Source organism: Tardisphaera saccharovorans (assembly GCF_046635845.1).
Classification (GTDB): domain Archaea; phylum Thermoproteota; class Thermoprotei_A; order Marsarchaeales; family UBA168; genus UBA168.
Genome location: NZ_JAQQXN010000001.1, coordinates 514,923 through 571,322, shown reverse-complemented (window position 1 = coordinate 571,322; position 56,400 = coordinate 514,923). Strand labels below are relative to the sequence as shown.

Below are 56,400 nucleotides of genomic sequence, written 5' to 3'. Positions count from 1 at the left end.
GGTCGCGGTTTCCGATGTCCTCTTAGCTATGTCTCTGGCCCTCTGAACGTTTGCCTTGAAGTCGAGAGATATGCTACCGTTAAATACACCTAGTTCGGCGGAGTAGAGCGTCTCCGCGGCGGCCAGCGCCGCGTCTGCGGGAATGCAGCCTACGTTAACGCACGTCCCACCGATCTTCTTCCTCTCCACCACAGCCACCTTCTTTCCCAGAGAAGCGCTGGTCACCGCGCCCACGTAGCCTCCTGGCCCTCCGCCCAAGTAAATAACGTCGTATTCCAATCTCATTTTCTCAGCCGGCCCTCAGGATTTAAAGGTTTTTGTTATCAAAGAACGTTGATTTGGAACTCGTGTACTTATGCGTACAAATACTCTTATTAATGCCAATATCGATACATGTCAGTTTCAAAATGCAGAAACAGGTAACGTTAAGGAAAGACGCGATCGGGTTTGCGGAAGTCCTCTTTCAGGGTATAGCCGCGGTGGCTCCGGCTGGGGCAGCGGTGGCTACCATGACCGGAGCTGCGGCGTTTGCCCTAGGATCCCTTCCATTAAGCGCGCTATTGGCATTCCTTCTGGTGCTCTTAAACGCGACCATCATTAGTCGGGTTTCCAAGCGCGTGGCTAGCGCAGGAGGGTATTACGCCTACGTCAAGGCGGGATATGGAAGGAAGCTGGGCGTGTTCACTGGCATGATGTACGTTTTTTACCAGATCATGGCCATATCCTTTGTGGGTTTGAGCATGTCGGTTTTCGTTCCAGCCATGCTTTCAGAAGTATTCAACGTAAACATACCGTCCTATCTATGGTTCCTCCTTCTGCTGGTAACGCTAGGCCTTGCCTTTTCGCTCTCTTACGCAGGAATACGCGAGTCAACTAGGTTTTCCTTCATCATGGCAGCAATAGAAATGACCACGGTGGTGATCTTGGGAGCAGCGCTCATACTGATAAGCAAAAATAACACGCTCGCCGTTTTCACTCCCAAGTACGCTACCGGGGGACTATCCGGGATAGCGCTTGGGATGCTTTTCATGTACACGGCATTCGCCGGCTTCGGTAACTCTACCCCACTGGGTGAGGAGGCCAAAAATCCGAAGTCAAGCATCAGCAAAGCCCTCATATTTACCGCGCTCATATTGGGCGCGTTCTTCATTTTCTCCGCTTACGCTTTTACCGTTGCATGGGGTCCTTCTCAGATGGGCACCTACGCATCAGCGCTTGTCCCGGGCGTTTCGCTTGTTTATGATGAGATAAGTCCATATGCCGCGGCTTTGCTGGCCGTCCTGTTTATAAATAGCCTTTTCACGGGAGCAGTCGTTTTGACAAACAGCACCTCAAGGGTCATGTTCGATATGGGAAGGGATGGGATACTCCCAGCGCCAGTGTCCAGCGTTCACGGCAAAAGACTCACACCGCATGTGGCTGCCTTTGTCACCTTTTTCACGGCCTTAGCCATAGCGTCCCTTTCAACGATCTTGCTGGGTGGTTTCAACGCATTTCTTTTCACCGCCACCGCAGCTACCCTCGGAACCCTGCTCGTTCACGTTCTCATAAACGCATCGATGCCAAGCGCCATAAAGAACTCCGGGGGCAGGTACACAGCGATGGACGTGTTGCTTGTCGCGGCGGCCGTGATAGCTTTGGCGTTTGTGTTCTATGGCACGTTCCTTTCAATAAGTTCCCCGGTGATAATTGGCACCGTCGTTTTCGTGGCTTTCGTGATTGCAAGCGCCCTAATGGCCGTATTCAGAGCAAGGTGATCCCCCGTTATCCCTAAGGAGTTTTTTGGAAGCATACGAGCGCGCAAACCCTTCAGACTTGGTTAGACTTGATGAGGTCGACCCAAACTACGAGCCGACTGCATGTTACTACGCCCTCCAAGAGAAGAATCCGGTTATACTTTTCGAAGGTGTGAAGGGTTATGACGGCTTTCGCATGGCAACAAACGCTCTGGGAAGCGAGGAGAGACTGGCCTTTGCGCTGGGAGCAGACCAACCCACCTCTGCCTTTGATCGTTGGAACTTCGTAACTGGAAACGAGGGAAGTCCACGCATGTCAGAAGATGCGCCCGTCAAGGAGGTCGTAATCACAGGTAATGACGTAGATGTCTTTCGGCTTCCCGTGCCAGTTCACTTCATACAAGATGGCACGAGAAAGGGGTTTCAACGCTACATAACCGGTGGCATAGTGACATCCAGAAATCCAGAAAGGAAAGAGGAGGTTAACCTTAGCTTCACGAGAATACAGCTTATCGGAAAGGACAGGTACGCTTTCGATTGCGGCTCAAAGGGCCACTTTTACACGTACGTTCAGAAAGCACTCAAGAGGAACATCCCAATGCCCATAACGGTAATCGTTGGAGTTCACCCGCTGTTATACCTGCTAGCAGCGTCATTCACTGAGAACGAGTACAAGAAGGCGGCAAGCGCCCTATCGCTTACCCTAACGGAGGGCGTTGAGAACGACATCCCACTGCCGGCCGAGGCCGAGATCGCCCTTGAGGCCGAGGTGTTACCCGAGAGCTTCGACGAGGGGCCATTTAGCGAGTACACGGGCTACGTGGGGCTTGACTCCACAAAGAACGTCGCACGCGTGAAATCGATTTTAAGGAGAAAAGATGCCATATACTATGACGTTCAGCCATCTAATTCCAACGAACACATTAACCTGTTCTCGTTCCCAAGGCATGCGGCCGTGCAAAGGGTGACGAACTCGGTCATGCCTCCTGGGCACACTTACAGGCTTTTCTGGCCTCAGCGTGCTTCCAATTACATGGTATTGGGATATGTCGATCCTCCTCAGGCGGGCCTGGCAAAGCAGCTGGGACTGCTTTTGCTTGCATCAGATCCCCTTTTCTCGAAGTTGGCGCTCGTAAACGAGGGGCATACGAACCTCTCCCTGTACCGTATCTTAGCTAACCTGGCCGCAAGTTACTCTCCAGAAAGAGTCGAGATCGTGAAGGGGCTTTACTCCATAGGCTCCAACCCGACCGGAGCGGAGGGAACTTCTGCTAAGCTCATAGCCGTCAGCTCTGGAAACGCGTCGTTTTCCGTGAAAGGCGATGGGTTATCTGTAAGGCTCCTAGGAGGTGGACAGGTCCTTTTAGCTATAGACACGGCAAAGACTTCGCAGGGAGTAATAAACATCAGGTTCCCTAGGGATGTCGAGAAAGCAGATGAGGATACCCTCGCGTGGGTCCTTGCCACACGGGTGAAACCAGACGAAGACATAGACATAAGAAGAGATGGCATCGACATAGACGCGACAAGGGTAGTTGGGGAAATACCGCAGCTTCCTCCCGAAGTAATCAACAGGGTTAGAGGCCGCCTCTTACGCGAGGCTTTAAAAAATCAACGAAGTTTTTGACCATACAGTCCGGCAAGACCTACCGCCATGGCAACACCCATTAGCGCGACCCCCGCCGCTTCCACGTAGGGTATCAGAGTTACGAAGAAGACGGCAAGTCCTATGAGGCCCAGTACCATGCCGGAAAGCGATAACCAGTAAACCAGAGGCCTTATGCGCGATCCCTCAGGAAGCTTCCAGTCCAAATATATAGTGACCGCGGCGAGCAAAGGTAGGAAGAAGAAGGGATACATGAGATGTCCACTCATAAAAGCGTCGTCATGCGCGTAACCGGGCCCTCCATTCGGAGGTACACCTGGAGATCCGAACCCATAGTAGCTTTCGTTGAACTCGATGTAATAGCCAATCCCTATTAGCGCCAGCATCGCAAAAATCCAGGTGAGCACGGAGGCAATTCTAACTGAACTCCTCTTTACGAATGGCCATAGCCCCACCAGGGATATCAGCGCCCCCCAACCCACGATCCCTGTCTGGCTGTCGTCCAGAGCCAAGCCATTCATACCTCCTGGCCCAAAGGGCGCTATTGTGGGTATGGAGTACGTTCCTAAGCCCGATATCAAGTAAAGGTAGCTCATGCTTATGACGCCGAAGGTCGAAACAAGCATTCCGACGTTCACCAGCTTCCGTTTTCCGGGGTCCAGCTTCTCATAATGAACCATGAAGGCGGTAAGGGCAACTATACCTCCCATCACAGCTGGAAGCATTTCATGAGAGTGAGAGGTGACCAAGTTTCCTTCAAACGTTGAGGCGTTTATCCCGAGCCCGTTTATGTATGACTGAAGGAAAGGCATGGAAGAGTAGCCCACGAACATCCCCTGTGCAACAAGCAGTCCGTAAAGTCCAGCAAGTGTAGCAGAAACTGAAGCCACGAACAACAGCACGTAAGCGCCGAACACTTGCTTGAACCTTTCTTTTTCCTTGAACGGAAATATCAACAAACCAACGTCGAAAATCACCGCGAGGAGCATGACCCATGCGTCCCTCACGCCCTCAGCGACGGTGCCCACAGGAGAGCCCATAAAACCTATGCCTAAGAGGGTGGTCGCTATCACGGGATAAGTGCTCAGGTTAAGTGCAGCCCTTATCCTGTTTCCAAGTCCGACCGAAGCGGCCGCAACTATCATGAGAAATAGCGTGAATGGTATCATGACCGCGTGGTACCACTCTACCGTGCCAAACGAGAAGTCGCCCAACGAAAACCAGTTTGTTAGAAAAGCGGAGGCCAGAAGCACGAGAAGCATGTAGGTTATGAGGGAAATGGCGTTAAACCGGTCGTCCAGCCAGATAGATCCATACGTTTTTTGCAATTTGCCATTTATTAATTGGGCTTCATATTTATGCGTTGCGAAATGACCTGTCGTCGCGATGCGTAAACCCTTAACGGTCACACCAAACCCACAGAAAACGATCCCAAGAAAGCTCCGGTCCTTCGGGAGCTTGCGAACAAATAGTTAAGCAGCTTCCGAACGATCAAAAACCCAAATCAGACTACCTCCAGCCCTGCTTCGAGTACTTGACGGCCAGATCTGCCATGACGTCTGCCACGTCCTCAGCGAGGTCACTTACTAGCTCGTAATGTTCGTATAGGTCCTTGTACTTGATGATGGTTATCGCGTCGTTTTGGCTAAATACCTCAGCTAGTGCAAGCCTAAGCAGGTCGTCTGCCTCGTTTTCTATCTCATGTATCCTCCTTATGATTTCCTCCAACTCCTTCGTCTCCCCATGCACGAGGTCCCTTAGGTGATCGACTCCCGCCCTCAGGAGCGATGAAAGCTCAACGATCCCCTTGGCGAACTGCTTTGTTACGTCGTTCGGTTTGGCCTGATAAAGCATGAACCTGTAAGCGGTCGCCTGTTCTGCGTCAAGCACGTCATCGAGCTTCTCCGTGAGCTGGGCTATGTCCATGTGATCCATGAAGGATATGTTCCTCAAGTTCAGCGACACAAATATCTCATGTACCGAGTCATCCCCCTCGTGCTCCCAAAACCTGATCTCGTCGATGGCTTCCTTCGCGTCGATCTCTCCCGAAGACTCCTTTTGAAGGACTTCCGCGCCGTTCTTTATGTCTTCAAGGAGCCTGTCGAAGAGCGACACGAGCGACGTCTGCAACAGTATGAGCTCGTTCTCCATGGAGGTTTCCTCCAAGCTTTTGCCTTTGGTTTCGGGCAGCAGCACTACCGTCACCGCGGCGCCTACGAGGGCCAGAGATCCTAGAAATATCATCAGGTTATATGGCCCCCACTCTGCCAACAAAATTGGAAAAATGAAGGTAGAAATCGCGGCTCCGAGCTTTCCACTGCTGGCAGCTATTCCGTGGCCAGTTGACCTGAATTCCGTTGGGAAAAGCTCCGTTGGGTAAACGAACGTCGTGGTGTTAGGACCATAGTTGGAGAAGAAAAACGTGAGGGAATATATGAAGAGAAACGCCGTCCCCTCAAGCTCTTTACCAACAAAGCCCAACACCAAGAAGAGGAAACCCATGAGCGCAAAACCGATGGTCTGCATGGCCTTCCTTCCCTCTATATCCATCAGCATTACGGCAACCCAGTAACCTGGAAAGGCGGCCAGGCCAAAGGTGAGGGCGCTTATCTCTATCTTCGAAAGAGTCCCAGTGAAGCCTAGCACGCCCGCCAATGATGGCAGAAAGATGCCAGTGCCATAGTAAGAGGCGTCAAGAAGGAACCACGCAATGGATACCCCCACTATGTAGGGCATGAAAAGACCTATGTACCTTTTCATGTCTATTTTCGTCGTTTGTTGCGAGTTAACCATGACCTGTTTCTTCGTAACTTGGCTTACCGTGTTGGCTGCCTCCTCTACCTTCCCCGCCGCTATGTCAAACCTAGGCGTCTCGGGTATTTTCCTTCTAAGGTAGATCACGGAAAGAGCAGGGATGGCTCCGAATCCAAGCATAAGCCTCCATATGAGATCGGCCTTAAGAGAAAGCGACATGAGCCCAAAGGCAACCGCTATGCCGGCCAAAATGCCAAATCCCTGCATAGCAAATACCATGGCCGTCAGCTGTCCCCTGTTCCTTCTTCCCGAGTACTCAGCCATCACCGTCGCGCTGGTAGGGTAATCACCTCCTATGCCGAAACCCATTATGCCGCGCATCAACAACAGTATGTTGTACGTGGGGGAAAGCGCAGAACCTATGGCGCCTAAGGAAAGTATGAACATCTCGAGGCCGTAAACGTACTTTCTCCCAAATAGGTCGCCCAGCCTGCCAAAGAGCAGGGGACCCAAAAATGCCCCAAAAAGCGAGGCGCTGGTCAGCATGCCTTGCTCGGCATCGGTAAGGTGATAGACCTGAGTTAGAAATATGAGCGCCACGCTGATTATCCAGAGGTCGTAGGCATCCGTGAAAAAGCCCATGCCAGACGTGACCCATACCTTGAGGTGGAAGCCTTCCGTTGAGAGCTCATCAAGCGGCCTCAGCACGCTCGTCTTCTCCATAAGAACGCCGTCGGAGCCCTTAATTGTCTTTCGGTTTACACAAAAGGATCTCATTTGCTTTGGGCCGAGGTGCACTTACCGATCGCCCTTAGCAGCTCGATGGTTATGCCTATTCCCTTCTGGACGTCTGGATCGCCCATTGCCTTCATGAGTCCGCCAAGCCCCAGCGGCTTCGCGCTCTTGAGCTTATCCACGCCAGCGTTCTTTGCCACGCACCCTCCCACCTCCGATATGGTGGCCTTAAGGTTTATGACGTCCTCAGCGCTGAGCTGGCGGGCAGCGCCAAGGCTTCCGTCCAGAAGGACCGCGAGAAGGCGGTAAAGCGCAGGTTCCTGGAAAAGGTACTGAAGCAGTTCATCCATTTTCTTGATGGCCGTTACGGCCACGTCGAGCGTGCCGCTTTTCTCTAGCTCTATGAGATCGGCGAATAGTGCCCTCAAATCCTCATCCGATATTTCTGGCGCTTCGGTAATCCTAACCTCCTGTGGTTCCTTTTCGCTTTTTTCTTTCGACATCATAATCACCTACATAGAAGTTAACAGGAAGCTCCTATAAAACATGTCCTTTACGTACTTGCCGAGCGGTGACGTCAGGACGCTGTAGCAGCTTCCTATCCACTTTAAGGCACCGTTCTCCTGGGTCACGTCGCAGTTTATAACCAGCCCCAAGTCCCCGTAGTCCATGGCGCAGACCATGGCGTTTATCTGACCCGGGTCCACCGGCTCTCCCAAGATTTCCCCGCTTATGACGGAGGAGCTGGCCAAGGAAGTGAAGTGAACGGGAACGCCGGCCGTAGGTAAGCCAAGAACCGGCATGCTGTGCTCTCCCGGAAGGAAGACGTCGTCGTACTTGGTGCTCCTGCCCGTGAGCGGATTTGCATCAGTCCAGTCCCCCATGGGCGTGCTCTTGACGAAGGGCGTCCCAACGAAAGGCGACGGCACCTTTATGGGAGGCACGGTTATCAGAAGGTCGTACGGGAACTCCTCTCCCTCCATGACCACGGCCTTCTTGGCGTCATCTACCTTTACTGGCTTTTTCCCACCTACGTAAGTTATGCCGCGCTTCTGGAACTGCTCGTTGGTTATCTTCACGGCCTCCGGGCCAAGGGGCTCGATGGGGTTCTTGAAGGGGTGAACGAGCGTTATGCTCACCTTATCTCTTATTCCCCTCTTTCTGAATATGACATCCAGTTGATTGGCGATTTCGAAGGGATATATCCCACACCTGTACATGGGGCTTGGCGTGAAGATGACCACTTTGCCCCCTCCAAAAGACGAAAGCGCATCCCTCATCTTCAAGCTTCCTTCCAGCGTAAAGTTGTGGTATCCACTTGCCAAGTTATAAGTTTCGAAGTCAAGCTCAGAGCCCAAACTCGCAAGCAGGTAATCGTACTGAACCTCCCCGGAATCCGTTATGACCTTGCGATTATCCGGATCAAAGCTCTTTATCTTTGCCTTCACGAACTTCACCCCTCTTTCTTCCAGCCTAGAAAGAGGTAACGAGATCTCGTCAGGTTGCATGTCCCCTAAGGCTACATTGGCAAAATACGGAGGGAAGAGGTACTTTTCGTTATCGCTTATGAGCACTATATTCGCCTTGCCCTTGAGCCGTTCTGATAGGCGCTTTGCCGCTACAACGCCTCCTACTCCGCCGCCCGCGATAACTACCGTCTTCATGTCATCATGTTCACCGGTCCCTTTTACGCTTATGGTGTTTTAGCATCCGATGAGCCTCATACGTAGCGCTTATAACGACGTTATCGTATGAATTCATGACAAAAGTAGTTTTTCTGATAATGAGCGGAAAGGACGATCCGGAAAAGTTCTCGCTGGGTTTAACACTCGCCGAAAGATCCTTTGACGCGAAAAGGTACGAGGACGTAAAGGTGCTTTTCTTTGGACCAAGCGAAAGCTACATCGCGGAGGCTCAAGATAAAGAGCTCGAGGCGGTTAACCGGTTGATAAAGAAGGGAGTAATCGACTCGGCCTGCGTCTTTGTGGCAAACCAGGCAGGAGCAGCAAAGAGGCTAACGGAGATAGGCGTGCAACTTCACCCTATTGGCGAAAGGCTGGCCTACTACGTAAACCAGGGATACCTTCCAATCAGCTTTTAAGCGAGGTCAGGACGTTTTCATGCAGGCATTTAACCCTTATAGGGCCTTCGACAACGTTTACAACATTTCGAAATTTCACAGAATACAGGGATCTCAGGGCCTTCTGGACGCCGCCGAGTACATATATGAAAACCTTAACCTGAAGGAAAAGGAAATGATCTTTTACAAATACGATGGGGAAAGCACGTATGGGAATTTCGTGGCCCCAATGGGCTGGGATCCGGTAAGGGGAGAGCTCATCGCTGATGGCAAGAAGCTCATAGGTTTCGATGACGTGCCCCTGTTCATATGCGGCCACTCTCCATCTGGCGACGTGGAGGGAGTTGTCACAAGCGACCTTGAAGCCTCTGATGGAAAGATACTTTTGACGTCGGTTCGCGACGCTAAAAGGGAGTATCTCAAGGCAGTAAAGCGCGGCGCGCTGGCGGTCATATTTTACAGCGACACGCTGCCTGAAACCGCGGTTCCCTATCGCGGGCTCTTCCTAACCAAGAAAGAGCTCTCCTACTCTCTGCCGGCAGTAGCCGTCCCGAGGAATCTCGTGGAGAAGATAAAAGGGCAAAAGGTGAGAATAAACGTGGAGACAAGGACAGAGCCAAAGAAGATGCCAGTGATTTACGCGCGGACCGGATCGAAGTTCCTTGTAAGCTCGCATATGTGCCATCCATTCCCGGGAGCAAACGACAACGCTTCCGGAGCTGGTCTCTCGCTTGAGCTCGCTAACGCGGGAGCAAGGGCCGACTTCCTTTGGATTCCCGAGCACTATGGATCGCTGGCATTCTTCTCAAACCACGACGTGAGCTATGAGTTTGGATTAAACCTTGACATGGTCGGGGAGAACCAGGCCATTACGGGTTCCACGCTACAGATATCCTATACGCCCTATTCCCAGAAGTCGCCTTATGAAGAGCTGGTAAAGGAGCTGGTAAGGGACCTAGATAGCTCGGCCATAAGGTACGAGTTCGTCGACTTCGACATAGGAAGCGACCACGCGGTCCTTGTGCAGAACGGCATCCCCGCCATGGACTTCACGAACTGGCCCGACCGGTACTACCATTCCTCAGAGGACTTCGCAGACAAGGTTTCCACGGACATGCTTTCCTTCGTGGGCCGCGTAGTGATGTCCTTTCTCTCTCACGAAGTGCCCATATATCTAGAGGAAGCTTGGAGGGCGAAGTACAAGGCCTACCTTCTTGCCAAGTTCGGGCGCGAGGATGCCGAGAAGCTTGGAGCGCTGAGGAAGGCCAAGTACAGAAACTTCCTGCCAACGGCTTCGCCCTACATAACCCCTGAGAACGCCGACGAGTTTCCTGACGTTTGGGGAAGGGGAGCGGCTTACGCCGAGTTTGACAACCTCTCAACGCAGCTGGGAGAAGAGGACGCGCTTCGGATAGCCGCAAAGGCCTACGGCGTTAAGCCAGAGGAGCTTTCATCCCTCAAGGAGTACTTCCGCTAAAGCCAGCATCTTAGGCGTCATTCGCTAGCTTTCCTCGAAGTAAGCTACAAGCATCCCGAAGTACGAGGGTAGGCCGTACGCTAGGAACACGGGCCTCATGGGCTTAACGCTCAGTATCCCCAGCATTACCATGAATTGCCAGAAGCTGTCCGGCTTAGCTGCCCTCAGAAGGCCGTCGTCGATCCCAGCTATGAGGTTGAGGTCGTTTTCCTTGAAGGCCTTAACCACGAGATCGTCATAGGCTCTGGCAGCGGGGCTAAACCCATACGGCCCATCGGCCTTGTGGGCGTGAGCGTTATCCGCACTTACGATTATGCCGACGTCCTTCTGTGAGCTATTGCATTCTTCCCCCACCGCGCTTCCGAACGAGATGAGTTCCTTCCTGCTCACTTCCCTCGCTGGACCGATGACGACGAGCTTTTCTCCGCGATATAAAAACGAGAGCGGTATGGAAGCTCCCCAGTCCAGGGGAAGTACAGAGAGGGGTCCCTCCAAAGCCCCGTAGTTGACCTCTACCACTGGCACGCTCAGCGATCTAGCCTTTCTGGATATGGCGCGGGCAAGCTCAAGGTCGGTTTTAACGGTGGTGGTTTTTTTGTCAATTTCTCCTTGAAGGTTCTCGCAGGTCAGCACGGCAAAGTGATCGGGAATCCTTATGCTGTGCGGCGTGAGCACGACCCACGTGTCTATATGCACGTTATCCCTTTCCCTCGCAACCGCGCGCATGGCCTCATTGAGCTTTGCGCTCTCGGGATCGTTGGGGCTAAGCAGCTCATCGCCATGTGGCGAAACTGCCATAAATGTTATCATAAGTAGAGATCGCACTCATATAAAGACGTTTCTTAACGCCCGTAGGCCATGAACTATCCCTTCCTTAGGGGCGGGGACTTCCGCCCCAACCCCCAAAGGTTAAATGCGAACCTACGCATTACTTATGAGAAAGAAATTAGTGATCGCGGGAGCCATCGCTCTGGCCATCGGGCTTGTGCTTTTCCTCGCAAGTCCCTACATGTTCAATGCCACTCTCTCGCTTGACTCGCTGCTGCCCTTCAAACAAGAGCAAAGCCTTAGCCCCGGAGAAAACTTCACCATGGCGGAAGTCCCACCTGGAAAGCTTACTACCGCCCTTTACAACGACTCCGCAGGGCTTCCTTTGCTCATCAACTCCACTGGTGGAGAAGTCTCGTCCGAGAACCTTAACGGCACGTTTGCGGCGGAGTGTTATAACACCGGGAGCAGATCGGTAGCCCTTTACCTCGTGAACAACTTAACCACGACTACCGATATTCATTACTCCACGTTGACAACCTCGCTAACGGGCATGATAGCTGCCCTAGCGGCAATGCTGGCGGGGATTTTCCTTGCCATAGGAGGATCAATAGCCGCGCTAGTGGGATTGGTGCTTAAGCCAAAGTCAAGGCCTCAGCTCGAAGGGCAGACCGCTCAACAACAACGAAGCCCTCGGCCCCTTCGAACTTTTCGCCGCTGGTGAACTCGTAATTCAGTGGAAGCGTTCCCTCAACCAGGAATATGGGGTTTGCTTTCACGAAGGTGATCTTAGCCCCATCAAGATCTCCCTCGTAAAGCCCTTTGCAGTAGTTCTCAGGATACCATATCCAATCGTCGAGGTACGCGCTTTTTCCGGGCTTGGGCTTTAGGTTTTGCAAGGGTGGAATCACCTCGGAGCCATGATTGTAGTAGGCATGCGAGATAACGCGAAAACCCAGGGACTCGAAGAGCGAGCGCGACGCGAGGTTTTCCTCGCTTATGAGCGCCCTGAACACGCCTCTACCGATCATGTTCATCGATTGCTCGACAATATACCTTCCAATTCCCTTGCGTCTCTCGCTTTTGCTTACCCTTAACCCTTCGATCCAAGCATAATCAGGGAGGACCTTCAGGTGAATTATGCCCACTATACGAGAGCCGTCAACGGCCTTTATGAAAATTCCATCGCTGAGCCAGCGATCAAAAACGTCCTTTATGTAGTCGCCCCACGACCAGGTATCCTGCGTCATCTTCACTATTTCTTCTTTGTCTTTTTCTGAAACCCTACCTATCTGCATGTGAAACTAAGTAGGTCGCTAATATCGATTTCTCATGCAATAACGTTTAGCCCGAAACCGACTGGAAAAATTCGTGCCGCCGACCCCTTTTTTAACCGCTTACAAATAAGAAGTCGAGTAAGTAGAAAGAGTTATAGGGAAGGTCCGGAAGATCTACATGATTGGAGCGTTACCCGCGCCCTCTTATCCTAGGCCATACGCCTTGGGAGAGGCGCTAAGAAAAAAGAAAAGCAACGTAGAGACACTCCTAAACCGTTACGTTTCAGAATTGGTCGACGCGCAAAAAAAGGCGTCGCTTGACGCCATAACCGACGGAAGGCTCCTCTGGGACAACGTGGTCGAGGGAAGCGCCTCGCTTCTCACCGGCTGGCAAAAAGGAGACCTGACTCGCTTCTTCGACAATAACTACTTTTACAGAAGGCCTATCAAGTCTCAACTTAAACCCTTATCCCTTGAGCCAGAGCTTAAGCTCATGCCGTGGCCTAACAGGCTTTTTACGGTCTTGGGCCCCTTCTCGTTTAGCAAGCTTTCCTCGGGCGAGCCTGCCGTCGACTGGGACTATGCGCGCGCCATATCTACCGTCTTAAACGGGTACGAGGGATGGCTGGCCATCCAGGAGCCCTCCCTTTTAGAGGGAGGATTTCCGGATGACCTGAAAGCCGCGCTTCAGCTCTTTCCTAGCTCAGCTAAAAAGCTCTTGATGGTTTACTTCCGGCCCTTTTCGCCTGTTTACGATAAGCTCCTTGACCTTCCGGTAGACGGACTTTGGCTTGACTGCCTTGCTGACCCTTCGTGGAAGGTCACTTTGAAAGAGCGCGGTCAAAAGCGCATAACGGCGCTGGGATTGATCGACGCGCGGAACACCAGACTGGAAAATCCAGATGACGTGCTTCGCGCCGTCTCATCCATAAATACAACTGGAGAAGTTTACGTTGCTCCTAACTGGGGCTTTGACATACTTCCCTATCCCGTCTCAAAACAGAAGACGAGGGTATTAGGGGCAGTCAAAAGGAGGTCTGAGGTGAGCTAAATGCTGTTTCCCACCAGCGTTATAGGAAGCTATCCGAAGCCAAAGTGGCTGCTGAGAACGCTTTCAAATCCAAAGGCTAGCTCCGAGGAGAAGGCGCGTGCACTGGATGACGCGGTAAGGCTTGTCATAAAGGAGCAAGAGCTGGCAGGCGTTGACATACCTAGTGATGGGGAGATGAGGAGGGTCGAGATGACGGAGTACTTCACAGAGCGCATAGGCGGCTTTACCTTCAAGGGGCCCGTAAGGGTCTGGGGCAATAACTACTTCAACAAGGCGGCCGTCGTTGGCAAGGTGTACTACAAGTCCCCCATGCTGGTTGACGAGTTCCTCTTTGCCAAGCAGTCCACAAGTAAGGGGATAAAGGTGCCCATAACCGGTCCCTATACCATAGCTGACTGGTCCTTCAACGAGTACTACAGGGACAAGAGAGAGTTAGCCCTCGACTTGGCATCCGTCATAAGGCAGGAGGTGCAGTCCTTGGCACGCGTGGGGGCTGACTTCATACAGATAGACGAGCCAGCCATGTCAACGCATCCCGAGGAGGTCCATTGGGCGGTGGAAACCCTAAACGAAGTGGTAAAAGGCATAACCGGAGTAAAGTTCGGAGTTCACATATGTTATGGGAATTATCGCGCCCTATTTCCCCATATCCTTGATGCAAAGGTGGATCAGTTCGCGCTCGAGTTCACAAACAGGAAGTTCCGTGACCTCGACCTCCTCAAGGAGTATTCCTACGACAAGGAGCTGGGGCTCGGAGTGATCGATGTTCACAACAGCAGGATCGAGACCGTAGATGAGGTGAAGTACGGAATAGGAGAGGCGCTCAAGGTGCTTCCTCCGGAGAAGATTTACGTGAACCCGGACTGTGGGCTGAAACTGCTCGACAAAACCGTCGCCTTCGAGAAGCTCAGGGTAATGGTAAGGGGAGCCAGAGAGATGGAGGCCGAGATAAGTGGGAACGGAAAGCGGCGAGGGCCTGAAGACGCCTCTGGCCCAGCTAGAGGAGGGGCTTGGGGCGAGGTTTCAGGATTTTCATGGCTGGCTTACTCCCCTTTACTTTTCTTCCATATCGTCGGAGGCTCTGGCCGTCAGGAACTCAGCTGGCATATTCGACGTTTCTCACATGGGAAGGCTCTTCATCCCAGCTGAAAGCACGGACAAGCTAGGAGAACTCTTCACGAACAACGTGGAGTCGACGAAGATCGGCAGGATGAAGTACTCCTTCATGCTTCGCGATGACGGCACCATAATAGACGACGTCGTCTCCTACGGGCTTGAGGACGGAATACTTCTTGTTGTGAACGCTTCCGCTTACGACGAGGACGTGGCATGGCTCAAGGGGCATGGAGTAACCGTGGAGGAAGTGACGGGCGAAACCGCCATGATCGCAGTTCAGGGGCCGTCATCCCCATCCATGGCCACGTCGCTGGGCTTCGGCCTTGGCCAGTGGTTTTCTTTCCAGCCCCTAAATGGATGGGAGCGGTGCTGGAGCGAAGGCATAGTTTCAAGGTCCGGGTATACCGGTGAGGACGGCTTTGAGGTCATTGGCTCTCCAGAACTGGTAAGAGAGGTTTACAGGAAGGCGCTGGCCCTTGGGGCATCGCCAGCCGGCTTGGGCGCGCGCGACGTATTGCGCATAGAGGCGGGATACACCCTTTCAGGGGTAGAAACCTCCAGCAGAACGCCCTTGGACATAGGTGGAGCGCGCTTCATAAAGTGGGAAAAGGACTTCATCGGCAAGCGGGCGATCGAGGGGAAAAGGGAAAGATCGCTTTTCGGCTTCGTAGCTGATAAGGGCATACCAAGGACCGGCTTCGTCTCAGAGCTGGCGCTCATAACCTCGGGCACATTTAGCCCCACTTTAAAGAAAGGGATTGCCCTAGCGATTCCAGAAGACGGCGCTCCACCTTCGGGCACCCCCATGACGTTCACCGATCCCACCACGAATAAAAGCATAAGCGGGAAGGCCGTCGACCTTCCTTTCGTGCCCTGGCGTTATCCAATGCGCCGAAGCCCTGGCACATGAAATCTACGGTCGCGTTAGAGGAGGGCTTCCGTCGCTAGCTCGCTTACCAAAAGGGATTTTATCAGGTTGATAATCACCTGGTCAAAAACTAGCCCGTGTTCAGGAGCATTTTCTTGAGCGCGGCATATGACTGGAAGTCCACTCCGTAGACGAGGCCTAGAACCTCGGGAAATGCTGACTTGACCCTTTGCACCATGACATCCCTGTCGTCGATGAAAACCGTCTCTTTCTGCGATATGTGTATCCCGTCCTTGGCGAAGTCGGCGTATATCTCCTTCAGCATGACGTCCTTGTAAGGGTGCGGCTGGATCTTCGGGTGAGTGAAGTAACCCAACAGGCCCAGCCCCTCCAAGACCTTTGAGGGTAATGCGGGATCGTTCCAGCTGGCCAACGAAAGGTAAATGCCGCTTTCGCTGCACGCGTCCAGGAAGTCCCTAATGCCTTCTCTAAGCCTTATGGTTGTACCGTCCCCTGAGAAGAAGCAGTCCTTGCCCAGCTTTATGGGTCCTGGCAGGGCAGAGGACGTCTTCGGGTAATCCCATATGGTGCCGTCTATGTCCAGCACCACTAGCCTATAGCCCATCTTGTGTGAAAAGCTGCGTCCCGTTATAAGCTGCTCGCTTGAGAGTAGGCGAGAGGAGTCGCGCTCGGATGTGGTGAAATCAGCGCGCGGACAGCAGATCTTGGTAAAAGTCCATCGTCTTCTTGACCGTTCTCTCCCACGTAAAGCCGCGCGCGTAGGTAACCGCAGCCACCCCTGCATGGTGAGGGTTGTCTAAAAGCTCAATAGCGTGGTCGACCAGCCCGCTTTCATCGGCAACCGTGGCGTAAGCAGACGTAACCCTCGGTATGCGAGCGGAACTGGGAACGAGAACGGGCGTGCCGACGGCAAGCGACTCCAGTATGGGAAGCCCGAAGCCCTCCGCCTTAACCACGTGAAGAAGGGCAGCAACATGGCTCAAGGCAAGCGCGAGAAGATCATCGCTCAAGTCGACGTGAAGCACGATGTCACGCCTTACGCCAAATTTCTCGCTTTCTGACCAAACTAGACGAGAGTCAGCGCGCGACGTGAACACGTGAAGTCTGCAATCCCTTCTCTTCCTTATGTACGAGAAAACGCGCATCAGCCCCGTCAAGTCCTTGTGCTTGTTGTGAACTAGGCCCACGAACGCCAGATCTGAGCGCTCCGAGGAATAGGGATCGACCCTTAGGAAGGCCTCCGCTACGCCCAGGGATATCACGCTCTGGAGCTTTGAGCCATCCCAGACTTCGTGCGATTCAGCGTAAGCGCGCAGCTCGTCTCTTGTCTCATCGCTGCTGTAGATCATGCCAAGGGCCCTCCGGTAATTGCGCATGGAAAGATGAAAAAGCGCGCGATCCGCAGCGCTTCCGTACCGCAGCGGAAAGAGGTCGTGCCACGTCATAACTGCCCTTGCCCCAGTCGGCAAGGCCATGGGGACGTACGAGCTGGTGAGATGCATTAGGTCCACGTGCCCCTTGAGAGCAAGGGCTCTTGCGCTCATGATTGGAAACGATAGAGCGTAGGAGGTAAGCCCTCCGCCGGCTTCAACTCCAAGCAGGAGAGCGTAGGACCTTCCCAGGCGATTGATCAGCTCCTTGGCGTACCTTCCAGTTCCTCCCTTGAAGCCCTGCGCGGCAATGGCAACCCTCATACCCCATAAGTGGGCATCGCACTTATGCCTTATTCAGCTCGCTTTCGCCTGTCAGCATCTGCTCGCGTCCGATCGCGGCCTCCCATTCCGCCACGTTCATGAGCACGGGAAAGCCGGGTTCTTGCCTCCTCATAGCGTAGCTCAGTTGCACCAAGCCAGGCGCCATGACTCCTGCACGAGAGACGTTGGCTGGATTGGAGAAGAAATCTCTGGTGCTTCCCGTGTAGATAACCCTTCCTCCTGCCATGGCGACAACCTGCTTGGCATATTCTGCAACTAAAGTCATGTCATGGGTTATTGCGATCACGGTTGTACCCCTTGAGTTCAGCAGGGCAAGAAGCCGCATGATGTCCTGCGACATACGGAAGTCCTGACCCGTTGTGGGCTCGTCAACTATGATTATGGGAGGACGCATGGCCATCACCGAAGCCAGTCCTAACCTCCTCTTCTCTCCCTTGCCGAGGAACATGGGATCCTCATCCAATTTTTCTAGAAGCCCTACCTCAGAAAGCGACTGCCTTATCCTCTCCTCCACCTCTTCTTCCTCCAGTCCCATGTTCCTGAGCCCGTACGCGACTTCGTCGTGAACGCTGCGCGTGAATATCTGGTTATCGGGATTCTGGAAGACGTACCCCACGAGCCCGTGGATGACCCCCCGAACGCGCTTGTCATTTAGGTCGTGTCCCATGACGCGGACGGTGCCCTCGTACTTCTTGTATATACCAGCCACGACGCGCGCAAGCGTCGTCTTTCCAGAGCCGTTTTGACCGATGAGTGCCACAAATGCCTGCCTCTGCAACCTGAGGTCGATTCCCCTGAGGGCGTGGGTTCCGTCCTCGTACCAGAAGTTGAGGGCGTTTACCTCAATCGCTGACTCATTATCCTCAGTTTCCTGCGCGGATGGCAGTTCCGGGTAAAGCTTTGCGCTTGATAAAGCCCTTTCCATCTCCTCTACGGTAAAGGGAACCCTTCCCCCATAAGTTATGCCAGTAGCCCATGCCATGCGGCTGACCTCTGGGAGATAAATGCCGTGTTTGCTCAGCTCGTCAACTCTCGAGTAAACGTCCGCGGTGGAGCCAATCATGACTTGCCTGCCCTCGTCCAGCACGAGGACCCTGTCGGCAAACTTCAGCACCACGTCAGGGTTGTGCTCCACAAGGACAAGGGTTAGGTCGTGCTCCTTGTGGACTTCGTCTATGGCCTGGATAACGCTGAGCTTGCCAGCCGGGTCCAAGTCGGAGGTTGGCTCATCCAATATGAGCACATCAGGCGCCATGGCCAAGAACGAAGCTATGGCCACCCTCTGCTTCTGCCCTCCCGAAAGCTCAGATGGATGCACCTTATCAGCGATGTGCCAAAGCGAACCCAGACCCACGATCTCGAGCGCTTCCTTGGCCCTTTTCTCTATCTCGTCCTGAGGCAAGCCCATCATCTGCATCCCAAAGGAAACCTCGTGAAGGAGATCCATGCGGAGAAACTGGTTTTCGGGGTCTTGCAACAGCAGGCCAACCCTGGCCCTGCGCCTGCGTGAAGGGTCCTCTCCCATCACGCTTACTTGGCCCTTCATATGGCTCGGCAGCAGCTCCTGAGGTATTTTGAATATGGTGGGAATTATGCCCGTAAGCGCGTAGCATAGCGTGGTCTTTCCCGCACCAGACGGCCCAACCACGGCGAAGAACTCGCCACGATCGACGGAAAAGGAAATCCCCTTCAGCACGTAGTCGGTTTCGAGTCCCTCGTAAGAGGGATAGCGCCACCAAAGGTCGTTTACCTCGATCGCCCTCAACTCAGGTGCACCCCCAGAAGCACGGTGAAGCTGTGCCCAAGCACAAGGGTGTAAACGCAGAGCGCGGCCAGCACCAAAAACGTCGCATAATCAGCAATGGAGAAGCCACGGGTTTCCCTAAAGTTGGTCACGCTTGAAGCCTCCTCAAAGCCGCGGGCCTGCAGGGCAACCCCCATCTCAGTTGACCTCCTTATCATGGAGGCTATGAGGGGAACGGAGGTATAGCCCAGGTCGATCAGTTTGTGGAAAAGCCCCCTTTTTACCACGCCCGACCTGGCCTCCTGCGCCATCCTTATGCTCTCGTAGTCGTTCATCATCGTGTTCAGGTTCCTAAGCGTTAAGGCAAGGAAGAACGCCTGCTTGAACTTGAAGCCCAACTGAAGCAGCGCTCCCATGATCTCAGAGTCGCGCGTGGTCAAGAGAAATAGGAAAGCCGAGTATATCATAACGGCGTAGCCAAGCGCCTTTGACGCCGCCACCTCTAAAGATGTGATCGAAATGGGAAGCACAAACCCAAGCAGGTCTGCTTTGGGACCAGGAAGAGAAGGGTTAAAGACCGCCCACCACAGGAACTCTCCCGCTAGCACTGGGACCGCCATCACCAAGTACGATGAGAAAAGGTACTTTGTGGTCCCAGCCATGGCGAGCAGGATCACGACGGCCGCAAGCAACAGGCACAGCCCCACGAGATCTGGGCCTCCTTTGGCAGGCGGAAGGTCGAACATGAAAATGGAGACCGCCGAGAGAACAAATATAAGTGCTAGCTTCGTCAGCACGTGTAACTTCTCCACGGGTGTCCCGAGCTTCATGGAAAACAGGAAGCTCTTGACGTACTTTTTGTCCGACCGATCAAGGTCTGAGCTCACGTTAACCACCTCAAAGGCGCGCTTTTGCGGCGCCCCTCATATACAAACATATGTAATCGGATCAAGCCGATATAAGGGTTTTTTAACAATCTTATGTCATACCCCGGAGACACGCTTAAATTCCGAAACTTGGACGACCCATGGAAGGCTTTCAGAACGTCTTCATAAAGCCAAGCTACGACGAGGTCAGGGATCTAGCGTATGAACTGTTCTTGAAGATAAGGTCCTCGGGCTATTCAGAGGAAGTTGACGTAGCGCTGGGGAGAGGTGGGCTATTTGCAATGCGGGCGCTTCAGGACTACTACGTTTGCGCCGGAAGAAAGGTACCATACGTGGTGGTGAGCGCCGAGAGGTACTCCGGCGTTGGAAGAGAGAGCGCCAAGGAGTTGCGGATGTCACAGCTCCCAGCGGATGACGTTAGGGGGAAATCGGTACTGGTAGTCGATGACGTGGCCGATACTGGGACAACGTTGAGTAGGGCCGTCAGCGCCTGTTACAAGGCAGGGGCCCTCAAGGTGATGTCTGCCGTCATACACTTAAAGCCCTGGAGCTCCTACAAGCCCGATTTCTACGCTCAGAAGACCGACGCGTGGATCATATACCCTTGGAACGTCTATGAGACCCTTAGGCAGATGGTCGAGGAGATGATGCAGAAGGGCATCGCTCCTTCCCGTGCCGCGGAACAGTTAAGCGGCAGGGCCAACATAATCCCTGCGGAGCTTCGCAGGCTCAAGGATTTGATATCGTTCTCAGGCGACTCAGAGCTGGTGCGCTACGTGGACGAGGTGCTAAATGCCTACCGAGGTGAGCGTGGTGAGCGAGGAGAAAATGGAGGAAGTGCTCGTGATTAACTTCGGTGGACAGTACGCTCACATGATAGCCCGCAGGGTTAGGCAGCTGGGGGTTTTCAGCGAGCTGGTGAACCCTCGCGACCTAACCCCATCCCTACTTGAGTTAAAGAACGCGAGGGCGATCATCCTGTCGGGAGGGCCCAGCAGCGTCTACGAACCTTCCGCTCCAAAGGTGGACCCATGGGTTTTCTCGGCAGGCCTTCCAACGCTTGGAATATGCTACGGCTTTCAGCTGGCGGCGAAGCTAATGGGAGGGGACGTGAGCAAGGGCGAGGGCGAGTACGGCCCCACTAGGATATCGGTAGAAAGCTCTCCTCTTTTCGAGGGATGGGAGAAAACCGAGATCGTTTGGATGAGCCATGCCGACATGGTCACGCGCCCTCCGCCGAGCGCCAAGGTCGTTGCCAAATCTGAGAAGGGTTACGTGGCTGCCCTCGAGTTCGGCACTCAAGTCTTCGGCGTGCAGTTTCACCCCGAGGTAGCCCATACGCCCAAGGGTATGACCCTGCTATCAAACTTCCTCTTCAAGATATCGGGGATTAAGCCCTCCTGGAACGCCTCAAGTGCTATCGATACCGCTGTCAACGAGATCAGGCATAAGGTAAAGAGCGGAGAAAAGGTATTCTGTGCCGTGAGCGGAGGAGTTGACTCGACGGTCTCCGCTCTCATAGCTAAAAAAGCCGTTGGCGATGACTTGGTCACGGTCTTCGTGGATCACGGGCTGCTTAGGGAGGAGGAGGCTGAAGAGGTAATGCAAACGCTAACTGGACTTGGGTTGAAGCCCAAGAGGGTTGACGCCTCAGCCCTGTTCTTGAATGCGCTAAAGGGGATAAGCGACCCAGAGGAGAAGAGGAAGGTGATAGGCGAACTCTTCGGGAGGGTCTTCGAGGACATCCTGAGCTCTGATCCATCCATACGCTGGCTCGTTCAAGGAACCACTTATCCGGACGTAGTTGAGAGCGGCGAGCAGAGCCTTGCGGAAAGGATAAAGTCGCACCACAACGTGGCAGGGCTTCCTCCTCGGCTGACCAAGAGGGTTGGCCTGCTCGAGCCCCTCCGTTACCTCTACAAGGACGAGGTGAGGGCCATGGCGCGTGAGCTCGGCGCCGCCAACGTGGCCGCTAGGCAGCCCTTCCCCGGCCCCGGCCTAGCGGTTCGCGTCATAGGGGAGGTCACACAAGAAAAGTTGCTTACGGTGAGGAAGGCATCAAGGATAGTCGAGGAGGAAGTCAGGGCCAGCGGCATCCAAGTATGGCAGGCTTTCGCTGTGGTTGGAGATGACAGGTGGGTCGGCGTCAAAGGGGATAAAAGAGAAGAAGGACGCATTGTAACCGTGAGGGTTGTCACGAGCGAGGACGGCATGACCGCGGATTGGGCTCGGCTTCCCCATGACCTGATCGCCAAGATAGCTAACAGGATAACGAGCGAGGTACAAGGTGTATCCATGGTGACCTTTGCCGTCTCGCCTAAGCCGCCCTCCACCATCGAGCCCTGCTAGGGTTTTACACGCATATGTAAAATAATCCTTAAATTCAATGGCGCGCTCTACATATGGTTGTAGAAGAAGCGGACGTTTTAATCAAGTCAACCGACGTTTTGACGCTAAATGGCCCTGGTTACGCGAAAGGCGTGGACCTGGCCATCAAAGGAGGAAGGATCTCGAACGTGGGAAAGGACCTCAAGTACGACGCCAGGTCAACAATTAACGGTAAGGGAAAGCTCTTCATGCCCGGCCTCGTGGATGCCCATACCCATCCCTTTCAGATATTCCTCAGGGGTGCGCTGCGCGCAAGCGGCCTAAAAGTCCACCCTTTTTGGTTAAAAGTCCTCGTCCCTTTTGAGGCAGAGATGAACGAAAGGGAGGGAAGGGTAAGCGCCGAGCTGGCTGCCCTTAACATGATCAAGAAGGGCATAACCGGATTCATAGATGCCGGCGGTCCCTATCCAGAGGTAATGGCCGAGGTCGCGGACACCTCTGGCCTTAGGGCAAGGGTTACTTACTCAACCATGGATCAAGGCCCCGAGAGCTACGTTCACACACCCGAAGACAACAGGAACTTGGTAAGGAAGTGGAGCAAAGGAAGGGTAAGGGGATGGTACTCTGTGCGTCAAATAATGGTTTCGAGCGAGGAGCTCATGCGCAAGACCGCTGAGTACGCCAAAGAGGACGGAGCAGGAATAACGCTTCACATAGCCGAAGAGGCAAGCGAGGTGGACTACGCCGTCAACAAGTGGGGAAAGAGACCCGTTGAGCTTCTCAATCACGTGGGACTACTCTCATCAGGCTCGGTTTTAGCTCATTCCGCTTTCCTAAGCGAAAACGACGTAAAGCTCATAGCGGCCGCGAGGGCTTCTGTGGCTCACTGCCCCTTCATCAACTTAACTCACATGAACTTCCCAAAGGTAAAGGAGATGATCGAGGCCGGTGTCAACGTTGCGCTGGGAAGCGATGGCGGCAGCATGAGAGCGCTTGACCTGTTCACGGAGATCAACGTAATGATAGCCGGTCACACGGCCTACTACGGTACGCCCTACATGGATTACGACGTGATATCCCCTCTCGACGCGCTGGTCATGGCGTCGTCAGCCGGCGCAGCCGCCATGATGGAAAAGGACCTGGGCTCGATATCTCCTGGCAAGGTCGCTGACCTCATATCAGTGGATATGAAGAGGCCCGGCCTTATGCCGATGTACAATCCGACATCAGTCCCTCTGTTCGCCACCGGAAGCGACGTTTCAGACGTCATCATCGACGGCAAGCCAGTCATGCTTGACGGAAAGGTCCTAACTCTGGATGAACAGAAGATAGCCGAAGAGGTTGACGAAGTTTACCCGGAAGTTCAGGAAAGGCTGAGGAAGTACGCTGCAAGGCGAGGGATAATACACGAGTATGTAAAATTATCCTTAAATATTTGGCCAGATCTTACATATGGGTGTAAAATCCTATCCTTGGTTGAAGTACGGGCTTAGCTGGAAGCCAAGACCCATAAGCACTGTCCAGTACACGCTCTTCGCAACTCAGGTTGGCGTTCTCGCCATACTGAGCTACTTGAGCGTGGCGCTGCTCGGCCCGCTGGCCTACGCGGGCGTCTCGTTCTTTTACTTTGCTTACGCCTTTTACATAGTATTCGCGCTGTGGTGGGGGCTCTACGGCATAATGGCCTCCTATCTCGGTAGCGTCATATCGGGATTTCTCCTGGGAACCGGACTAGTACCCAACCTTTTGGGGAGCCTGCCAAACCTTATAGGCCCGCTGGCCGCCTTCGTCATATGGAGGGGAGTGCTCGCCAAGAGGGGGCTCGATCCGCTCATGAGGGATCTTACCGACAAGAGGGTACAGGGCATTCCCTCTAAAACCAAGCAGCAGTGGTTCTGGCACGTCCTCATAAACGTTGGCGTGTTCAACGTTGCAGGAGCTTTCATGTACGTTTCCCTGTTCGTTGCCATGGGCCTGATACCTGCGGGAGCTTACTGGATATGGTGGGCCGGATGGGTCGCCGGGGACGTGATACCCCTTACGGTCATCCTTCCCCTGCTCACAAAAACGCTCTCTCCGGTTGTGGAAAGGTCGGGCTTGGTAAACCTGGGTTGGCTTTCCTGAACTCACACTTTTTTTGGGAGTGTGACTCCTCTCTGGCCCGAGTAGTACCCAGCGTAAGGCCTCTCAACTCTGCTTAGCGTCCTTGCGAAGACAACGTGGGCAAACCTTTGGCCAGGGCTCAACTTAATGGCGTAGGGTGCGTTGTTAACTACCTCAAGGGTTATGGTTCCCTGAAAGCCCGCGTCCACTATGGTCGGCGGTATTGAGAGACCGTGACGAGCCCAAGTGCTCCTCAACTCCACGAAACCCATGAGGTCATCGGGCATGCCGACGTACTCAAGCGTTGACAGGAGAACCTGCTCTCCCGCGGCAATGATGAGGGATCCCGATCTCGCAACGCTGTAGGCCCTCTGCACCGAGGCCTCGTCCGAAGGATCAAGCACGAAGTCCTTCGCCTGGAGGTTATGCCTCGCGATCTCGTCGGAAAGCCTTAGGTCAACGCCGTTTTCCCTTATGGTGTCCTGCGAAAACGGATCGATGCGGAGCCTTCCACTTTTTATCATGTTGCCGAGGTCGAAGTCCGAGAGCATCAACTCAAAGCCTTAGCTCAACGTGATATAAACCTGTTGTTGTAAAAAGGCTTTTAACTACTTGTAGTCCACGCATATGAGCGAGGACGCGTTAAGAGAAAGGGCGTCTTTCTTCTTTGAGCTTGCCAAGGACGAAGAAAGCAGGGGAAAAGGAGACTCTGCGATGCTGCACTGCGCGCAGGCTGTTCAGGCCGCCCTGAAGCTCTACATCTCAAGCCAGGGAAGAGAGGTTCCTGGCACGTTCGCCATATCGTCGCTCTTTGAGGCCATTAAGGACAAGCCCGACCTGTACACCGTGTTCGAGAAGCAAAAGCGCTACTTCGACCTCATGGATGACGCCTACTACGGTTGCAGGCAATTCCCCTCCGTTTACGCGCCCGATGACGTGAAGGCGGCACTATCGGCCGCGGCAGCCGTTATGACTATCACCTTGGCCGTTGGCGGTGGCTTGCCACGTCAAATGACCGCGCGCTGAAGCTCCTCTTGCTCGCGGGAGTAGCGGGCTCCGCTTACGTGTGGATCATCATAGCCATAAGCATGGGCTTAAACCCTTGGTTTTCGATCAAGACCGGGGCGTTCAGCGATCTAGGTGGGCCTAAAGCCTATGATGCATGGGTCTACAACGTGATGGGCATGATGATGACCTCCGCGCTGCTGATGACGTTCTCTTGCTCGTTGGTCGCGCTTTCTGAAAACAAGGTCGAGACCGTTGGCTCGGCTTTCTTCATCATTGCATCCCTCTTTCTTTTTCTCATAGGATACTTTCACGAGGGGACGTATCCTCATGTCTTCGTTTCCGAGTTCTTCTTCGCGCAAAGCGACGTATCCATAGGCACGTTCGGGCTTGGGTTGCTTTTGGAAAAGCGGCAGGGACTTGGGTCTTTTTCCGTTGCGCTGTCAGTAGTCGCGCCCGCTATAGCCGTAGCTCTGACATGGCCCTCCACGGCCATCCTCGAGGCCTTTGGTATAGGTTGCATAGAGCTTTGGGTCGTGCTCACGTCGCTGAATCTCTGGCGCCACGCGCGACCTCAACCGGGTCGCGGATATTCGGGTTTCCCTGTCCTGTTGGAGCTAGCGCAGCCGGCGCGTTCCCTGTGCGCTCAATGACGTGCGTTTGCCCAATCACCGACCAAGCAACGAGCCGCGCGAGCTCCGCGGCTCACCCACACCTCTAACCATATCCATAAATTCATGGCCCGCCCTATTTTCATGGACTGGCCGCTCTATTACAAGGACCAGCTTGTGCTCTTAAATGAGAGATCGCCCATAGCCCTTTGCACGCTTTGGACAAAGAAGGAGGAATACCTACCCTACGTGAAAAAGGAGAAGCTGGCACTGGTGGGCAACCTTTACACCGTGGACGGCATAAGTTACATCCTAATGAACGTGCTAGCCAAGCCGACCATTAAGCACATCGTGCTGGTAGGCCATGACCTCACGGGGTCTGGAGAGGCGCTGCTAAGGCTAGTAAGCGAAGGAATCGACGAAGACGGAAGGATAAGGGGATTAAGGGCTTACGTTCACCAGTCCATAGGCAAAGAACACGTGGAGACCTTTAGAAAGCACGTGAAGGTATACGACCTGAGAGGAGCTCTGCCAAAGGATTCTGCCCGGATAAATGCTCTCATCGACTCCATTGAGGGAGACGGGGCCCCCTTCTGCGAGCCCATGGTCATCGAGGAGAAGGCCACCCCGTCCGAATCGCAGGGAGTGGAAAGCGCCGTTCACGTCATAAGGGGAAGATCGCTCGTTGAGGTATGGGTAAGGCTTCTGGATTCGGTCATGAAGTTCGGGGAGGTGAAGATGTCAGAGTACAACGTCGAGCAACGCGAGCTGCTAGACGCCGTTTCCGTGGTAACCGAAGACGGGACGTTGCCTTCATCGATTCCCTTCGGGGAAGCTGAGCTTAGGGCGTACTCTCAGAAGTTCTTCTCCAAGGAAAAGCCCGAAGGAGTGGATTACACTTACGGCAACAGACTCTTCGCGTACGCAAGAGAGGGAGTTCAGGACAAGAGCAGTCAAGAGCTAAAAGAAGTGATAGACCAGATAAGCGCGGCCGAAGAAAAGCTAAGGACGCACCCGTACACCAGGCGCGCGGTGGCCGTGACGTGGAGGCCCGAGATTGACGTAACGTCGTCCAATCCCCCATGCCTCATGGAGATCAGCTGGAACGTCAAGTTCGGTAGGCTTTACCAGACAGCCACGTTCAGGAGTCATGACGTCTTCGGAGCTTGGCTTCTCAACGCCTACGCCCTCAGGGAACTTCAGAAGAGAATGGCAGCCGATTTGGGCATGCCCTGCGGGGACATGATCGTGGTTTCAGTTAGCGCGCACATCTACAAGAACAACTGGGCTCAGGCAAGAGACGTCATAGAGAAGAACAGGTACGGCTATCGCCTTGAAACGGATCCCAAGGGGTACTTTCTCATAGAGGTCGATCGCTTGCGGTCAGTCATTAGGGCTAAGCATAAGTTCAACGACGGCAAAGATTCGGGATACGTGTTCGAAGGGCGCAGCGCGGATGAGATATACAAGCGCATAATCAATGAGGGACTTGTCTCTTACATGGATCATGCCGCCTACCTAGGAAGGGAACTGCAGAGGGCGAAGCAAGCGCTCGATGAAGGAAAGGCCTACGTTCAAGATGAATCGTGATAGAAAACCCTGTAAGGCCCTCGAAGGTCCCTTCAATAGGGTATTGCTACTTATCGGCGAGATCCTTGGCGCTTTTCTAATTTTCGTAAGCTTAAGCCGGGAAGGCGGCTTTGAGCTCATCGAAGCACGGTGAGGTACCTGCTTCGCGCCTGGGGCAAGCCCTGCCGTCAAACCTCTACTTTTATAAACGTCGACGAGACTTGTTCATGAAAAGCGTGGAAGTCGAGGACCTGTACAGGTTCAAGTTAGTACATCAGGTGGATACCAACGGCAAGCTCACAGCTTTTGTGGTGAGCTGGCCGGAAAAAGACGAATACAAGGGTAATATATGGCTATCTGACGGCGACAGAGTTTGGCAGCTCACGAGGGGAGACAGCGACTTTCATCCCACTTGGTCTCCCGGTGGGCGGCAGCTGGCCTTCCTGTCAAGAAGGGGATTGAAGCAGGAGGAGAAAGGAGCGCGCCTCATGGTTATAGACTCTCAGGGAGGAGAGGCAAGGGAGATTGTCAAGGGAGAGATGGCCAACCTTAAGTGGTCGCCGAGCGGCGACAAGATATATTTCCTCATGTCCGTGGGAAAACCTGAGGAAGACGTTAAGATAATACAGAGAGTGCCCATATGGTTTAACGAAAAGGGCTACACTTACTACAAGAGGGCGCACCTGTTTTCAGTGAGCGTTGCCGGGGGCGAACCAAGCCAACTGACCTCCGGCGATTACGACGTCACGTCCTTTGACGTCGGTCCTGAAGGGCAAATCGCCATATCCGTGAAGCTCAACGACCTAAAGCCTTACGAGAGCGAGCTGAGGATTTTGAAGGGTGACGAATGGGTTTCGCTTGGCCCTAAGCTGTCCATTTCATCAGTGAAGTGGGGCAGAGGGGGCCTTCTGGTCGTGGGAAATGACCTCCACAGAGGAACTGTGACCCACGACCACGTGATCCTGGTCTCCCTCGACGGAGACGCGAAAGATCTCATGGCAGGCTCCGACCTAGAAGTGGGGAACAGCCTCAACAGCGACATGAGGGGATCGTCCCCCGATTCAAAGGTCGAGCTCTTCGGCCCCGACTTGATCTTTACCGCAAGCGAGAGAGGAAGGGTTAACCTTTTCGCTCTCTCTGCGGATGGGTCCGTAAGACGCATTACGGGCTCCGACTGGAGCGTTGAGAACTTCTCGGCCAAGGATGAGCTGATAGCCTTTACTGCCATGACGGATTACAGGCCAGCCGAGCTTTACATGCTGAGAAACGGAGCTCCAAAGAGGGTAACCGACTTCAACGGAGAACTGCTTTCGCAGATCAATGTCATAAGGCCCGAGCACTTCACGTTCAGGAGCAGCGACAATCAGATCATAGATGGGTGGAAAATGGCGGGCAAGGCGGAGGGAAAACGCCCAACGGTGCTAGCGATACACGGCGGCCCCAAGACCATGTATGGCTACGCCTTCATGTTTGAGTTTCAGCTCCTCGCCCAGGATAACGTCGTCATCTACACAAACCCGAGGGGCAGCTCCGGGTACAGCGAGCAGTTCGCTGACATAAGAGGACATTACGGCGAGAGGGACTATCAGGACATCATGGAGGGATTGGAAAGCGCCCTCTCCTCAACTCCGGAGGCCGATCCCACGAGGGTAGGTGTCGAAGGAGGCTCCTACGGTGGCTTCATGGTCAACTGGATAATCACCCACACTGACAGGTTCAGGGCGGCGATAAGCGAGCGCTCCATAAGCAACTGGCTTCACTTCTTCGGAACGAGTGACATAGGCTTTTACTTCGCAAACGATCACGTTGGGGGCTCGCTTTCTGCAGATCCGTGGTCGAACCGCGACCTGTTCTACGAGAAGTCGCCGCTGGCTCACGTCGATGCCGTGAAGACCCCTGTCATGATAATTCACTCGCTAGAGGACTATAGGTGCTACGTGGGCGAGGCGTTGCAGCTCTACACGTCACTGATTTACAAGGGAAAAGAGGCCAAGCTCGTCCTCTTTCCGGGAGAGAACCACGAGCTAAGCCGCTCCGGCAGACCGGATCACAGGGTGCAGAGACTAAAGATCATAAGGCAGTGGTTCGCCGAGAAGCTTCTTGCAACCTCTTGATCCTCACCTGCATAGCCTGCAGTTCCTTGCCAGTTTCAAGCGCTCCTAAGGTTCCATGCCAAGTTTAGCGTACTTCCAGGGAGATGTCGGCTGCCTTGAAGCTGTGCGTCAGCATGCCAAGAGAGATGACGTCAACGTATGGAGCGTAAAGCGCCACGTTTTGCTCATTTATGAGACCAGAAGCCTCCAGTATCACCTTTTCCCTCAACTTGCTTTCCCTAAGTAGGGAGTCGGCCAAGCGAACGGATTGTGGAGAAAAGTTGTCCAACATAACTATGTCAACACCAAGGGATGCCGCCCTAACCGCCTCCTTAGGGCTGGAGACCTCCACCTCTATCCTCTGTACAAAGGACGCCATGGCCTTTGCCTTCGTTATGGCCTCTTCAAGGCCCAAGATCCTGATGTGGTTATCCTTTATGAGGATCGCATCGCTAAGGGAAAAGCGGTGAGGATCTCCCCCTCCCACCATCACAGCCTTCTTCTGCAAGTATCTCAAAAAGGGCGCCGTCTTTCTCGTGGCGGCCACCCTTATCCTTGGGTTTACCTTTCTTGCCTCAACGATCACCCTTCTGGTCGTCGTAGCTATGCCGGAGGCCATGGACAGAACGTTGAGCATTACCCTTTCCGCCTTGAGAATGTCCCGAAGGGAGCCGCTTAGGACCATTATCAGCTCTCCGCTCCTCAGTTCAGCTCCTTCATCCTTCAGCTTTTTCACCGAAAGTCCCAGTAAAAGGGCCAACTCAGCAACCTCTTCGGAACCGGCCAAAACTAGGTCGCTTTTACAAACTATTTCTGCACTTCCAACCGTATCCGGGACGAGCTCGGCCGAGAGATCTAAAAATGGGTCGTCCTCCCTTATGGCGTCCAGCAGCCTGTACGCGAATAGCCTGGCCTCAATCAGTTGCTTTCACCTTTACGTAGACGTGGTAAGGAAAGGGGGGAGGATTGGGGTAGTCAGACCTCTGATGGGCTCCAACGCTGTCCTTCCTTGAAAGGGCGCTAACGGCGACAAGCCTCCCTATGCCCTTGAGCTCCCCTGCAGCGCGCTCAAGCCCTCCTTCGCTTCTGACGATCCCTACCTCTTGCCACATAATTTTCTTTTCGAGCGCCGTCACGTTCCCGGCAACATCGACCTCAGCGCTAACCAAGATCACGTCTCCGTGCCCAGGACTTGGGGAGCCAATATCTGCCTCGAGCCAAATTCCCTCGCAATAGCGCCTAATGGCGTCGGGACAAGAGTAGCCCTGCACTAGGGCCTGAAGTATGCTGTTGCTTGCAAGCCTGTTTGCGCCATGCATTAGGGCATTGCCCGCTTCTCCGATGGCAAAGAGGCCCCTCACTGAGGAGCGTCCCAAGGCATCTGTGGCAACCCCGCCCATGGTGAAGTGAGCTGCAGGCGAAACCTCCACGAGGTCCTCGTCTGGATCCAAGCCGTGCCTTGCCAAGTAATTGGTAACGTTTGGAAACTTAACCCGAACGTCCTTTACCCTTGATAGGTCCAAGTACACTCTTCTTCCCTCTTTTATTTCTTCAAATATGGCCTTTGCCACGACATCCCTTGTGGCAAGATCCCCGCGGGGATCGTACCTTTTCATGAACGCCTCGCCCCCGTCGTTGACTAGAGTTGCGCCTTCTCCTCTGAGCGCTTCGGTCAGAAGGAATGGTTGGCCGCCCAAGAAGGCCACGGTTGGATGAAACTGCACGAACTCCATGTCTCTGACCAGCGCTCCCGCGTTCAGCGCAATGGCTATGCCGCTTCCATCTCCGTCGTTAGTGCTGTACTCGTAAAGCCCAGAGTACCCTCCCGTGGCTAAGACGACCGCGTCCGCCGTGAGGTACTCCCTATCGGTTTGTAAGCCCACAACCTTCTCGCCGTTTGTATCTACGCGTATTGCCCGCGCTGTCTCCAGCTTTCCTGCAGCTTTTGTGAGAACTGACATGAGCTCCGCGCCTATGTCATCTGCTGCTTTTCCCCTTACGACCCTTGCCCTACTGTGGCCAGCTTCCATAGACCTCTCAGTGGCTGGATTAAACCCCAAGGACGTAATCCAGCGCATGACGCTCATACCCGCCCTCACAACGTAGCGGACGACGCTCTCATCGCATAAACCTTTTCCAGCTGTCAAGGTGTCCTTGATGTGGCTTTCAACGTCCTCTTCGCCGAGCGGTACGGCTACGCCTCCCTGTGCCTTCCAAGAACTTCCCCCTGAAAATTGGGCGGTGAGAGCCAAAACGTCAAATCCTTGCTCCTTAAGTCTAAGGTAAGCGCTCAGCCCTGCTATACCGCTGCCAACGACGATAACGCGCACCTAGGCCCTCACCTCGATTCCTAGGAGCTCGAAGGTCCTCACGATGGCCCTTCTTGCCCTTTCCGCTACGCCCAAGGGCAGAGATATCTCGTAAAAGCCTCCCTCAATCGAGGCCAATATGTCATCAAGGCTTATAAGCTTCATGAAGGGGCAAACGCCTTCCTCTGATACCGGTATGAAGTTCTTACCTGGGACCTCTCTCTTTAGCCTGTCTACCATACCAACTTCGGTTGCCACAACGAAATCCCTTGAAGGCGAGGAGGTCGCTATCTTAACCATTCCCTGAGTCGAGGCCACGCGAACGCCACTAGCGCCGAAGAGCTCGCGGGCGGCCGGGCACTCGGGATGAATGAGCAACTCAGCCCCTGGATAACGGCTGCTTACGGCCAGTACCTTATCCTTAGTTATGCCCGCGTGAACCCTGCACGTGCCCTTCCAAGTCACGATATCCCTTCCGGAGAGCAGCTTGACGTACTCCCCCAAGTTCAAGTCTGGCACAAAGAGTATAGGCACATCGGGCAGCGCCTTGACCACCTCCAAGCAGTTTGCAGATGTACATACGTAGTCCGAAACCGCCTTCACGTCAGCTGAGGTGTTGACGTAGGAAACAACGAGACCTCTTTCGTTTTTTCTCTTCCACGCGATCACATCATCTACCGTTATGGAGTCAGCGAGGTCACATCCCAAGTACTTGGGCTCCTTTGGGACGAGGACCTTCTTGCCAAAGAGCGCGGCGGTCTCCGCCATGAAGCGCACGCCAGCAAACTCTATGATCTTGCTGGGCGACTGCATGACCTTAAGGGATAGGTCGAGCGAGTCCCCCACAAAGTCGGCGACCTCCTGTACCTCATGGCGCTGATAGCTGTGCGCCAGCAGCAGGATGCCTCTCTCGCGCTTTAGATGGGTTATCTTCGCCTTCATGGCTTCAAGGCTATACATGGTTATCTCCGCCGAACATAAGTTCGGAAATTAAAAACTTGCCGGTCTACCAAGGTAACCCGAGGAGACGGAAACGTTTCAGTGTTGGCTAGCTTTCAAGCGCGTCTTCGGGATAGCAGGCATTGCCGCGTATTGACACAACGTATGCCTTGCAATGCCATAACGATGAATTAGGCGCCAAAGCTGTATGGCTGCGCGTGACCCAGTTGACAACGAGGCTCATAGCCCTATGATTAACGTTCGGTTCTCTCGTGGATAGCTTAAGGAAACACAAGCGCTCGAGCTTCTCAAAATCGGAGGCTCAGCTTGCTTCTATGCCTTACGGTACTTGCAACACGTGACTTAAGAGGAGATTATGACAATGGAAACATGCGAGCCGCGGGAAGCGCTCCTTCAAAGATTCGTTTAAGGTCCGAGCAGCGGAGCCATTCAACGGCTATATGCTTATCCCGCCTACAGCTAATCCGCCCCTCTGTCCTCCAGTCGGAAGGTAAGGTATAAGGGATTGAGCCAACTGGGCGGCCGTGAGAGTGTGCAGGTAAACCCTTCCTGGACCCCTGACGTTTACGAAGAACCATCCCTCACCTGAGAAGAGCATTGACTTTATACCTCCCACAGTAGATACACCATAGCTCATGCCGTCCTGAAGGGCCAGCAGGTGAGATGCCTCTATCTGTATTTCCTCGCCTGGCTTCAAGTCCAGCACCTCTAGCGCGCCGTAAGCGTGAAGGAATAGCTTGCCAGTACCCGTGAACCTTGCAAGAAAAAGACCTTCACCTCCGAGGAAACCCGCAGAAAGCTTTGCCATCTTCGCATCGTACTGTATCGTGTCCTCAGCAACGAGGAAAGAGTGAGACTCAACCAGCAAGGGTTGGCCCAAGTCGACCTCAACCACCTTCCCAGGGAAAATGCCCGCGAAATCGGCCTCTCCTGGCCCCCTCATCTCCGTAACGAAGAACGAACCTCCAGTTACCTCGCGCTTCAAAGCGGAGATAAGACCTCCCCTCATTATCGTGTTCATCTGGACCGTCGTGCTCTTCATGAGTAAGTGGCCGGCGTCTCCGTAAACCTTCTCGCCAGCTCCAAGCTGGCACCTAACGTACTGCAGGTCATTTCCCTCTATGGAAAAACTTGGCATGGTTAGGAGGCTGAGCCGCTTATAAGATGTTCGCCCAGGGTGATCGCGTGGTCGTCCGCGTAGCCTTTTCGTGCACTTACTTCCTAGCAACTGACCAAAGCGTAACGAACACACTGCTCATGGACATTGCCAAGGCAGCTACTGGAGGAGAGATGTAAACGGCAGGATAGAGAAGGCCAGCTGCCAAGGGCACCAGGGCAGAGTTGTATCCGAACGCCCACGCCAGGTTTTCCCTGACCTTTCTTACAGTGAGCTTTGACGCCCTCATCAAGTAAGGCAGATGAGCTGGCGAGCGCATGATTATGTCTCCCGCGTACTTGGCCAGCTCCGTGCCCGTTGATATGGCTATTCCCACGTCGGCTTCTTTTAGCGCTTGAGCGTCGTTTATGCCATCGCCCACGAATGCCACCGGTCCGTCTTCCTTCAGCTTTTTCACGAGCTCGACCTTTTGGTCAGGAAGAAGCCCAGCCACCACCTCTACGCCTAGTTCCTTTCCAATCCACCGGGCACCTGTGCCCGAGTCCCCTGTTGCCACCACAACGTGATGGCCGGCCTTTAACTCATCGACGGCTTCCTTCACGCCCTCCCTCAGCTTGTCACCAAGCCATACTAAGGCAGCCGGCTTCCAGTCCATTAGAACCACTACGTCGCACTCCTTAACGCTTTCGTCCGTGTTCTTGCGGGCAAAGGAAGGGCTACCGACGACCACCTCATGCCCTCCTACCTTTCCGTAAACTCCTTCGCCCGGAAACTCCATGAAGCCCTCGACTTTTTCTTTAGCGCTTGACGCAGAGGCTATGGCAGCGGCAAGGGGATGCGAGCTCAGGGCTTCCACCGAGGCCGCGGCCCGCATCGCTCCCGGAACGACCTCCTTGACCTTCCTGACCTCAAACCTTCCCTCGGTTAGCGTCCCGGTCTTGTCGAACACCACATGCCTCACTTTGCTGAGGCGCTGCAAGGCCTCTCCATCCTTAACCGTGATTCCCCTCTTCGCAAGCTCCGTGACAGACGTGAGGACCGCCATGGGCGTCGCGAGGCCAAGCGCGCATGGGCAAGCTGACGCCAGTACTGCCACCGCGAAAAAGAGAGCCGCGCTCAGCGGAAAGCCCCTCAAAAGCCAGAATGCGAGCACCCCAGCTGAGGCCGCAAGTATCACGGGCGTGAAAACGGCTGCCACCCTGTCCACGGTATCCTGAACCGGCAACCTCGCGGTCTGCGCTTCCCTCACCGCGTTTAGGACCTGAGCCAGGTACGTGCTCTCGCCCGTCCTCGTGACGTAGAGCTTCGCGTACCCCGATATCACCTTCGAACCGCCTACGAGCGCCTCACCGACGCCCTTTACGACGGGTTTAACCTCGCCGGTCAGCAGGGATTCATCCACCCATATCTGGCCCTCGTCAATCACGCCGTCCGCCGGCACCTGGGACCCGGCCCTAAGGATCACCATGTCGCCGACCTTAAGCTCCGAAGAGCTCACCTTAACCTGCTTGCCGTCGACCAGCTTTGCTGCCTCGCTAACCTGAAGCCTAACTACAGACGTGACGGCCCTACTTTTCACGTAGGCCTCGACGGTCTTCCCGATCAGCACGAAGGTTACCAGCAGCGCCGCGGTATCCACGTACACTTGCCCGCCCTGAGCCAGAGAGAAGACGCTGTAGAACCACGCCACGTTAGACGCCAATGAGACAAGGGTATCCATGTTCGTGGTGCGGTTTTTCAGCGCCCTCCAAGCGCCGCGGTGAAACGTGAGGCCCGAGTAGAACTGCACCGGGACGGAGGCCAGAAGCGCGTAAAGGGGGAAGCCCGAAAACTCCAGCGCGACCGTGGGTACTGTGAAGGCGATCGCTACCAAGAGCCTCCTCATCATGGACCTGAGCTCGGCCCTTGCGGCTTCGACCTCTGGGAGCTCAGACTTTCCCTCGCTCACTGAGGCGCGGATGCCCATCGCTTTCAGCTGTTGCACAAGCTGATCTGGGCTGAGCGAGTACGGATTGTACACCACTTTCAAGACCCCATCCCCGAAGCTCACCGAGACCACGCCATCTATCTCCTCGACCTTCTTCCTGAGCGAAGACAGCTCTTCGCGACCCGCGTCAACCCTCAAGGCTACGTTAGCGACCAACACGTCGTACCCGGCCTTCCTAACCGCGTCCACGACGTCCTTTAGCCTCACCCCCTCGGTTATCACGCTGGCCTGCCCTGAGGCCAAGCTGACCTGAGCCTTCTTAACCCCGTCTACGGAACTTAGGGCCTTGCTCACGGTGACCACGCACGTGGCGCAGTGCATGCCCACCACTTTCAGCTGTTGCTCCTTGACATTTGAGGACAAAAAAATCACCCGTCAGCAGCAGCCCTTCATGACGTGCGGCCCTTCTCTCAAGTACTTATCTGGATTCGCGTCAAACTCCTTCTTGCAGTTTTGGCTGCAGAAATAGTAGACCTTTCCCCTGTACAGGGACCTGTACGCAGTGGTTTCCTCGACCTTCATTCCGCAAACCGGATCTAAGACGCTCACGATGGCATATCCAGTGCAGGCCCCATAAGGGTTATTTTTAACATTTCGCTCAAATTTGACGCAAATTCGCTCACGATAAGGCCAAATTTCTCACGACCCCAGCTACAAATGAGCATTTTTCCACCTTTTTGGAAACACTTAAACCGAGTTGGCCGGAAAAACATATGGATGATCAAAAAGTCGAGAGGCTTACCAACGACGAGTACAGGGCCTTAGAGGCGCTGATGCAAGATGGAAGGATGTCCGCTACCGAGCTCTCAAGAAGGATAGGTGTGAGCAGGGCCACCGCATCAAGGCTCATAGAGTCGCTAAAGAAAAAGGGCATCGCATTCGTGCCCCGGTTCTACGATGGCTCGCTCTACGCCTTTGTCGTGAGCACGAGGTCAACGCCAGTACCGGAAGGAGCGGAGGCCTACGACCTCATCGATGGAAACCGCCTAATGGTGGTTAAGGGCGCGGATATCCATGAGATAGAACATGCCCTGTCGAACATACCAAATAAGAGCTCCTATCTCATTGGGACCGGGAAGGTCGGGGAAAAGGTGATCAAGGCTAATCTCGTTTGTGACTTTTGCGGAGGACCGATACAGGGAACACCGATCCTATTCAAGAAGAGAAGGAGGACTTACTACGCCTGCTGCCAGAACTGCCTTCAAGGCCTCAAGAAAAAGCTCGGTCGTCCCGAGTCAAACTGAGGCAGCAGCGCCCACACCTTGTCAGCGCTTACCTGGCCTGGAGCGGTTGGTTCGCCGGCGTGAACGTAAAGCAGGCTTGAGCCCAGCAGAGAAAGGGCGATCCTTTCCCTCCAATCTCCTCCAAGCGACATGACCGCCGAGCCAGGAAACTCTTCAAGAAACGAAAGCAGCAGAGATCTGTAACTTCCCACGGGCGTAACCGCTAGCTTTCTGATACTTTCATTGAAGGGGCCGAATTCCTCTCTAAGGTCGGCGATGGAAGGAAGCTCGCCCAGGCAATGCTTTGACACCACACGGCCAGGTGGTACGTCTTCCCTTCTTTTCAAGAAGCTCAGCTCAACGTCGTATGAAAAGCCCATGTCGTCTGCGGCCTTCAGGAAACTCGACTTGACCTCATCATCAACCCAGAGCTTTCCTCCCTCGCGAGGATCCCTCACGGTTACCAGCACCCTATCCCTGTGAGCTAGTAGGTCCTGCAATATCGAGTCATTTAGCTGGCTGGGTGATCTGAGATAATCAAGGCGTAGCTCCACGAGGTCCGCGCGCCGGTCTTCGAGCGCTGAAAGCCCAACCAGTTGTGACGGATCCCTTACTGGAACGGAGATGACGACCTTCGGCCTCGCAACCATCTTATCTTGCCCCCAATCGACGCGTACCTGTCCCAATAAAGCGGATCGCTCTTGGAAACACACGTCGCGTCCTCTATGATTCCTCCGGAGGCCGCCATGATTGACGAGGACATCATGGCAAGCCTATGATCTCCCCGCGGATCGACGACGCCCCTTCTAGGCACACCTCCCTTAAACGCGAGCAAATCATCTCTTGCAGCCGCCGGAAGGCCAAGCGACTCAGCTATCCTGACCATGCCGCTAATCCTGTCGCTCTCCTTCAGCGTCAGCCTCGACACTCCCTTCAGCTCTCCTCCGGCCACTGCCAACAAGGGCGAGACGGAAAGAGCCATGTCCGGCGACTCGTCGAAGTCAAGCTCCAGCATTCCCTTTTCGCTCTTCCAGCCCTTGGCCTCCCAAATCCCATCGTGAAATCCTCCCTCTGCGCCAAGTGCCGAAAAGACGCCCACCACCGAGTGATCACCGAAGAAGTCAAGCTGAGGATAAAGGCCTTCAACCCTTACGCTACCACCGGTCAGCATGGAGGCCGCAACGTAAAATGAAGATATGAGATAATCCCCACCTATGGTCAACTTGTAGCGATCACCTCTGACCCCGCCTCTACTTCCACCGATAGAGTATCCCTGTTCGTTTTCCTTCACGGTTATCCCCACTTGCGAAAGGGCCCAACGCGTGAGCTCCACGTAAGACCTCGAGCTCAGGCCCTTCACCGTCAGCTCCCCTCCTCCCTGGAGCGCCAACGCGTAAACAAAACCAGTGACCTGTTGGCTGCTCTCCTCTCCGAACACGGTTAGCTCTTTTCCCTTGAGGTGCCCTCTCACCTCTAGGGGCAACCTAAATCCCTCATGCGCCACCGGGACGCCGGCAGCCTCCAAGCTTTTCACGAGGGAAGTCATGGGCCTACTCCTGAGGGATTGATCTCCGTCGAAACGCGCCCTAACGCCCGCTGCCGCCAGCACTGGCGCCAGCATCCTGACAAGGGACGCAGATCCCCCGGCATCTATTTCGACGAAAGATGGGAAATGGGAAGGAGGAGAGAGCTCGAGCGCACCCGCTTCCATGCGCGAACGAACTCCGAGCTTATTAAGCGCCTTAAGCGTGGTCTGGAAGTCAAGCGCGAGGACGTCCTCAAGGCCGATCAACGTCACGTCAGCTAACAGCGAGGCCAACAGAAACCTCATGGTTAAGGGCTTGGAAGGCGGCGCCCTAACCGTGCCCCCCACGATCGCCCTATCTATGTCAATCATCAACGCGCGCAGGCCTCGTGATTATCATCCCAAGCGAAAACCTCTGCATGACCTCTATGAGGGGCCCCTCGTCTCCTTCTCTCGTCAGCGCAAACATCGATGGTCCATTTCCGCTCACGCCCGATGCCAGCGCTCCCTTGGCGAGCGCGACTTTCAGCAGCTTAATCGAGTAACCCATGGCCATCGCCACGGCCCTCCCGTTTATATTAATGGCATCGTAAAAGTCGCCGCCAAGCGCCTTGTAAAACGCCCTTCTGAACTCTTCCTCGTAGTCCCTCAGGGCCCGCACGTTTCCCCGCCCATAGGGCATGATGAATATGAGGACCGACACGTCGTCAGGCGGTTCCCTTATGCTTAGTGTGGCGTAGTGACCATTGTCGGTAAAGCTCATTCCCCCATGGTAGCTCGCGACGGCGTCATCTATGGCCCCAGTTACGGAAAGTCCCACACCCTTGGTTATGAGCGCGGACAACAGGGGAGGGTAGCGGCTCTTGGAAAGCAGCTCCAGTTCCCACGGTTCAAGTTGAAGCGGAAGCAGCTCCTGCAGCGGGATCGATGGCGTTTCGATGGGGCCGTCAAGCAGGGATAGGGCGGCTGAAAGCGCCGAGACCGAAACGGCGCTGCTGCTCTTCAATCCCTGCGAGGGTGGGATTTCTGAGCTCACCTCAAAACTCACGTCAGCCCCAAGAGCCTTCATGTAAAGCGAGAGGTACCTAATCAGCTCCTCCTGTCCGTCATTGGAGGGCATCGCAAGGGCGCAGCTCTCTGCCCTGAGCTCGACTGCCATGGTAGACCCAAAGCCGCAACCGAGGGCGTTCACCACGGAGACGCCTCCCCTCGCAGAAGCGCACGCCCTACCATCTGTCATGCCTTCACGTATTCCTCCCATCTTTTCTGCACCTCTTCGGCGTTAACGATTCTGTCAGTGGGGATGATCCCCACCCTCTTGGCGTGATCTGCGAGCGTAAGGGCTACCATCGACTCCACTACCGAAACGGCTCTAATGGCAACGCAAGGGTCGTGTCTGCCCCCCACCGATAACGTGGTCTCGCTCATGTCGCGCAGGTCCACGGTTTTCACGGGCGTTCTAGTTGAGCTCGTGGGCTTGAAAGCCACCCTAATGACCATCTCGTCGCCCGTGCTCAGTCCTCCTAGGATCCCTCCAGCCACGTTCTTCTCAAAGACGGGCTCGCCACCCCTTACCCTTATCTCATCGGCCACCTCGCTTCCCCTTCTTCTCGAACCCGGGAAGCCCATGCCGTACTCGAAACCCACCGCCGCCGGTATTGACATGCAGGCCTTGGCCAGATCGGCCTTGAGCTTATCAAAGACCGGTTCTCCAAGGCTCCGCGGAGGATCCCTTACCCTAACTTCCACAACCCCTCCCACGCTGTCTCCTTCAGCCGCCAGCCTGGCTATGAGCTTTTTGACCTCCCCTTCAATAGAAACGCACCTGACCTCGGACCTCCTGGAGCGCAGCACGTCTTCGAACGCGGGATCGCGAGGCTCCTCCAGCTCGCCCACGCTTTTCAAGTACCCCGCGACCAAGGTCCCAGTCAGCATCAAGAGCTTCTTTGCCACTGCCCCTGCGGCCACCCTGGCCACCGTTTCCCTCGCGCTGGACCTTCCACCTCCCCTGTAGTCCCAGTTCTCGTAGCCGTACTTCCTTACGTATGGGAGATCGGCATGCCCCGGTCTTGGCTTGTACCTTATCTCGTCGTAAAAAGCTGGAACGGCATCCCTGTTCTCAACAACGATGGTCAGCGGCATCCCGGTGGTAACTCCATTGAACGTACCGCTGATTATTTCCGGCCTGTCTGGCTCCATTCTTGTGGAGACGTAGCGGCGCCCGGGCCTCCTGAACCTCAGCTCAAAGCTGATGTCGTCCTCCGATATGGGCAGCCCTGCCGGAAGACCGTCTATTACGGCTCCCACCGCAGGCCCGTGGCTCTCACCAAAGGTAGTTACCTTAATCGCCTTTCCAAATGAACTGCCTGGCAACCTCCAGCACCTCTTTCTCATCCACGTTACGGACCTCGTCCCCAAACCATATGGCATCTGCCTCAAGCGCCTGAAGGACGAGTATCTCATCTCCTCCAACGTTGATCTCGCTTCCCATTTCTGCCCTTCTCAAATACGAGAAGTCGAGGTACGCCTTTGGCCTGAATTTCAGCTGCGGCTCAGGTGGGATGGCGTTTACCACGAGGTCCGCATCGCGCTCTCCGTCCCACATGAAGAAGTCAAAGCCCAGCGCACGCATGTCATCAACCAACCGCTTGGCCCTGTGCTCGCTCCTGTTCAATACTTCAACGGTGAAACCGAGCTCGCCAAGCGCCAGTGATGCGGCCCTTGCGGCCCCTCCGGCGCCCACGAGAAGGCAACTTTGCCCTACTTTGCGCTGTAGGTGCTCTAGAACTCTCTTTACGGCCACGTAGTCCGTGCTGTATCCCTTTCCGCGACATATCGTGTTGACAGACATGGCCTTTCTTGCCTCCTCGCTCAGGCATCCACTTTCCACAAGCATCATGGCCACGTCCTCCTTGTACGGAGTTGTCACGTTGAGACCGTCAAGCTCCGCGAGCAGGTGAGGGATCTTTTTCTTCGCTTCATCCCTGCGAACGGGCAACAGCTCGTAATCGGCGCTAAAGCCCAGCTTCTCGAAGACGTACGTGTGAATGGCCTTGGAGGGAGAGCGGGAAAGGTCCTCCCCTATAAGCGCAAAGCGCAGCGTCACGACCGAACCGCCTCCCGAAACGCCGATCTAAGCTCGTCAAGCGACAGCTCCACGGGCCTCCATCTGCCTATCTCTGTGACGAAGGGAACGATTGCCATTCCATCACTCCCAAGCTTCTTGTCCGTGGCCATTGCCCTGAGAGCTGCTGACAGGCTGAAGCGCTTCAATAGGCTAGCCAAGTCGTTGAAACCTTGCGGCAGACCGTAGCCGCGAAGCAGCGAGCGCGCCCCATGCACTGCGGCCTCGGAGGTTATTCCAAGCCTATTGCCCAGCGAGCACTCCATGGAGATGCCAGCTGCCACCGCTAAGCCATGCGGGAGAGAGAAAGAACTTCCCGCCTCCAGCGCGTGCGCAAAAGTGTGCCCAACGTTGAGCACTGCCCTTGTTCCCGTGAGGTCAAGCTCATCCCGTGCGACCACGCGCATCTTGATGTCGATACTCCTGATTATGATCTCATCCAGTGCCCTGCCCTTCGAGAGCACTTCAGCTTTTTTCTCTTCAAGGTAGCGGAAGAGGTGCCCATCTAGAGAAATGGCGTACTTTATCACCTCAGCCATGCCGTTCCTCAGCTCCAGATCCGGAAGCTTCCTCAGAAGACCCACGTCAACGGCAACAAGGGAGGGTTGCCTTATGGTGCCTATTAGGTTCTTGACACCGGCAAAGTTCACGGCATTTTTTCCACCCAACGAGGCGTCAACCGCAGCCAGAAGAGTCGTTGGGGCGGTTGCAAACATAGTCCCCCTCATGTATATGGATGAAGCAAAGCCAGCCACGTCGCTTACCGTTCCGCCTCCAAACGCTATGATCCAGTCTTTCCTAGTCATGCCAATGCCGTAAAGCCACCTAAGCAGGGAGGTTACCTCCCTCGGGCTCTTCGCGCGCTCGCCATCGGGAAGCAGGTAAAGCCCTGCGTTAAGCCCGCGCGATAGCTCGATGGCCTCGTCCTCGAGGACTGAAGGAGATACCACCGCCTTCCTTCCCCGCAACGAGCTCAACAGGTCCAGCGCGCCCTGTCCTACCGCCACCGACGTCTTTCCGCAAGCGGTTTCGTACTCGCCCTTCCAACTCATCTCTCTCCTTCACCTCCGTGCGGTTAACTAGTTCCCAGAGCGCCCTCGCCTTCTTCATCATAAGGGCGAAGGCGTCCGGAGTTATCTGCTGATCGCCGTCGCTTAACGCCGTTTCCGGGTGCGGATGCACCTCAACGAGCAACATGTTTGCCCCCGCTGCCACCGCCGCCAGAGCAAGAGGTTCCACAAGATCTCTGTCACCGGCGGAATGGCTTGGATCAGCGCAGATCGGAAGATGACTTAGCCGCCTGACCTTTGGTATGGCTCCCACGTCCAGTGAAAAGCGCGTTGGCGTACCAGGAGCCCTTATTCCCCTTTCGCAGAGCACGACGCTTCCGTTTCCCCGCGAGAGCACGTACTCGGAGGCGGCAAGCCACTCCTCAACCGTGTTGCTCATGCCTCTCTTGAGCAGAACCGGCTTGTTGAAGTCGCCAAGGGCCTGAAGAAGCGGAAAGTTCTGCGCGTTTCTGGTTCCAACCTGCATCAAGTCTATGTCTTTGTAAAGCGGTAGGCTCGCCGCGTCTAGGACCTCGCTCACCACAGGTAGCCCCAGCTCTTCCCTTGCCCTCGCGAGGGCGCGCAGGCCCTCCTCTCCGAGCCCCAGGAAACTGTAGGGACTGGTCCTTGGCTTGAAGGCACCTCCGCGAAGCATGTCAGCGCCAGCGCGCCTGAGCGAGACCCCAAGCTCCAAAAGCTCATCCCCATCCTCTACTGAACATGGCCCTGCGGCCACGGTCAGCTTCCCAGGCCCGACGCTAACTCCTCCGACGTCAACCACCGTGTCATCCGGCTTAAAGTCCCTGGACGAAAGCACATACGGTCTTCTTATGCTCATGAATGTCCCACCTTTCACTGGACGCGGTGCCATCTCGTCGGGCCATGCTAGCGCCACCCTTCTGCCGTATATGTTAACCATGACGTATGATGCCGACGACCTTGAAATGGCGTCCCTAAAAGGCGCCTCCTCGCTGAGGAAGTATATCATCAAGCGAGCTCACCTCCTGCGACACGGTTGAAAGCCTTCCTGGAAAGCGCCAGAGCTTCCTTTGCATATGAGTTCTGTTCCCTTATTTCCCGCACCACGCGCTCATTTTTCGAAAGATCATCGAGTATTGGCCTGAGCCTTCTGAGTGTCCTCGTCTCATAACGATATGGATCAATCCCATTGATCTGAGCGAACTGGTTAAGCGAGGACATAAGCGAGAGCAAGTGAGCATGAACCATCACTTGAACGGCAGACATGGCCCTTTCGTGTTCCTCAACTGAACTAACGACGACCCTGAACCCGGCGCTCCGCCACAGATCCTTGACACTTGTAAGCCCCTCGCCGCTTGTCCTCGAGGGAATCACAACTACCGTTTCTTCGAAGGGATCTTCAACCGCGCCGAATAGGGGATGAGTACTTACGTAGCGGAAGCCCAACTTCTCCGACTGCCTCTCCAGCCTACGAAATATGAGGGATTTTGATGAAGCAATGTCCATAACTATGGCTCCTCTTGCAAAGCTCATGTCTAACTGGGCCTCGGGAGGTACGGCCAACACCACAAATTCTTGGCCTGCATAGGCGTTAGCGGCTCCCTCGGCGCTTACCTTGGCAACCCTGTTACCTGCATCCGCAAGGCACCGTTGAAGGAGGCTTCCCATCCTTCCCTCGCCAACTATCATGACGTCCGCGGGTTTTCTGGCCCTTAGCTGGAGGTGCCTGGACTCCCTAAGCAGCGCGTCAAGCATGCCATCCGCAAGCGATGGGGAGAGCCCGTTTTTCGAGAACATCTCCTTCCAGAGCTGGCGTACCGCGCGTTCCCGCGCGCCATCAACGATAGCCATGTCTAGCTTAGACTTCTCGATACCGAGCTGAAGGGAAAGGCGCATTCTCTCGGCAAGCAGGTCTACGAGCTGACGATCCAGCTCATCTATGCGCGCCCTGATATCGTTAATCATAAGAACAGCACCTCGGGGCGCGATCCCCCACACGGGGTTAAAGTACCTTGGCAGCGCGATAAACCTAAAGCATCGTTGTTGGCTCCAACCAAACCGATCGCAGATATTGGCGTTGCTGCCGCAAGTCTTTAAATGACATCTTGACGTTATGAAAAGCCTATTTAAAAACCTTGCGCTATTTTTGCATCATGCCCATCGAGAGAGCATTAGGCGCCATTTTCAGAAGCCAGGGAAGGTGCCGGTATTTTTGACGCTGCTTAAACCACCTAAGGGATGGATCTCTACCGATAAAGTGAAAATCCCCTTAAGTGCCGTGAACGGCTTCCTTGCGCGGCAATGGGTTTCCGCCCGCAGCTACCCGTTTAAGTCATCTCGGATTGTTAACCCGTGGATTCCGGGACCAACGAGATAATTGGCTTTATTCTTCTTGTTGTGGGGGCAACGAGCCTCACCATGAGCGTAGGGCAGATAGCGGCTGTAATGGGAAGGGATCGCTTAAACCCATTCATCAATCGCTCGACCTACATCTCCCTGCTCACTCTTTATGTCTACGCCGCAGCTTTTTCGGCGATAATCGCCGCTTTCGGCGTCGTGCTCATCTTGAAGAACCACAGCCATCGACGCCTTTGACTATCCGGCGACATCACCTCAACACAGCCCTTACTCAGCTTGAGGGCTTAGCTTATGCTCTCCCACCTGCCGCTGCGCGCAGACCTGTCTATGGCATCTAAGACCTTCTGTACCGCTAGGCCATCCTCGAAGGTCGCGGCTGGGTAAATCGGGGCGTCTTCTTGAACCGCCTTCAGGAAATGAGAGACCTCGATCGCCACCGAGTGCTCCCAGCCCAGCACGTGGCCAGGCGGCCACCAGTTAGGATCGTCGACTATGACGTCGCGAAAGCCCTTGGCGTCGCCTTCCTCTTCTAAGTAGACCTCCAGTTCGCTTGGCCTTTCTAAGTTAAACCTTATGCTTCCTCTGTTTCCATGAACCTCTACCCTGAGCTGGTTTTTCATGCCAGGGGCTATCCTCGAGGCCTCTATGGAGCCGAAGGCTCCCTGGGCAAATTTCACAAGCGCCATGAAAGCGTCATCCACCTCTATCTTTATTTTCTCGCCGCTTCCAGTTGGCCTTTCCGGATAGAGGATCTTTTCTTGCGATACAACATGAGATATATCTCCTATCAGGTAACGCGCAAGGTCTATGGCATGCGAACCAAGATCGCCCAATGACCCGCTTCCGGCAAGCTCCTTCTTTTGCCTCCATCCGATCAGGGTACCGGACTCAGCAACCACCGTGTTGGGATCGGCGAGATAACTCTGCAAGTAAGCAGCTCTAAACGTGTGAACGATTCCCAATCTCCCCTCAGAAATAAGCCGCTTTGCAAGCGAAATCGCGGGTAAAAACCTGTAGTTGAAACCTACCGATGCCTTGACCCCTTGCCTCCTTGCGACAGAAACGAGCTCCTCGGCCTGCTCGACGGAAACCGCCATGGGCTTTTCTAGCAGGACGTGCTTCCCTCTCTCAACGGCCTGAATCGCGACCGGCGCGTGAAGGTGATTGGGCAAGCAGTTATCAACGAGGTCACCCTGACTTAAAGCTTTTTCAAGATCAGTGGTATATGTGTTAAACCCAAACCTTGATGCAAAGTCCGAGAGCGCGTCCGTTCTCCGCCCATACACAACCTCTAGCGCGGGCTTTTCGGCGCCATAGAGCTCGGTTGCGCTAATAAATCCACGAACATGGGCTTTCGCTATAAAGCCATGCCCAAGAAGCGCTACTTTGATTACCATAACTAATACTCAAAATCGATATATATACATTTTAAGAGGGCCGAACATGGGCGCCCGTTCCCTGCGGCAGTCGCAAAAGGCACGGCTGGCGTACTGCTCAAACCTGAACGACGAGGCCCTCTCCTTCTTTGGCCCATCGCTTTTGATGGGAAAGACCGGTTTAGGAGGGGCTGCCACGAGCCCAGCGCGGTCGCTTTCCCAAGCGCTTTGGGTTCCCCCGTGGAGCCCCCTTTGAGGGGCCACACAAAGGGGCTTCGGAGGAAAGGCTAGCGCTTTTGGAGCGTTGCGCCGTTTCAAAGTTCAAGCGCGAGAGCCATCCCCGCGCATAACGGTGCTTGTTCGCTTATCGGGCCGCTTCAAATGCTAGTATATCTCTATCTGGCTAAGCTCGGCGGCGTTTCCACCTTCAACCCTGTATATCACAAGCTTGAAGGCGCTGATCCTGATCGGAGAAAATAGCTTCCTGTATCCTATGGGATCTGCGTAATTGTGCTCTTCAAAGATCTTTTCCCACGCGTTATCCTTTAGCACGTAGCCGCTGAAATCAACGGGTCTTCCCCTTGACGTAAAGTTGATGACCACCTCCGATGCCGTTTTTTCGCTAGGGAAAGATATGGTGACCTCGTGAGGTGGAGGGGAAGAGTTAAAGTGGAACGTCCGGGACGGATCATCCGTGACTATTGCGTGAATAACTCCTCCAGCGGGTCTTCCTTGTTCGTCTATCGCAAGCGCATCCTTGTACTCAACGGCGATGTTACTTGAAGCGCGATCGCTCATTCCCGAAGGCGTAAGCGTGCCGAAAAGAGCAAACGGTACGCAGTAACACCCGTCGTCTGTGGTTACCGTTATGCCGTACCTATTAAAGCCGTACTTCGTCACGTCAGCTCTTACCCGCACCGTACCCTGCTGTCCGCTCTCAACCCTTAGCGCGCTTTTTTCAAAGTCAAGCCCTTCGCCTTTCAGCGAAAAGCTGACGGCCCTTTTTGAACTGTTCCCTACGATGAGGTCAAAGCCGAGCGAGGAATTGGGCGGCGCCTCAATTCCGCCCCTAAAGTTAAGCGCAAACGATAGGCCACGTTGGCGCAGCTCAACACGCCTAGCATCAACAGACGGTGGGCTAGCGCTGACAGGCGAGGGATATATCTCACCACGTGAAACGTCTGCTAACCCGTGAAGCGAGTGAGCGTAAAGCCCAATCGCCACCGTGCGGTTGGTCAGTTCGGTTATGGTCTTTGGCGGTTGAAATCCCCCTATGGCAACGGTCTTTATTTCCTCTCCTATGTAGGACTTCCAATCGTTGGGTATGCCCTTCTCCCCCTTGATTATGCCCATGATGGCTCCCGCGGTTGCCCCCGTGCAATCGGTGTCATCTCCGCAGTTTACGGCCGTGCACACGGTTTTGCCGAAGTCACCCTCTCCGTAAAGGAGACCTATGGCCACGTATCCCAGGTTCCTGGGCGCTTGGAACCATCCCGTCTCCTCAGATGCGGCTATGACGTTGTCCCTTGCCTCCAGCCATGAAAGCCCACGCTCATATGAGTCGAGCGCCGCGTTAACGGCCTTTCTTACCCCGCTTTGCTGGGGAAGGATGACAAGCGCATCCCTTATGAGTTTTTTTACGTCGCCCTCAAAGTAGGCCATGCTGTCCATGAAGGCCGTGAACGCTTCCGCGTAAGCCCCCTCGCCATCCCCGTGATCAACGCCTGCGTCCATAAGACCGTATTGGGCGGCCACTTGAGGCATTCCAGCGAAAACGCTTCCCCATATCTCAGACCTTATCCATCCTCCATTACTGTGTTGCCACCCGTTTCTGAACTTTCCAGACATGGGCGGCATGATTCCCTTTCTGATGTTATCCCTGGCCACCCCGTATTCGTTCCAATCAACTATGATGTAGTCTAGCCAGTAAGAGGCAAGCGTAACCGAATCGACGCTTACGCCGTTCTCTTCAAGCACCTTAAGCCATACAAGCTGGAGGTCGAGGTCATCGTTTGGCGCTGGCTCACCAAAGCCTTGCGTGTAAAAGCTGACGTGATTGACTTCCCTCTTGCCCTCAAAGGGCATACCCAGCGTGCCACCGGCACTTTTGCCTATCCAGCAACCCTTGACCCTGTCCCAGTACTCGCGCGCGTCCATATGCCCCTTACGAGCTTCCTATTAATGATTTACCATCATGCTATGCGCAAACTGCGAAAGGTAAACCTCTTGCCACGGCGCCTCTCGCGACCCGCGAAGAGCTTGCCGAGCTCTTCGACATAACGTCAAAAGTCCTCATAAATAGGTGTTCATGCGCAATAGTGCAAAGCGGGCACTGGCCATCAAGACGGGTAAACGTCTGCCATGCGCCCGTTTCTAGCTTAAGCGGGCCTACTTTTATTGGCGCTCACGCCGTTAAGCGCGTCAATGAAGCGGATAGGGTTACCAACCGATATTCTTATGAGACGCCCGTCTTTTGTCTTCACGAGGACCAGGTGAGCTCCGCGTTGAGACACACCATCCACATTAGAGACATCCACCCTAGCGCGCCCAACGTAAAGCGCGCTTTTGGTCAAAACGAAGCGGTCACGAGCAAGCGGGGATAGAGCGAAGGCATAAGAGCAAGCTCCACCAGCCGCAAGGGTGGCCGCGATCGTGTACCAAGGCGCAGAAGCGGAGGAGAGGCCCAAGGGGTATACCGCAAAAAAAGAGAGAAGAGCGACGACGAACAGTAATCCGCCAGCCTTCTCGGCCAGTTGCTTGGTCCCCTCCTTCAGGATCACCGCCTCGTCAGCCATAAGAAACTCAACCCCACGAAGATAAAAAGTTGTGCCTTTGAACGCTTCAGACGTAATGGAAACCGTTCTTCCTTGCCTTCCTCTCCACAAACCTGAATATCAGCGTTGATGCTAAAAGAAGAGATGCGAGCTGTAGGCCTAGGCCCAACCACTCCATGTCAATGGGAAAGATCGTGCTAGAAAGCAGCACGTAATGCCTGGAGAGGTCGATGCCAAAAGTCAGGGGTATGAAGACGGAAGCGTCCCTTACGAAATCCGGCAAAACCTGAAGCGGTATGATCATCCCAGTTAAGAACTGAAACGCCATGTTTATGAACTCGAAGACGTTGCTGACGTTCTTATACAGCAGCGTCAGAGCAGAAAACGCTACCCCGATCTGAGATAGCGCGACAATCGTAAGGCCGTATGCGATCATGCCATACGCAAATCCGGGAAGCGAAAGCGTGCGGGCAGATAGCAGGAACGCAACGGCAAGAAACGGGCTATCGTACAGGATCAGCGAGAGCACTGCATCCGAAACTATCACTGCCTCGATGTACGCGTACTTGGATATGGGAGATGAAAAGGAGTAGTCAATCAGCCCCGTGGTCAACTCCCACGTAAAGTTGTTAGCCCCGCTCCAAAGGGCTATGGACTGAAACGATATCATGGACAAACCAAGCACTAGGTATGCACCATAGTTGGACGTGCCAATGACTGAGGACATCCCGCTTCTGGAGTAAAAGGGAACTAGGAGGAAGAACGCTGCAGACCATATGAGCGGGCTCGTGATGCCTGCCACAAGGTTAGCCCTGTACCTAGTTAGCTCTATAAACCTGCGCCAAGTCATGTACTCCAGAAGCCTCAAGAAGTTGCTCATGGCTCATCCCCCTGTCTCGCAAAGTGTAGGTAAGCGTCCTCTAGAGAAGGGCCCTCAACCCTCAGCCTCGTCTTTATTCCCTTTTCACGCAGCACGCCAATTACGGCCGGTAGTGCCTCGGAGGTATCGGTTACCAGCAGCTTGGTGCTTGCCCCCCTTCTGATCTCCACTAAGCCGGGGACGCTCTCGACCTCATTCAGGTCAGCGTCAACTTCAATTACCTCGTACGCCTCTACGCGCTTGAACTCTGCTGGTGATCCAACGAAGACGAGCTTGCCACCGTCAAGAAAGGCCAACCTATCGCAGAGCTCCTCGGCCTCTTGCATGTTATGCGTCGTTAGCATAACCGTTACCCCGTCATCCCTCGCCAATTTCCTCACGAAATCCCTCATCCTCCTGGCGGCAAGGGGATCAAGGCTCTTGGATGGCTCGTCCATGAAGACCACGCTGGGATCGTGCAAAAGAGAGCGAATTATGATCACCATCTGCTTTTCACCACCTGAGAGCGAGCTGAACTCCCGATCAAGCTTCGAGAAGCCAAGCTGATCAGCAAACTCCTCTATTCTTGCCTCCGCTTCTTCTCTTTTCATGCCGTGAAGAGCGACCGAGAAGTAGACTAGGTTCTCCCTTGCCGTTAATCTCCAATACGCGGACTTTTCGGAGTCTTGACCGGCGTAGCCTATGGACATCCTGACCTGAGAGGGTTCCTTCACCACGTCATGCCCCGCAACCCTTGCCGTTCCCCTATCAGGAAGCAGAAGTGTGGCAAGGACCTTGACGAGGGTGGTCTTACCAGCTCCGTTCTCTCCAAGCAGCCCGAACACCTCGCCCTGCCCGACTTCAAAGGAGACCCCATCCAAGGCCTTGGTAAGCGTTGGGGCAGTGTAGTACTTTGTCAGGTCCCTCACTTCAACTCCCATTTCCATCTTCGATCCCATCCAAGGAACTGACCCTATTGGCTGACCCAACAGATACCCCTTCTTCCACCTCGTAGTCATCCACGTAGTATACCAGATCCACCCTGCATCCCCTTCCCAACTTAACGGTTTTTGCTGCCACGAGGTGACCAACGGCCATGCTCAGCTCTGCCGTTTCAGTTGCGATGATCTCCTTGAACTCAAAGTCCTTCCTTCTGAACGACAAGAAGATCCTGTGGGGGCTCCTGTTGACCCTCACATCGGTAGCCCTGACGATGGAAACCTTTCCCCCTCCTTCCAGGTTAAATCTCGTGCACTTCACCTCTTCTGCCATAATGAAGCCGCTGGCCTCGAGGCTGTCTGTCGTGATCTCCTCTGCCTCGATGCTTCCCGAAGACTCGCAAACGCTGCAGTCCACCTTTTCCTTGATGACCATCGATCCGCTCACGGAGAGCGTCCCAAACGAGGCAGGACCTGCCACAACGGCTGAGCCCGAGATCCTGGCGTCGCAGCAGGACACCGTTCCAGCGCGCAGCGATCCGCTAACGCTCAGCTGCCGCGCGGCAAGCTCCCCGTTCACAAGCACGCTGCCGCTGCACGCGATCCTCGACGCGGCCAACGAGTCAAAGGCAGCGCTGCCGCTTACGGTCCTCACGCCCTCGGGATATTGCCTGAAGCAGGGATCGCTTTCTCCCCTGCCCAGCCGCGCGTAATGCCTGTCGAAACTGCTCACTTGCCCTCCACCCTCTTGAGCTGATCCCTTATCTGAACAAGGAGCTCCCGCATCTCGCTTGCCCTCTTTCCAAGTAGCTCTATTACCTCCTCATCGCTCATGTCGTCCAAGGTGCGGCCGTCGCTCACTCTGATCGCCCACCGAAAGCAGGTCCCTTATCTCCTTCAGCAGCTCGACCGAGCTGTCCAGATCCTCTGCTACGGACCTGAGGCCGGCGCGCAGCAGCCTTATCCTCTCCAGGTCCCCCACGTTGAGCTGATCGTGATATCCCGTTCCAAAGCCGATCGCTCCAAGCGCCAGCGCCACTCCTAGGGAAAGAAATATGGTCACGAACCCAACGACGGGGCTAAGCCCTTTACTCATGTAATAAAGCGAGGCTATGGGGACCGCGGCGCCTATGGTTGCACTTGTAAGGGCGGCAAGTATAAGCTCAGCCTTGCTCACGGTGCTCACCCCTGACGATTGCCGCTATCTCCTTAGGAGATATTTCCAAGACGAAGTCCCTTACCCTGTAGACCCTCTTTTCCCTTTCTCCAGCCTCTTTGCTCTCGGTGCTTTCCACAAGCCCCACCTCTTCGAGAGATCTCAGGTAGAGCAGCGCAAGTGGATAGGAAAGCCCCATCTCCTTGGCAAGGGCGTAGACGTGCTTCGGAGAGTCGTACAGGGAAGCTATCATCCTTAGCCTTATGGGATTGGCCAGCACCTTCATGACGCTGACCACCTCATCGAGTTTTTTGGGCACATCTCAATCATATATAAAACGTATGCTATATATAAAGACTTCCTTACATATACCTCATGAGGGACCCGCGCGAATCCTTTCGACCGAGCCAGAGGTCGCCTTGGCGTCTCACCGATGAAACACCCCGCCCTCGCAGGGCGAGGGACGATTTCAGTCCCTTGAACCCCCGCCGGGCTAAAAAAGCGATAAGCTATCACTTAGTGAGATACTTCCATGACATGTACATGGAGATCGCCGTGAAGACTACCGCGAAGCCCGCCAAAAAAGCAAAGTCAAAGGCGAGCGAGTTCATCCCCGTGGACCCAAGAAGAAGTTGCCTGTCGATGTCGTTGGCGTAGCTTATGGGGTTTACCTCAACGACGGGCTTCAGCCATCCCGGCATAAGGCTTACGGGGTAAAAGGCATTGCTGGCAAACAGCAAAGGCATGTTAAGAAGGTTCATGATGGCCATCTGCGATTCCCAGCTCGTGGACCTCAACGCGAGCATCAGAAATATGGATGAAAGCCCAAGGGACATGAGGAAAAGCGCCACATACATCCCAACGAAGTCGAGGACGTTTACGCCACTCCTGTACTGCAGGCCAAGCAGCGTGGCGATTATGAGCACTATGGTGGCCTGCGCCAGCGACTTAAGCACCGAGGACAGGGCCTTTCCCACTATTATGTTTCCCCTGGGAACGGAGGTCGTCATTATCTTCGACAGAAAGCCGAGCCGCCTGTCCCAAACTATGCTCATGCCGCTCTGCATTGAAGTGAAGAGGACTATGAAGGCTAGCATTCCCACAGCCAGGAAAGAGAAGTAGCTAGAAGTCCCAAAAGTGCTCTTCATGACCGCAGCGCCGAAGGCATCGATGACTGACTTTGGTATGTTAAGCCCAGGTATGTTGAGCGCGTTTGCGGTAAAAAGTGAACCCAAGTTCATGGATTTCCCAAACAGGCCAAGCCAGAGGATGGGCTGCACAAGCGACATGGCCAAGAGTACGTAGTTCTTGTACCACTTCTTCAGCTCCCTGTTGGTTATCGCCCAAAGCCCGTGCAGCGGGCCGTTATCGACTTTCACGCGCTGAGCCATCAAGACCTCGCCCTCCTTATGGTTGCCCTCTGCTTGAAGGCCTCTTCCGAGCTTACCTCCTCGTCCCTTAGGCTCCTTCCCGTGTACTCCATGTAGACCTCGTCCATGGTCGGTTCGGTTATGGAAAGCCTCGATATCTTTATCCCGCGCCCCGACAACACCTCAAGAAGCTTCGGAACCGCCGTGCTGGCATCGGCGACCTTGAACCTGATCGTCGTTGGATCCACATCATCGGCCTCTATGGCCAGCAGCTCTTCTATCGCCTTCTTTGCTACGTCAACGCTTCCGCTTACGGTGAGCGTTACCACATCTCCTCCAAGCCCCTCCTTAAGCTCTCTGGGCGTGCCTATCTTCAGTATCTTGCCGTGGTCAATTATGGCTATCCTGTCGCAATAGGCATCTGCCTCCTCCAAGTAGTGTGTGGTCACCATTATGGTCATGCCGTACTCCTCCCTGAGCTTGCTTATGTAGCTCCATATGGCCGCCCTGGTTTGCACGTCGAGCCCGAGCGTAGGCTCGTCCAAGAAGAGGACAGAGGGCTGGTTTATTAGCCCCATGGCTATCTCAAGCCTCCTTCTCATGCCTCCCGAGTAGTTTTCGACCTTCTTGTTCGCGGCCGCGGTCAGCTCTACCATTTCGAGCAGCTCCTTGGCCCTCTGCTTGGTGAAGGACCTTGGAAGGCCATAGAGGTCTCCCACCATGAGCACGTTCTCCCATCCGGTTAGGTCCTCGTCCGCGGTATACTCCTGAGGGACAACACCAATGCTCTGCCTAACCTTTGCGGGCTCCTTAACTATGTCAAAGCCGTTAACCCTTGCCGTGCCCTCGGTAGGCTTCAGAAGCGTCGTAAGCATGTTGATCGTGGTGCTCTTTCCCGCACCATTAGGCCCCAAAAAGCCGAATATCTCGTTCCTCCTCACCTTGAAGGATATGTGATCAACCGCCACAAAGCTGCCGAACACCTTGGTAAGGTTCTCAGCTGCTATGGCATAATCCTGTTCGCTTTCCCCTTTTTTCTCTTGAACTTCCTCCGTCACCTTACTCACCCACGAGCTTATTGATCCTTTGGGCAACCTTCCTTAAGCTCTCCGCATATGGCTGCACTGCCCCCTTTCCCTGCTCCTCCATGTAGGACAGGTAACCCTCCATGTTCGTAATCATCTCCTCTATGTTTTCTGGAGTGCTCGTCCTCCCCCTCCTGAACTTATTGAACTCATCCTTTCCAGATTCCGTAAGCTCGTACCTGCCATCTTCCCCCTTCTTTATCACTCCCTCCTTAACCATGGCCTCAAGGGCGGGATATAGGGAACCGGGCGAAGGCCTCCACCAGCCAAAAGACATGGTCTCGATCTCGTCCATTATCTCGGCCCCGTTTCTGGGCCCCTTTCCCAGTATGATGATTACCCAGCCCCTCAAGCCGCTGCGCCCGTGGTAATCCCTCGCTATGGGTGGTGGAGGGGGCGGAGAAGAGCGAACGTCCCCGTAAGGAAAGTCCTTGTGATCATAGATCATGATGTTATTTTGTGGGGGCCTTATAAGTGTATCGACTAATAGATCTATTTCGATAGTCCGAACCTTTCCCTCACCACTTCCTCACCGAGCTCCAGGTCTGACCTGTTGTAAAGAACTAGCCTGACCTCCTTGGGCCTCCCGTTCTCCTTGAGGAAGGAGGTTATGGCGTCGATGGCTACTTCAAGGGCTTGCCTCATGGGATAGCCATACGCTCCCGTGCTTATGGCTGGAAATGACACAGAGCTTATCCCCTTTTTAACCGCAAGCTCAAGCGAGGACCTGTAGGCACTGTAAAGCGTGCGCTGTTCGCCCGCGGTTCCTCCCCTCCAAATTGGCCCAACGGTATGTATGACGTACCTTGCCTTCAGCCTCCCTCCTGACGTTATGACCGCTTTCCCAGGGGGCAGGCCTCTGGGATAGAGAGTTCTCCTTATTTCTGCGCACTCCTCGTCTATACGTTTCCCTCCTTTGGCGTGCACCGCGCCGTCGACGCCTCCTCCCCCCATGAGGGATGAGTTTGCCGCGTTGACTATGGCCTCCGTGTCCTCCTCCGTTATGTCCCCCATTTTCAGCACCAACCTACATCCGCCCACAGAGACCTCCATGCAGAAACGCTGGCGCCAGCGTAAAAAAGTGCCGTTACGTTTAAGTACGTTGAAAAAGGAACGTTATGCCATATGACAACCTGATCTACCTTCATGACTCTTACGTTAAGGAGTTCAAGGCCAAGGTCATTGAGACCGGAGAAAACTACGTGGTCCTCGATCGCACTGCCTTCTACCCCACGGGTGGCGGGCAGCCACACGACACCGGCTTCATAACGCTAGACGGAGAGAGGCTTGAGGTCGTCGACGTGCAGAAGGGGGGAAGCGATGAAAATCCTAAGGTAAGCCATTTCGTGCAGGGCGGCCCGCTTCCCCAGGTGGGCGCTGAGGTGACGGGAATCCTAAACTGGGAGCGGCGCTACAGGCTCATGAGGTTCCACACCGCGATTCACCTCATAGATGCGGTCATAATCAGGGACCACAAAGAGGGCTTTCTCACTGGAAGCAACATATACGAGGACAGGGCCCGCTTTGACCTTGACTGGCCCACGCTAAGGCGCGAGGACCTTCCCGCCCTAGAGCAGGAGGTGAACGAGGAAGTCAAAAAGAACAGGGAGGTGAGGGTGAAGTTCCTCACAAAGGAGGAGGCCGCTACGACACCGGATTTGGCGCGC

The 56,400-nt window shown here is 54.6% G+C and carries 57 protein-coding genes and 2 pseudogenes (2 of these 59 running past the window's edge); 20 read left to right on the top strand and 39 right to left on the bottom strand.

Features of this window, described 5'->3' with window-relative positions:
* Positions 1-285, bottom strand: partial view of a dihydrolipoyl dehydrogenase family protein gene (locus tag PRZ02_RS02835; protein ID WP_449464327.1) — the 5' end (the start) only. Its footprint begins 1,062 nt before the window's first position; the window shows 285 of its 1,347 coding nt (coding positions 1-285); it begins with the start codon at positions 283-285; its stop codon lies off the left edge, out of view.
* Between the two features lie 122 nt (positions 286-407).
* Between PRZ02_RS02835 and PRZ02_RS02830 the strand changes: the two genes are divergently transcribed.
* On the top strand, positions 408-1,757 hold the full coding sequence (locus PRZ02_RS02830; protein ID WP_449464326.1) for an APC family permease: 1,350 nt from the start codon (positions 408-410) through the stop codon (positions 1,755-1,757).
* 25 nt (positions 1,758-1,782) lie between these two features.
* Positions 1,783-3,363 carry a UbiD family decarboxylase domain-containing protein gene (locus PRZ02_RS02825; RefSeq protein WP_449464325.1) on the top strand — a complete coding sequence of 527 codons (1,581 nt, stop codon included), beginning with the start codon at positions 1,783-1,785 and terminating at the stop codon, positions 3,361-3,363.
* Here the strand turns inward: PRZ02_RS02825 and PRZ02_RS02820 are convergent.
* The 4 genes from PRZ02_RS02820 to PRZ02_RS02805 all read right to left on the bottom strand — a co-directional run bounded on the left by PRZ02_RS02820 (position 3,348) and on the right by PRZ02_RS02805 (position 8,495).
* The gene (locus tag PRZ02_RS02820; RefSeq protein WP_449464324.1) at positions 3,348-4,670 is read right to left on the bottom strand and encodes a hypothetical protein; all 1,323 of its coding nucleotides are present in this window, start codon (positions 4,668-4,670) and stop codon (positions 3,348-3,350) included. The genes PRZ02_RS02825 and PRZ02_RS02820 overlap by 16 nt on opposite strands.
* A 181-nt stretch (positions 4,671-4,851) precedes the next feature.
* Positions 4,852-6,819: an MFS transporter gene (locus tag PRZ02_RS02815; protein ID WP_449464323.1), complete on the bottom strand. Its 1,968-nt coding sequence runs from the start codon at positions 6,817-6,819 to the stop codon at positions 4,852-4,854.
* A 50-nt stretch (positions 6,820-6,869) separates the two neighbouring features.
* Positions 6,870-7,334, bottom strand: coding sequence for a DUF1641 domain-containing protein (locus tag PRZ02_RS02810; RefSeq protein ID WP_449464322.1), 465 nt, complete (start codon positions 7,332-7,334; stop codon positions 6,870-6,872).
* A gap of 9 nt (positions 7,335-7,343) precedes the next feature.
* Positions 7,344-8,495 (bottom strand): NAD(P)/FAD-dependent oxidoreductase, encoded by a 1,152-nt coding sequence (locus PRZ02_RS02805; protein WP_449464321.1) that lies wholly within the window; start codon positions 8,493-8,495, stop codon positions 7,344-7,346.
* Positions 8,496-8,590: 95 nt separating this feature from the next.
* Between PRZ02_RS02805 and PRZ02_RS02800 the strand changes: the two genes are divergently transcribed.
* Positions 8,591-8,932 (top strand): hypothetical protein, encoded by a 342-nt coding sequence (locus PRZ02_RS02800; protein WP_449464320.1) that lies wholly within the window; start codon positions 8,591-8,593, stop codon positions 8,930-8,932.
* Positions 8,933-8,951: 19 nt separating this feature from the next.
* Positions 8,952-10,388, top strand: a complete 1,437-nt coding sequence (locus tag PRZ02_RS02795) for a DUF4910 domain-containing protein (protein ID WP_449464319.1) — start codon at positions 8,952-8,954, stop codon at positions 10,386-10,388.
* Positions 10,389-10,412: 24 nt separating this feature from the next.
* On the opposite strand, the gene PRZ02_RS02790 is transcribed toward PRZ02_RS02795, so the two are convergent.
* Positions 10,413-11,198, bottom strand: coding sequence for a DODA-type extradiol aromatic ring-opening family dioxygenase (locus PRZ02_RS02790; protein ID WP_449464318.1), 786 nt, complete (start codon positions 11,196-11,198; stop codon positions 10,413-10,415).
* A 124-nt stretch (positions 11,199-11,322) separates the two neighbouring features.
* Here PRZ02_RS02790 and PRZ02_RS02785 point away from each other — a divergent pair, with 124 nt between their 5' ends.
* Positions 11,323-11,880 (top strand): hypothetical protein, encoded by a 558-nt coding sequence (locus PRZ02_RS02785; RefSeq protein ID WP_449464317.1) that lies wholly within the window; start codon positions 11,323-11,325, stop codon positions 11,878-11,880.
* Here the strand turns inward: PRZ02_RS02785 and PRZ02_RS02780 are convergent.
* Positions 11,792-12,454: a GNAT family N-acetyltransferase gene (locus PRZ02_RS02780; protein WP_449464316.1), complete on the bottom strand. Its 663-nt coding sequence runs from the start codon at positions 12,452-12,454 to the stop codon at positions 11,792-11,794. The two genes, PRZ02_RS02785 and PRZ02_RS02780, sit on opposite strands and share 89 nt — an antisense overlap.
* Before the next feature lie 157 nt (positions 12,455-12,611).
* Here PRZ02_RS02780 and PRZ02_RS02775 point away from each other — a divergent pair, with 157 nt between their 5' ends.
* From PRZ02_RS02775 to PRZ02_RS02765, 3 genes and pseudogenes are all read left to right on the top strand, one after another.
* On the top strand, positions 12,612-13,484 hold the full coding sequence (locus tag PRZ02_RS02775; RefSeq protein WP_449464315.1) for a hypothetical protein: 873 nt from the start codon (positions 12,612-12,614) through the stop codon (positions 13,482-13,484).
* A pseudogene (locus tag PRZ02_RS02770) lies at positions 13,485-14,450 on the top strand (methionine synthase); the annotation flags it as partial.
* The gene (locus tag PRZ02_RS02765) at positions 14,437-15,510 is read left to right on the top strand and encodes a glycine cleavage system aminomethyltransferase GcvT (RefSeq protein ID WP_449464314.1); all 1,074 of its coding nucleotides are present in this window, start codon (positions 14,437-14,439) and stop codon (positions 15,508-15,510) included. The pseudogene PRZ02_RS02770 and the gene PRZ02_RS02765, both read left to right, overlap by 14 nt.
* 88 nt (positions 15,511-15,598) lie before the next feature.
* Here PRZ02_RS02765 and PRZ02_RS02760 read toward each other — a convergent pair whose 3' ends face one another.
* The 4 genes from PRZ02_RS02760 to PRZ02_RS02745 all read right to left on the bottom strand — a co-directional run bounded on the left by PRZ02_RS02760 (position 15,599) and on the right by PRZ02_RS02745 (position 19,835).
* Positions 15,599-16,093: a magnesium-dependent phosphatase-1 gene (locus PRZ02_RS02760; RefSeq protein ID WP_449464313.1), complete on the bottom strand. Its 495-nt coding sequence runs from the start codon at positions 16,091-16,093 to the stop codon at positions 15,599-15,601.
* Positions 16,094-16,172: 79 nt separating this feature from the next.
* On the bottom strand, positions 16,173-17,183 hold the full coding sequence (locus PRZ02_RS02755) for a glycosyltransferase (RefSeq protein WP_449464312.1): 1,011 nt from the start codon (positions 17,181-17,183) through the stop codon (positions 16,173-16,175).
* Positions 17,184-17,205: 22 nt separating this feature from the next.
* Positions 17,206-18,969, bottom strand: coding sequence for an ABC transporter ATP-binding protein (locus tag PRZ02_RS02750; RefSeq protein WP_449464311.1), 1,764 nt, complete (start codon positions 18,967-18,969; stop codon positions 17,206-17,208).
* On the bottom strand, positions 18,966-19,835 hold the full coding sequence (locus PRZ02_RS02745) for an energy-coupling factor transporter transmembrane component T family protein (RefSeq protein ID WP_449464310.1): 870 nt from the start codon (positions 19,833-19,835) through the stop codon (positions 18,966-18,968). The genes PRZ02_RS02750 and PRZ02_RS02745 overlap by 4 nt, the downstream gene beginning before the upstream one ends.
* Before the next feature lie 140 nt (positions 19,836-19,975).
* On the opposite strand from PRZ02_RS02745, the gene PRZ02_RS02740 reads away from it, so the two are divergent.
* From PRZ02_RS02740 to PRZ02_RS02725, 4 genes are read left to right on the top strand one after another with little or no spacing between them, the layout of a single operon-like run.
* The gene (locus PRZ02_RS02740) at positions 19,976-20,686 is read left to right on the top strand and encodes a phosphoribosyltransferase (RefSeq protein WP_449464309.1); all 711 of its coding nucleotides are present in this window, start codon (positions 19,976-19,978) and stop codon (positions 20,684-20,686) included.
* Positions 20,664-22,184, top strand: a complete 1,521-nt coding sequence (gene guaA / locus PRZ02_RS02735; protein ID WP_449464434.1) for a glutamine-hydrolyzing GMP synthase — start codon at positions 20,664-20,666, stop codon at positions 22,182-22,184. Before PRZ02_RS02740 ends, guaA begins: the two co-directional genes overlap by 23 nt.
* A 53-nt stretch (positions 22,185-22,237) precedes the next feature.
* On the top strand, positions 22,238-23,656 hold the full coding sequence (locus tag PRZ02_RS02730; protein ID WP_449464308.1) for an amidohydrolase family protein: 1,419 nt from the start codon (positions 22,238-22,240) through the stop codon (positions 23,654-23,656).
* Positions 23,616-24,287 (top strand): hypothetical protein, encoded by a 672-nt coding sequence (locus PRZ02_RS02725; protein ID WP_449464307.1) that lies wholly within the window; start codon positions 23,616-23,618, stop codon positions 24,285-24,287. Before PRZ02_RS02730 ends, PRZ02_RS02725 begins: the two co-directional genes overlap by 41 nt.
* Positions 24,288-24,289: 2 nt before the next feature.
* On the opposite strand, the gene dcd is transcribed toward PRZ02_RS02725, so the two are convergent.
* A complete protein-coding gene (gene dcd / locus PRZ02_RS02720) occupies positions 24,290-24,817 on the bottom strand; it encodes a dCTP deaminase (RefSeq protein ID WP_449464433.1) in 528 nt (175 codons plus the stop codon).
* A 76-nt stretch (positions 24,818-24,893) separates the two neighbouring features.
* Between dcd and PRZ02_RS02715 the strand changes: the two genes are divergently transcribed.
* From PRZ02_RS02715 to PRZ02_RS02700, 4 genes are all read left to right on the top strand, one after another.
* Positions 24,894-25,292 carry a HEPN domain-containing protein gene (locus PRZ02_RS02715; RefSeq protein ID WP_449464306.1) on the top strand — a complete coding sequence of 133 codons (399 nt, stop codon included), beginning with the start codon at positions 24,894-24,896 and terminating at the stop codon, positions 25,290-25,292.
* An 8-nt stretch (positions 25,293-25,300) separates the two neighbouring features.
* Positions 25,301-25,924 carry a DUF998 domain-containing protein gene (locus PRZ02_RS02710; RefSeq protein WP_449464305.1) on the top strand — a complete coding sequence of 208 codons (624 nt, stop codon included), beginning with the start codon at positions 25,301-25,303 and terminating at the stop codon, positions 25,922-25,924.
* A gap of 102 nt (positions 25,925-26,026) precedes the next feature.
* Positions 26,027-27,472: a thymidylate synthase gene (locus PRZ02_RS02705; protein WP_449464304.1), complete on the top strand. Its 1,446-nt coding sequence runs from the start codon at positions 26,027-26,029 to the stop codon at positions 27,470-27,472.
* Positions 27,473-27,678: 206 nt separating this feature from the next.
* Entirely contained in the window at positions 27,679-29,565 is a 1,887-nt protein-coding gene (locus tag PRZ02_RS02700; protein ID WP_449464303.1) for a prolyl oligopeptidase family serine peptidase, read from the top strand.
* 64 nt (positions 29,566-29,629) lie between these two features.
* On the opposite strand, the gene nadC is transcribed toward PRZ02_RS02700, so the two are convergent.
* From nadC to PRZ02_RS02670, 6 genes are all read right to left on the bottom strand, one after another.
* Positions 29,630-30,424: a carboxylating nicotinate-nucleotide diphosphorylase gene (gene nadC / locus PRZ02_RS02695; protein WP_449464432.1), complete on the bottom strand. Its 795-nt coding sequence runs from the start codon at positions 30,422-30,424 to the stop codon at positions 29,630-29,632.
* A 34-nt stretch (positions 30,425-30,458) separates the two neighbouring features.
* Positions 30,459-31,874, bottom strand: coding sequence for an L-aspartate oxidase (locus PRZ02_RS02690; RefSeq protein WP_449464302.1), 1,416 nt, complete (start codon positions 31,872-31,874; stop codon positions 30,459-30,461).
* Positions 31,875-32,813, bottom strand: a complete 939-nt coding sequence (gene nadA, locus PRZ02_RS02685; protein WP_449464301.1) for a quinolinate synthase NadA — start codon at positions 32,811-32,813, stop codon at positions 31,875-31,877.
* A 436-nt stretch (positions 32,814-33,249) separates the two neighbouring features.
* Positions 33,250-33,951 (bottom strand): TIGR00266 family protein, encoded by a 702-nt coding sequence (locus tag PRZ02_RS02680; protein ID WP_449464300.1) that lies wholly within the window; start codon positions 33,949-33,951, stop codon positions 33,250-33,252.
* Positions 33,952-34,027: 76 nt separating this feature from the next.
* Positions 34,028-36,280 carry a copper-translocating P-type ATPase gene (locus PRZ02_RS02675; protein ID WP_449464299.1) on the bottom strand — a complete coding sequence of 751 codons (2,253 nt, stop codon included), beginning with the start codon at positions 36,278-36,280 and terminating at the stop codon, positions 34,028-34,030.
* Between the two features lie 12 nt (positions 36,281-36,292).
* Positions 36,293-36,469 (bottom strand): YHS domain-containing protein, encoded by a 177-nt coding sequence (locus tag PRZ02_RS02670; protein WP_449464431.1) that lies wholly within the window; start codon positions 36,467-36,469, stop codon positions 36,293-36,295.
* 161 nt (positions 36,470-36,630) lie between these two features.
* Here PRZ02_RS02670 and PRZ02_RS02665 point away from each other — a divergent pair, with 161 nt between their 5' ends.
* Complete coding sequence (locus PRZ02_RS02665) at positions 36,631-37,161, top strand: TRASH domain-containing protein (RefSeq protein WP_449464298.1); 531 nt, start codon at positions 36,631-36,633, stop codon at positions 37,159-37,161.
* Here PRZ02_RS02665 and PRZ02_RS02660 read toward each other — a convergent pair.
* The 8 genes and pseudogenes from PRZ02_RS02660 to PRZ02_RS02625 form a co-directional block, all read right to left on the bottom strand.
* The gene (locus PRZ02_RS02660; RefSeq protein ID WP_449464297.1) at positions 37,119-37,790 is read right to left on the bottom strand and encodes a type I 3-dehydroquinate dehydratase; all 672 of its coding nucleotides are present in this window, start codon (positions 37,788-37,790) and stop codon (positions 37,119-37,121) included. The two genes, PRZ02_RS02665 and PRZ02_RS02660, sit on opposite strands and share 43 nt — an antisense overlap.
* Positions 37,751-39,037: a 3-phosphoshikimate 1-carboxyvinyltransferase gene (locus PRZ02_RS02655; RefSeq protein WP_449464296.1), complete on the bottom strand. Its 1,287-nt coding sequence runs from the start codon at positions 39,035-39,037 to the stop codon at positions 37,751-37,753. Before PRZ02_RS02655 ends, PRZ02_RS02660 begins: the two co-directional genes overlap by 40 nt.
* The gene (locus PRZ02_RS02650; protein WP_449464295.1) at positions 39,030-39,926 is read right to left on the bottom strand and encodes a GHMP family kinase ATP-binding protein; all 897 of its coding nucleotides are present in this window, start codon (positions 39,924-39,926) and stop codon (positions 39,030-39,032) included. The genes PRZ02_RS02655 and PRZ02_RS02650 overlap by 8 nt, the downstream gene beginning before the upstream one ends.
* The gene (gene aroC, locus PRZ02_RS02645; protein WP_449464294.1) at positions 39,902-41,038 is read right to left on the bottom strand and encodes a chorismate synthase; all 1,137 of its coding nucleotides are present in this window, start codon (positions 41,036-41,038) and stop codon (positions 39,902-39,904) included. The genes PRZ02_RS02650 and aroC overlap by 25 nt, the downstream gene beginning before the upstream one ends.
* Positions 41,007-41,771, bottom strand: coding sequence for a shikimate dehydrogenase family protein (locus PRZ02_RS02640; RefSeq protein WP_449464293.1), 765 nt, complete (start codon positions 41,769-41,771; stop codon positions 41,007-41,009). The genes aroC and PRZ02_RS02640 overlap by 32 nt, the downstream gene beginning before the upstream one ends.
* Entirely contained in the window at positions 41,768-42,739 is a 972-nt protein-coding gene (locus PRZ02_RS02635) for a 3-dehydroquinate synthase (RefSeq protein ID WP_449464292.1), read from the bottom strand. Before PRZ02_RS02635 ends, PRZ02_RS02640 begins: the two co-directional genes overlap by 4 nt.
* Positions 42,740-42,860: 121 nt before the next feature.
* Positions 42,861-43,829, bottom strand: a pseudogene (aroF, locus tag PRZ02_RS02630) (3-deoxy-7-phosphoheptulonate synthase); the annotation flags it as partial.
* Positions 43,826-44,782: a prephenate dehydrogenase/arogenate dehydrogenase family protein gene (locus tag PRZ02_RS02625; RefSeq protein ID WP_449464291.1), complete on the bottom strand. Its 957-nt coding sequence runs from the start codon at positions 44,780-44,782 to the stop codon at positions 43,826-43,828. The pseudogene aroF and the gene PRZ02_RS02625, both read right to left, overlap by 4 nt.
* A 387-nt stretch (positions 44,783-45,169) precedes the next feature.
* On the opposite strand from PRZ02_RS02625, the gene PRZ02_RS02620 reads away from it, so the two are divergent.
* A complete protein-coding gene (locus PRZ02_RS02620; protein ID WP_449464290.1) occupies positions 45,170-45,412 on the top strand; it encodes a hypothetical protein in 243 nt (80 codons plus the stop codon).
* A 47-nt stretch (positions 45,413-45,459) separates the two neighbouring features.
* On the opposite strand, the gene PRZ02_RS02615 is transcribed toward PRZ02_RS02620, so the two are convergent.
* Complete coding sequence (locus PRZ02_RS02615; protein WP_449464289.1) at positions 45,460-46,572, bottom strand: Gfo/Idh/MocA family protein; 1,113 nt, start codon at positions 46,570-46,572, stop codon at positions 45,460-45,462.
* A 46-nt stretch (positions 46,573-46,618) separates the two neighbouring features.
* On the opposite strand from PRZ02_RS02615, the gene PRZ02_RS02610 reads away from it, so the two are divergent.
* Positions 46,619-46,807: a hypothetical protein gene (locus PRZ02_RS02610; protein ID WP_449464288.1), complete on the top strand. Its 189-nt coding sequence runs from the start codon at positions 46,619-46,621 to the stop codon at positions 46,805-46,807.
* Positions 46,808-46,935: 128 nt separating this feature from the next.
* On the opposite strand, the gene PRZ02_RS02605 is transcribed toward PRZ02_RS02610, so the two are convergent.
* From PRZ02_RS02605 to PRZ02_RS02550, 12 genes are all read right to left on the bottom strand, one after another.
* Entirely contained in the window at positions 46,936-48,708 is a 1,773-nt protein-coding gene (locus tag PRZ02_RS02605; RefSeq protein WP_449464287.1) for an ADP-ribosylglycohydrolase family protein, read from the bottom strand.
* Positions 48,709-48,929: 221 nt separating this feature from the next.
* Entirely contained in the window at positions 48,930-49,346 is a 417-nt protein-coding gene (locus tag PRZ02_RS02600) for a hypothetical protein (RefSeq protein ID WP_449464286.1), read from the bottom strand.
* A gap of 46 nt (positions 49,347-49,392) precedes the next feature.
* On the bottom strand, positions 49,393-50,205 hold the full coding sequence (locus PRZ02_RS02595; RefSeq protein ID WP_449464285.1) for an ABC transporter permease: 813 nt from the start codon (positions 50,203-50,205) through the stop codon (positions 49,393-49,395).
* Complete coding sequence (locus PRZ02_RS02590; RefSeq protein WP_449464284.1) at positions 50,202-51,173, bottom strand: ABC transporter ATP-binding protein; 972 nt, start codon at positions 51,171-51,173, stop codon at positions 50,202-50,204. The genes PRZ02_RS02595 and PRZ02_RS02590 overlap by 4 nt, the downstream gene beginning before the upstream one ends.
* The gene (locus PRZ02_RS02585) at positions 51,115-51,855 is read right to left on the bottom strand and encodes a hypothetical protein (RefSeq protein ID WP_449464283.1); all 741 of its coding nucleotides are present in this window, start codon (positions 51,853-51,855) and stop codon (positions 51,115-51,117) included. The genes PRZ02_RS02590 and PRZ02_RS02585 overlap by 59 nt, the downstream gene beginning before the upstream one ends.
* Positions 51,852-51,983, bottom strand: a complete 132-nt coding sequence (locus tag PRZ02_RS02580) for a hypothetical protein (RefSeq protein WP_449464282.1) — start codon at positions 51,981-51,983, stop codon at positions 51,852-51,854. Before PRZ02_RS02580 ends, PRZ02_RS02585 begins: the two co-directional genes overlap by 4 nt.
* A complete protein-coding gene (locus tag PRZ02_RS02575) occupies positions 51,946-52,299 on the bottom strand; it encodes a hypothetical protein (RefSeq protein WP_449464281.1) in 354 nt (117 codons plus the stop codon). Before PRZ02_RS02575 ends, PRZ02_RS02580 begins: the two co-directional genes overlap by 38 nt.
* On the bottom strand, positions 52,286-52,564 hold the full coding sequence (locus PRZ02_RS02570) for an ArsR/SmtB family transcription factor (RefSeq protein WP_449464280.1): 279 nt from the start codon (positions 52,562-52,564) through the stop codon (positions 52,286-52,288). The genes PRZ02_RS02575 and PRZ02_RS02570 overlap by 14 nt, the downstream gene beginning before the upstream one ends.
* Before the next feature lie 226 nt (positions 52,565-52,790).
* A complete protein-coding gene (locus PRZ02_RS02565; RefSeq protein WP_449464279.1) occupies positions 52,791-53,669 on the bottom strand; it encodes an ABC transporter permease in 879 nt (292 codons plus the stop codon).
* On the bottom strand, positions 53,669-54,706 hold the full coding sequence (locus tag PRZ02_RS02560; protein WP_449464278.1) for an ATP-binding cassette domain-containing protein: 1,038 nt from the start codon (positions 54,704-54,706) through the stop codon (positions 53,669-53,671). The genes PRZ02_RS02565 and PRZ02_RS02560 overlap by 1 nt, the downstream gene beginning before the upstream one ends.
* Position 54,707: 1 nt before the next feature.
* On the bottom strand, positions 54,708-55,181 hold the full coding sequence (locus PRZ02_RS02555; RefSeq protein ID WP_449464277.1) for a PadR family transcriptional regulator: 474 nt from the start codon (positions 55,179-55,181) through the stop codon (positions 54,708-54,710).
* Positions 55,182-55,225: 44 nt separating this feature from the next.
* A complete protein-coding gene (locus PRZ02_RS02550; protein WP_449464276.1) occupies positions 55,226-55,786 on the bottom strand; it encodes an O-acetyl-ADP-ribose deacetylase in 561 nt (186 codons plus the stop codon).
* Between the two features lie 65 nt (positions 55,787-55,851).
* Here PRZ02_RS02550 and PRZ02_RS02545 point away from each other — a divergent pair, with 65 nt between their 5' ends.
* Positions 55,852-56,400, top strand: partial view of an alanyl-tRNA editing protein gene (locus PRZ02_RS02545; protein ID WP_449464275.1) — the 5' portion only. It continues 201 nt past the right edge of the window; the window shows 549 of its 750 coding nt (coding positions 1-549); the start codon lies at positions 55,852-55,854; the stop codon falls past the right edge of the window.

What these genes read in the sequence shown, in the direction of transcription:
- PRZ02_RS02775 (WP_449464315.1), top strand. Translation starts at nt 12,612, where the DNA reads ATGATTGGAGCGTTACCCGCGCCCTCTTATCCTAGGCCATACGCCTTG.
- PRZ02_RS02665 (WP_449464298.1), top strand. Translation starts at nt 36,631, where the DNA reads ATGGATGATCAAAAAGTCGAGAGGCTTACCAACGACGAGTACAGGGCC.
- PRZ02_RS02830 (WP_449464326.1), top strand. Translation starts at nt 408, where the DNA reads ATGCAGAAACAGGTAACGTTAAGGAAAGACGCGATCGGGTTTGCGGAA.
- PRZ02_RS02815 (WP_449464323.1), bottom strand. Translation starts at nt 6,819, where the DNA reads ATGGAGAAGACGAGCGTGCTGAGGCCGCTTGATGAGCTCTCAACGGAA.
- guaA (WP_449464434.1), top strand. Translation starts at nt 20,664, where the DNA reads ATGGAGGAAGTGCTCGTGATTAACTTCGGTGGACAGTACGCTCACATG.
- PRZ02_RS02795 (WP_449464319.1), top strand. Translation starts at nt 8,952, where the DNA reads ATGCAGGCATTTAACCCTTATAGGGCCTTCGACAACGTTTACAACATT.
- PRZ02_RS02555 (WP_449464277.1), bottom strand. Translation starts at nt 55,181, where the DNA reads ATGATCTATGATCACAAGGACTTTCCTTACGGGGACGTTCGCTCTTCT.
- PRZ02_RS02600 (WP_449464286.1), bottom strand. Translation starts at nt 49,346, where the DNA reads ATGGCTGACGAGGCGGTGATCCTGAAGGAGGGGACCAAGCAACTGGCC.
- PRZ02_RS02625 (WP_449464291.1), bottom strand. Translation starts at nt 44,782, where the DNA reads ATGATTAACGATATCAGGGCGCGCATAGATGAGCTGGATCGTCAGCTC.
- PRZ02_RS02780 (WP_449464316.1), bottom strand. Translation starts at nt 12,454, where the DNA reads ATGCAGATAGGTAGGGTTTCAGAAAAAGACAAAGAAGAAATAGTGAAG.
- PRZ02_RS02655 (WP_449464296.1), bottom strand. Translation starts at nt 39,037, where the DNA reads ATGATTGACATAGATAGGGCGATCGTGGGGGGCACGGTTAGGGCGCCG.
- PRZ02_RS02810 (WP_449464322.1), bottom strand. Translation starts at nt 7,334, where the DNA reads ATGTCGAAAGAAAAAAGCGAAAAGGAACCACAGGAGGTTAGGATTACC.
- PRZ02_RS02650 (WP_449464295.1), bottom strand. Translation starts at nt 39,926, where the DNA reads ATGGGAGGAATACGTGAAGGCATGACAGATGGTAGGGCGTGCGCTTCT.
- PRZ02_RS02800 (WP_449464320.1), top strand. Translation starts at nt 8,591, where the DNA reads ATGACAAAAGTAGTTTTTCTGATAATGAGCGGAAAGGACGATCCGGAA.
- PRZ02_RS02660 (WP_449464297.1), bottom strand. Translation starts at nt 37,790, where the DNA reads ATGGTTGCGAGGCCGAAGGTCGTCATCTCCGTTCCAGTAAGGGATCCG.
- PRZ02_RS02740 (WP_449464309.1), top strand. Translation starts at nt 19,976, where the DNA reads ATGGAAGGCTTTCAGAACGTCTTCATAAAGCCAAGCTACGACGAGGTC.
- PRZ02_RS02570 (WP_449464280.1), bottom strand. Translation starts at nt 52,564, where the DNA reads ATGAAGGTGCTGGCCAATCCCATAAGGCTAAGGATGATAGCTTCCCTG.
- PRZ02_RS02785 (WP_449464317.1), top strand. Translation starts at nt 11,323, where the DNA reads ATGAGAAAGAAATTAGTGATCGCGGGAGCCATCGCTCTGGCCATCGGG.
- dcd (WP_449464433.1), bottom strand. Translation starts at nt 24,817, where the DNA reads ATGCTCTCGGACTTCGACCTCGGCAACATGATAAAAAGTGGAAGGCTC.
- PRZ02_RS02705 (WP_449464304.1), top strand. Translation starts at nt 26,027, where the DNA reads ATGGACTGGCCGCTCTATTACAAGGACCAGCTTGTGCTCTTAAATGAG.
- nadA (WP_449464301.1), bottom strand. Translation starts at nt 32,813, where the DNA reads ATGTATAGCCTTGAAGCCATGAAGGCGAAGATAACCCATCTAAAGCGC.
- PRZ02_RS02790 (WP_449464318.1), bottom strand. Translation starts at nt 11,198, where the DNA reads ATGATAACATTTATGGCAGTTTCGCCACATGGCGATGAGCTGCTTAGC.
- PRZ02_RS02725 (WP_449464307.1), top strand. Translation starts at nt 23,616, where the DNA reads ATGGGTGTAAAATCCTATCCTTGGTTGAAGTACGGGCTTAGCTGGAAG.
- PRZ02_RS02595 (WP_449464285.1), bottom strand. Translation starts at nt 50,205, where the DNA reads ATGAGCAACTTCTTGAGGCTTCTGGAGTACATGACTTGGCGCAGGTTT.
- PRZ02_RS02610 (WP_449464288.1), top strand. Translation starts at nt 46,619, where the DNA reads ATGGGCGCCCGTTCCCTGCGGCAGTCGCAAAAGGCACGGCTGGCGTAC.
- PRZ02_RS02700 (WP_449464303.1), top strand. Translation starts at nt 27,679, where the DNA reads ATGAAAAGCGTGGAAGTCGAGGACCTGTACAGGTTCAAGTTAGTACAT.
- PRZ02_RS02730 (WP_449464308.1), top strand. Translation starts at nt 22,238, where the DNA reads ATGGTTGTAGAAGAAGCGGACGTTTTAATCAAGTCAACCGACGTTTTG.
- PRZ02_RS02605 (WP_449464287.1), bottom strand. Translation starts at nt 48,708, where the DNA reads ATGGACGCGCGCGAGTACTGGGACAGGGTCAAGGGTTGCTGGATAGGC.
- PRZ02_RS02755 (WP_449464312.1), bottom strand. Translation starts at nt 17,183, where the DNA reads ATGAGGGTTGCCATTGCCGCGCAGGGCTTCAAGGGAGGAACTGGAAGG.
- PRZ02_RS02760 (WP_449464313.1), bottom strand. Translation starts at nt 16,093, where the DNA reads ATGGGCTATAGGCTAGTGGTGCTGGACATAGACGGCACCATATGGGAT.
- PRZ02_RS02680 (WP_449464300.1), bottom strand. Translation starts at nt 33,951, where the DNA reads ATGCCAAGTTTTTCCATAGAGGGAAATGACCTGCAGTACGTTAGGTGC.
- PRZ02_RS02550 (WP_449464276.1), bottom strand. Translation starts at nt 55,786, where the DNA reads ATGGAGGTCTCTGTGGGCGGATGTAGGTTGGTGCTGAAAATGGGGGAC.
- PRZ02_RS02565 (WP_449464279.1), bottom strand. Translation starts at nt 53,669, where the DNA reads ATGGCTCAGCGCGTGAAAGTCGATAACGGCCCGCTGCACGGGCTTTGG.
- PRZ02_RS02715 (WP_449464306.1), top strand. Translation starts at nt 24,894, where the DNA reads ATGAGCGAGGACGCGTTAAGAGAAAGGGCGTCTTTCTTCTTTGAGCTT.
- PRZ02_RS02615 (WP_449464289.1), bottom strand. Translation starts at nt 46,572, where the DNA reads ATGGTAATCAAAGTAGCGCTTCTTGGGCATGGCTTTATAGCGAAAGCC.
- PRZ02_RS02805 (WP_449464321.1), bottom strand. Translation starts at nt 8,495, where the DNA reads ATGAAGACGGTAGTTATCGCGGGCGGCGGAGTAGGAGGCGTTGTAGCG.